This is a genomic window from Marinobacter manganoxydans MnI7-9 (assembly GCF_000235625.1).
Classification (GTDB): domain Bacteria; phylum Pseudomonadota; class Gammaproteobacteria; order Pseudomonadales; family Oleiphilaceae; genus Marinobacter; species Marinobacter manganoxydans.
Genome location: NZ_AGTR01000080.1, coordinates 172,443 through 220,502 on the forward strand (window position 1 = coordinate 172,443; position 48,060 = coordinate 220,502).

The following is a 48,060-nucleotide window of genomic DNA, read 5'->3' on the forward strand; positions in this document are numbered from 1 at the left end:
GCAGTGTCATCAACAGGTTGCGCGCCAGGATTACACGTTGGCCTTGCTTCTCGGCCAGCCCCTGCTCGATCAGGAAATCGGCACGCTGCTTCATGGCTTGTCTCACCTCACCGGCAAATCCGAAGTCACCTAGCCCTTGCCCACCGCTGATCAGTTGTTGATCCAGCCAAGTGGCACCGATCATACGGGCCTGTCGCTCAATCGGCAGGTGCGATTTCAGTTCCACGGCCACGCCTCCCAGGCGCTGTGCATCGTACTGGCGACCACGGTCGGGCAAATCGTCGGGCACCTTCCACAATCCTTCAGCCACACGCCCCACGATACCGGCACGACGCAGGGCTTCCAGGCGGCGGATGTGAGTCGCCACGACCTCCTGCGGATCGCGGCCAGCCTTTGCCTGGCCCTGAGCAACCGCCAGGTGATGGTCGGTGCGATACAGGCCATCGCTCGCCAGCGCGACGATGGTGCGGTCGGCCGCGCGTATCTCAGCCGAGCCACGTACCTCCACCACCGATCCTGTGGGGTAGTTCGCCAGTTCGTCACGAGCGTTCAGCGCAACGTAGTGGGCCTTGCCGTCGATACCGTCGATGACCAGATAACCCCGGTCACGCAGCTCGTCGGCCAGCCCTTTGGCGGTCACCCGGCCGATCACGGTACGCCCCTCCTGTCCCGGCTCGAACACCGCCAGCTCGCGCGGCTGACCGCCCATGGCGCGCTGCAGGGTACGGATGATGTCGCCCCGCTCGCCCAGGGCGCGCAAGGTCTTTTCCGCGTCCGCTTGGACGGCCCAGGTGCCGGGCTGTGTCTCGTCGGCCAGCCCCAGGCGCTGCAAGCGTTGCAGGCGGCCGATCAGCAGCAGGCGCTGGCGTTGCAGACGGGGCTCGTTGAGGCGTTCGACATGTATCTGGCCATCGTCACCAGCCTCACGTTTCAGCGTGTGATCCAGGCTCGTCCACCGATCCTGCTCCACCTCGCGCTGCAGGGTCTGCTGGATCTCCAGCTCGGTGCGTGGCCCCAGCCATTCGGTGGCCAATTCCGCGGCCCGGTGGCGGAAGCCGTGGGCGATGTAATCGCCGGCGATGACGAGGTCCTTGCCGGTGTCGTCGCGCCCACGCAGGACGATATGGGTGTGCGGGTTATCGGTGTTCCAGTGATCCACCGCCGCCCAGTCCAGCCGCGTGCCCAGATCGGCCTCCATGCGCCCCATCAGATGCCGGGTGTAGGTGCGCAGATCGTCCAGCTCGGCACCATCCTCTGGCGCGACGATAAAGCGGAAATGGTGCCGGTCGTCCTGGCAGCGCTCCCTGAATGCACCAAGGTCGGCCTCGTCCTCCTGCGGCCCATAAGCGCGGCCCGGTTCTCCGTCGCGGCCAGCGCCGTCGCGTTCGATGTAGCGCAGGTGCTTGGCCAGCGACCGCGGGCTGGCCTGGCGCTGGTTGACCAGCAAGGTCTTGATGGTCACCCGGCGCGAGAATGGCGTAAGGGAGGTGCCCGCGAAGCGCGCCGCCGTGTGCCCGCGCCCCAAGCGTGAACCGGGCCGCTGGCCAGCGTGTTGCCCCTTGCCACCGGCCAGCGCCGGGCGCCGCACAGCCGACTTGCCGCCGGGATTCCAATCAGGTTGCTTTAGATTTTCTATTGATAGCTATTACAGTTCCGAACCAGATAGTCTGTTGGCATAGTGCAATCACTATCCATGGCATTGGGGGCTGAAAGCTGCCCCTGCTACCAAGTTCAGCACCCGCCCAAAGAGCCAACAGGCCCGCAATACTCACGATGGAGCCAGCAACAATAACAAAGCGTCTTTAGCCGGGGCGAAACGTTTTCCAACGCTCGATCGCTTTGGTAACAACTGCTTGTAATCCCTTCATTTCACGATTTCCAATCCATAAATTTCAATAAAAAAGGCCTGGGCTCGTGATCCCTAAGACCAAAACAACAATCATGCACGGAAACCAAACGTATCCGCAGTTCAAAAATGCACCCTGCTTGTGAAATGACCTCGGATGAAACTTGAAAATAAATACATTTTGAATACATGACAGAGCAATCCCCACGATCACTACCCTAAAAAAAGCTAGAGCCAATCGCTTTCCATGCTCATCAATCCCAGAAAGATGATCCCCGACAAGCTCATTTCCGTAGGCAACAAAGAGCCCCATAGCCATCAATGTCATGTAGAAATAGGAGACCTTGAGAGCGCTGCTCCAAAACCCCGTGTCTAAAAACGGTGTACTTACCTTCGTCTGCATAATGCTTCGGTTTCCCATCATTTGCCACAATCCGAACACAAGTGTATTTCCTGGTCGCCCTTGGTGAAGGTGTGGCGGTTAGAGCCCCGGCACAATGGGCACGACTCCAAGACTTGACACCCCGAGCGATTCAGCTTGGCCGTATATCCGTTTGTTCGCATGGCCATAAGAAATGGGGTTCGCTTCATGTCAGTGACAGCATCTGTGCGATCAAACGCTGGAATCCCGGCATCCTTTTCCTGCGCGATTCTCTCCGAAAGCTGCTGTCGAGCAACCTCTATGTCCTCAGGTGTTGGTGATGCGTTTATCATTCTTCGGATTCCTATTGTGACACCCGCACTCGGGCGTAAACGTCTTTGAACACCTTTTCCAGATCCTGGATCGCCGGGCGCGTCTTCCTGTCTATGGTCTCTTTCTGCTTGATGCCTGAGACACGCATCAGGTCTTTGTGGTGACAGCCCGCCTCATACATTGCCTTGACCCAGCTATCACGATACGTGGCTACCGTAGCGCCCTCTATGCCTGCCTTCTCAATGAAAGACTTTAGCTTGGCTGACATTGCCCTGGGCTGGTAGTCCGTCGATCCTTTCTTGCGAGGCGAGAGCTTATAAGGTTCGCCACGATCATTCAGGAAAAAGGCGCTTTTCGGGTCTGACCCCCGGTACCAGGCCTGATTGCTCAAGCAAAGTTCCTCACTCACTCGCCAGTCCATATAGCCCTCGAAAAAGGGCAATACATGATCTTCAGTGTGAAGCTCCCGAGCCTCGCCGTTATAGGCTGTGCTGTCCGGCAGGGTCCAGATCCGGAAGAAATCGCCGGACTGGTCCATCACATCCTCAAGACGGAGCAAGCTGGCCTCGGAAGGCGTAAGTCCCCAGTAAAGCGCCCCCATGATCAAAGCGGCGTTTCGCTTGCCGAAAGGCGGTGCTGAATTCATGTCGATGAGGCGTTGCACATCGCTCTCGCTAAACAGTCTCTCAATGGACATTCATGTTGCTCAAATCAGGTTATATCCGAGTATGTGACATACGATAGCACGGACACCCTATGTGTGCAATACGGCTTATATGCTGTTTTGTGACATTGTAAGAGAGTGATTCTGAAGAAATCGAACCCGAGGCGCAGGCCGACACTCACCTCATGGGAATGTTGGGGTACGTCACCGGCTACTGTGCGTATCCCCAGCGGAATGAGTTACCAACTTTATTACCTTGTTACCGACTTTATTACCAGACCACAAGTACCGCTCATTGTCAGAAAAATCCGGCTCTAATTGCTGCTTCAGACGACCCGAAACAGCGTGTTTTCGGACTGGGACCGCACTTAAAAATGTGCACATATGGGCAAATCTTTTCTAAAATGTTTATACGAAGTCATATGAGGGTACTTTCGCAATGGCCCAACAGAACGAGAGACAACCCGAAACCTCCGATGCCGAGGCTCTGCGCGGGCATGTTGCCCTCAAAGGCTTCTTCAACATCTGCCATGAGTGGGGTTGCTCCCAAGAAGAGATGATGCAAATGCTCGGCGGTATCTCCCGGACCACGCTTTCCAAGTACCAGAAGCTCCCCCACATCAAGCTCTCTCGGGACACGCTGGAGCGCATCAGCTACATCATGGGGATCTACAAGTCACTGAGAGTGATGTACCCATCGGCGGAGCGTGCCAATCGCCGGGTTCGGCTGCCAACCAGTGAAGTCCCTTTCTCTGGGTCATCCGCCCTGGACTTCATGGCCCGGGGTTCGATGAAGCATCTGATGCAGGCCAGACGTTACTTCGATGCGAAACGGGGTTGGACGTGAGGCCTACACCGTAACTGGTCCTTCCCGAGTAGCGGGCACACCACATCACCTCCTGTCATTTCCCACCGATCGACCTCTTTGAGCGGATCTACGACACGCCGGAGGCGAAGGTCTCAGGTTCGAATCCTGACGGGCGGGCCATTAACTCGGCAAATCAGCGAGTTATCATCATAATAACCCCCTAGCCTAAATCACTCTCAGCTGAGCAATTTGAAAACCTCCTATGCCATCAGTGACCCTTGCACAGCAAGATTAAAAATAGGAATTTTTCTCGATTATTGCGCCTGTGCCCAAATGGCGCCTTGGCAGTGCCCAGTCATTGTAGGCGGATACATCACCACCCATTAACGTGATCTTTGGACAGTTTCCGGCCCACCATCTCTGTGGCACACCTACCCTGCTATATTTGAGCAAACAAAATCGATCAGTAATTTTAGGTTTGGTCGCAAAGCGAACATTCAGATTTTTGGAATCTGCACGCAACATATGAGGCCGTCCAGCAATAGATCCGGGCCGAACGATACCACTGAAACGACCGGCTGAAATGTTTCTGGCCGGTCGGCTTCAGTTTACGGGAGCAACCACCCGACAGATACGAAGAGCAAGATCCTCACAGGTAATCCCGGGTGGACTGGACACTCGCATAGGCAAACCCAAGAGCCGCCATAGCCGTGGCATGAACCTGTGCCGCCGGCACCTTCACGCCGTTGAACTCCAGGTCCATCGTGGCGCAAGCATCTTCCAGCACAGTGACCTTGTAGCCAAAATCTGAAGCGGCTCGGCTGGTGGCTTCGATGCACATGTGACTCATGGCACCGATCACAACCACTTCCTCAATGTCGCTGGCATCCAGCAGCTCTTTCAGGTTGGTTTTCAGGAATGAGTTGGGATAATTCTTCAGAATCACCGGCTCATCACCTTTTGGTGCCACGGATTCGTGGATGTTGATGCCGTTTGTACCCGGGGTGAATACAGGCGCATCCGGGTCCGGAAACTCATGGTGAACATGCACCAGCAGGTCTTTGTTCTGACGCGCTGTATCTATCACCTGGGCAGCCTTGGCGGCTGCCTGTTCAATGTTCACCAGAGGCAGTTTGCCGGAGGCAAAGTACTCATTCTGGATATCGACAACAATAACGGCTCGCTTGCTCATTTGACTGTTCCTCATTGGATCATTTGTTTCAGGGGTGTTCTGGTCAGAAAGAAAGAATCTCACCATCCGCCGGGATCAATACCCGCTCATCAATCCCCTCGTTCTCCACGAACTCTGCCAGCTCTTCACGGCTCAGGGTCATATGGTTCACCGCATCCATGTGCACGGCGACAATGTCCGCATCTGGTAAAGCTCGGTGCACTCGCAGGGTATCTTCTTTGCCCATGATGATCGAGTCGCCCTCAAAGCCTGTCAGTTCCGCCGCCCCGGCATTCAACACAACAACGTCCGGCTGAAAGCGCTCCAATGACTGAACCACTTCATCACGCCACACGGTATCGCCTACCACGTAAGTGGTTTCCTGCCCCTCGGCTTCAAAAACCACACCCATGATTTCACCGAGCGCCTTGGCCAGCTCGGGAATGGCATAAAGGGTATTGGAGCCGTGTTGGCCGCCGGTTTTATGGAGTATCACGCCGCCGAATTCAGCCTCGCCATCCAGAATACGCACATCCTTGAAGCCTTGTGAGCGGATCAGCTCGGCATCCGCCCCGTTCTGCACAAACAGGGGAATGTTCTTCGGCAACAGCTTCTGGGCGGCATCGTCCCAGTGGTCCAGGTGGGTATGGGTAACGATCACCGCATCGGTACCCTCAATCACATCCTCAGCGGCCATGGGCAAGCCCACCAAAGGATTACGCAGCTCACTGCGGTAAGTGTCCGGAAAGCCCGGGTAAGCTCCTTGTTCGGCCAGCATAGGATCAATCAGAAAGGTGGTCTCTCCGTATGTAACCTTGATGGTGGCATTGCGGATTTGCTGTATCTGGTGGCTGGGTTCCCGGGTATACGATTCGGCGAAAGCAGCGCCAGTAAAAACAGTCGAAGCAAGCATCAGGGCGCCAGCGAAAGTTTTGATCAACATGGTATTTATCCTCCAACAGGGTGTTCGTTGATGGAGTATGTCTACGGAGATGTGATCACCACCAATATTGACCTGAAAGACAATGATCGAAAGAATCAGGCCAAGCAGTTATCATCGGGTTAAATGAACCACAGGAGTGACACCGTGGCGCTACCGAAAGTCGGGCTTATCCTTCACCCACAATTCAGCCCCTTCCATTTCTCTGTTCCTTACATGGTGTTCAGTATTGCCTTGCCCGACGGCCCCTTGTTCGAGTTGCTGATTATCACCCCAGACGGCAAGCCCCTCACATCCGAACGGGCCATGACCGTTCAGCCAGATGGCGGGCTGGAATTATTGGATGCGGTTGATATTGCGGTAGTACCCGGCTGGCACGATCTGAGCGAAGCCCCACCGCCGCAATTGGCGGAGGCTCTCACCCGCTGCCATGAACGGGGCGCACATGTGGTAGGCCTTTGCTACGGCACCTATGCGCTGGCCTATGCGGGTTTGCTGGATAACAAGAGAGCCTCGACCCACTGGCTGGCAGAACAGGACTTCCTCAATAGGTTTCCACAGGTGAATCTGGATACCAACGCCCTCTATGTGAAGGATGACCGGCTGGTCACGTCCGCTGGCACAGCGGCGGGGCTGGATTGCTGCCTGTTTCTGGTGCGGGAGTATTACGGTGCCAGGACCGCCAATACCCTTGCCCGCCTGATGGTTGTTCCGCCGCACCGGGAAGGTGGCCAGGCTCAGTTCATTGAGCAGCCGGTCGCGATTTCCACTCAGGATGCGCATATCAACCGACTACTTGACTATCTGCGGGAACATCTGGCCGAAACACACACAATCGATGAACTGGCCGCCCGCACCGCCATGAGCCGGCGCACCTTCACCCGCCATTTCCAGAGAGCCACCGGCATGACGGTAGTGGAGTGGTTGGTGAGTGAACGACTTCGGCGAGGACGGGAACTGCTGGAGACCACATCGCTGTCTGTGGAAGCCATCTCGGAAAGAATCGGCTTCCACACAGCAACGTCATTCCGGCAGCATTTCAAGCAACGTCACCACGTAAGCCCTCGTGACTGGCGCAGGACCTTTGGAGATGTGGCCTGATAATCCAGCCACCAGTTCAGCGGGCAGGTAACAGGAGTACTGCGGGAAAGCCCGAAATACCGGTTCGGCTAGTCGAAGTGGGTGCCACAATCTCTGGAATGGCTGACGGATAATGGCAACTGCTACATTGCCAAAGAAACGCGAGTCTTCGCATCCGCTCTGGGTTTTGTGGTGTATATCACACCCGCGCGAAGCCCTCATAGTAACGGCATAGCGGAGGCTTTTGTGAAGACGTTTAAGCGGGGCGATGTATACTGTACGACCTTCCTGATCCAGCCACTGTGATGGCCAGATTGCCGAAATGGATCTGAGACTATAATCGCAGCCACCCGCACAAGAGTCTGAAATGCCACCGGGGAATACCGGGCTGAACTGGCAAGATGGTGCTCAGTTTAGTTGGGGCAACTACAGGCATCAGTATTATCGACCTTGTTAAAATCAGAAGGCTGGCTGCCAAGAGAATTGTCGCCAACTGGTCATCCTAATTGTCGCCGAACATCCCCCCGGCAATCGAGGGGGGGCTGCGTAGGGCCGTGTGGCCCTACGCAGCGTGACCTGATTGAGTCAAGGCCGGGTTGTCATGCAGGCAGTTTGGCTGCAAGCAGTTCGACCTTCTCGATATTGGGCGGAGAACTGAGCAAGGTCTCGGCGTTGGCCATCAAGGCCTCGGCGATCTGGCCGTTCAGATGTGCTTGGCGACCTGCCTCATCGGCAAAGGCATCGAACACACCGAACGTCGAAGGGCCAAACTTCAATGCGAACCAGGCAGTGGTGCCGGACTCGGCGTTGGCGAGCGGCAGTGCGCTGGCCAGGAAGTCGGCAAGCGCAGCCTCCTGGCCGGGTTTGGCTTCGAGGCGAACAAACAGGGCGAGCTTGGTCATACTGTAATCCTTTGGGTAAATGGGTTAGGTGAATGGATCAACGAGCCTGAAGTCTAAGTCGTCATGACAGCCATCTCTATAGACAATAATGACAACTTTGATATCATTCTTGCCATGAAACTCCACATCCTTGTTTGTAATGGCGTGTTTGATCTGGGGCTTGCGGCGCTCACTGACACAGTGGGCTTGGCCAATGCGATGGCAGGCTCGCTGCCACAAGCTCCCGCGCACATAGAGCTCACGCTGGTGGGCGTGCGGCGTCGCATCCGAACTGCGCAAGGCTTGACGGTCCCCGTGGTCCCTGCGCGTGGTGTGCCGGAACCAGACGTCGTGCTCGTGCCCGCGTTTGGTGACAAGATGCCTGACACGCTCTCGGCTCGGCTCACACGCCCCGACGTGCCCGATGCGGTCGCCGCGCTACAGCAGTGGTCCACCGCTGGCGCGCACCTTGGTGCCGCCTGCTCCGGTAGCTTCTTGCTTGCAGAGAGCGGCCTGCTTGATGGGCATCGTGCGACGACGTCATGGTGGCTGGGGCCGATGTTTCGGCAGCGCTATCCGAACGTCACGCTGGACGAGTCACGCATGATCGTGAACTCGACACGCTTCACCACCGCGGGTGCCGCTTTGGCCCACGTCGACCTGGCCTTGCGCATCATCCGGGAGCGCAGTCCGGCGCTGGCTGTCCTGGTGGCACGCTATCTGCTGGTCGAGACACGCAGTTCGCAAGCCGAGTTCGTGATTCCCGACCACCTTGCGCATGCCGACCCGATGGTGGAGCGCTTCGAGTGCTGGGCCAGAAGTCAGCTCGCGAAGGGGTTCTCGCTGGCCGAGGCGGCCAGCGCCGCGGGCACAAGCGAGCGCACCTTGGCGCGGCGGCTGCAAAGCGTTTTGGGCAAGACACCGTTGTCGTATTTCCAGGACCTGCGCGTGGAGCATGCCGTCCATCTCTTGCGCACCGGAAACGCGAGCGTCGACCAAGTCGCCGCACAGGTCGGGTACTCGGATGGGGTGACCCTGCGGGCCCTGTTGCGCCGCAAGCTGGGTCGGGGTGTCAGGGAGTTGCGACGCGGCGGATGACCAGAGGCGTTTGGTATATGTACGGCTGGAGACCGCCGCGAAACTGACGCAGGCCAAACGGCGCATTTGGACAAACTGACAAAACTACTGCCCCACAGAATTTAACTTAACGATTCGTCCAGGAAATCCAGCAGCATCCGCACTTTTGGGGATAAATGCCGGTTATGTGGATAAATCGCCCAGATTCCATCGTCGGCTTCTTGATAATGTTCCAGCAAGTTCATAAGTTTTCCACAGGCCAATGACGGCTGAACGTAATAATCGGGAAGTTGCACGATCCCGATGCCTTTCAGGGCCGCGTCCAGCAACGCCCAACCGCTGTCGCACTTCATGTTGCCTTTAACGCGAACGTTGTAGGGCTTACCTCGGTCCTGAAAGCGCCAGTAATCCAGATTGCCTTGCAAACAATTGTGCCGGTCCAGTTCCGAAAGCGAATGCGGCACACCATAGGTGGATAAGTATTCCGGCGAGGCGCACACGTATAAGGTTCGTGACGACAACCGCTTGGCCATCATGGATGAATCTTCCAGTTTTCCCAGCCGAATCGCCAAATCGTAACCGCCACCGACCAGATCCAGCTTCTGGTTGGTCAGATTCAGCTGCACCTCCAACTCCGGGTAGCGCAGGATGAAATCGTTCACCAAGGGGGCGATCACCTTCTCGCCATAGGTCACCGGTGCGGTCAGCCGTAATTTTCCCTTGGGGATAAGTTGCAGGTTGGTCATGGCCCGCTCGGCCTCTTCCAGACCATCGAGTACCTGGCGGCAATACTGGTAGTAGGTTTGGCCGGCTTCCGTCACCGAAACCCTGCGGGTGGTGCGATACAGCAGTTTGGTCGAAAGCCGGGATTCCAGTGCGCTGACCTGCCGGCTCACCTGAGCTGTGGAAATGCCCAATCGTTTCGCCGCAGCGGTAAAACTTTCGGCTTCCGCGACCGCCACAAACTCACTGACCCCTTCCCAAATAAACATGTTCAGTTCCTTGCGTTACGACTTGGGTGAGCTTAGATACAAAATGCCGCCAGCAAACAAAATACGGTTCATTGTTACTATACAGTAAAGGTGATTTGCTTAACTGGCCGATTATCTATCTTAAGAACAATAATACAATGATCCCATCAACATGGCAGAAGAACCTGCCGAAGCCCGACAAAATCTGGAGCACACAACATGACTCAGACCATCAAATCTAAAGCCGCTATCGCCTGGGGCCCGAAACAACCTCTGTCCATTGAAGAAGTGGATGTGATGCCGCCTCAAGCTGGCGAAGTACGTATCCGGGTGATCGCTAGCGGTGTGTGTCATACCGATGCGTTTACCTTGTCTGGCGAAGATCCCGAAGGCATTTTCCCGACCATTCTCGGCCACGAAGGCGGCGGTATTGTTGAGTCGGTAGGCGAAGGCGTTACAAGCCTGAAAGTGGGTGACCACGTTATTCCGCTGTACACCCCTGAGTGCGGCGAATGTAAATTCTGCACCTCTGGTAAAACCAACCTGTGCGGGAAGATTCGTGAAACCCAGGGCAAGGGCCTGATGCCAGACGGCACCACTCGTTTCTCGTTAAACGGCGAGCCGATCTATCACTACATGGGTTGCTCAACCTTCTCCGAGTACACCGTACTGCCCGAGATTTCTCTGGCAAAAGTGAACAAAGAAGCGCCATTGGAAGAAGTGTGCTTGCTCGGTTGTGGCGTAACCACCGGCATGGGTGCGGTGATGAACACCGCCAAAGTAGAAGAGGGCGCTACCGTGGCCATCTTCGGTATGGGCGGCATCGGCCTGTCGGCGGTGATTGGTGCCACCATGGCTAAAGCCAGCCGCATCATTGCTATCGACATCAACGAGAGCAAATTTGAGCTGGCCCGCCAGTTGGGCGCGACCGACTGCATCAACCCGAAAGATTACGACAAGCCGATTCAAGAAGTGATCGTAGAACTGACCGACGGCGGTGTGGATTATTCCTTCGAGTGCATCGGCAACGTAGATGTAATGCGTTCAGCACTGGAATGCTGCCACAAAGGCTGGGGTGAGTCGGTGGTTATCGGTGTTGCGGGCGCCGGCCAGGAAATTTCCACGCGTCCGTTCCAGCTGGTGACCGGTCGGGTCTGGAAAGGCTCTGCCTTTGGTGGCGTGAAGGGCCGTTCCGAGCTGCCGGGCATCGTTGAGCGGTACATGCAAGGTGAATTCAAGTTGAACGATTTCATCACCCACACCATGGGGCTGGAAGATATCAACAAGGCGTTTGATCTGATGCACGAAGGCAAGAGCATCCGTACCGTTATTCACTACGACAAGTAATGAAATCTGGTCGCCTGCCAGTCAGGCGGGCGACCGTTTTGTTGAGAGGTTGCAATGACTATTGAAAATCTGAGCAGTAATAAAAGTTTTGGTGGTTGGCACAAGCAGTACAGTCATCACTCCGAGACGTTGAACTGTTCGATGCGGTTTGCTATCTACCTGCCGCCGCAGGCCTCCAATGGCAAAAAGGTGCCAGCGCTGTATTGGTTGTCCGGGCTGACCTGTACCGATGAAAACTTCATGCAAAAAGCCGGTGCGCATCGCATGGCTGCCGAACTGGGTGTCGCCATTGTTGCCCCGGACACCAGCCCGCGCGGGGACGATGTCGCCGATGATGAAGGCTACGACTTGGGTAAGGGCGCCGGGTTCTATGTAAATGCGACTCAGGAACCCTGGAGCAAGCATTACCGGATGTACGATTACGTGCTCAACGAATTACCGGCACTGATTGAAGATATGTTCCCGGTGAGCGATCAGCGTTCCATCTTTGGCCACTCGATGGGCGGGCATGGTGCGTTGGTGCTGGCACTGCGCAACCCGGAGCGTTTCCAGTCCGTCTCGGCGTTCAGCCCGATCAGTAACCCGGTCAATTGCCCGTGGGGTAAGAAGGCCTTTGGCGCTTACCTCGGTAAAGACACCGCCAGCTGGGCCGAGTACGACGCCAGCTTGCTGATGCAAAAGGCGAGCAAGTTTGTGCCGGCGTTGGTGGACCAAGGCGAAGCGGACAACTTCCTGACCGAGCAGTTGAAGCCGGAAATGCTGGAAGCCGCTGCCAAACAAAGTGGCTATCCGCTGGAACTGAACCGGTATGAAGGGTACGACCACAGCTACTACTTCATCGCCAGTTTTATTGAGGAGCACCTTCGCTTCCATGCGAAGTATCTAATCGGCTGATAAATTTACACCTCATGTCCCGCGAAACCTACTACCGCCATAAACGAGAGCTACTGTCGACTTTTGGGATCGATATTTCGCACAGGGTGTGACCCGAAAACCCCTTAAAAAACAGACCTCTGAATATACATTATGCGCAGTTTAATATCAGTTTAAATAATATTATTACGGATTTTACCTTTACTCTCCTCGCATCCGAGTGGCTTAGTAGGAGCTTTCCCGATGAGCAAGACCGCCCAGGCGCGCGTGCTCACGCCCGAACAGTTCGCCCACCTCTTGGGTGAGATTAAAGAGTATCGTTACCCGGAAAAGAATACGGCGCTGATTTAGATCAGCTTCAAGCTCGGACTTCGAGTTCAGGAGATCGCGCTACTCCAGATCAGCGTGAAACCTGAACCAGTAAATCCCTAATCCAAATATTCAGAGGGTCCTGCGATGAGCGCTGGTGCCACACGGCGATCACGTCGAATCCGGGGATTTCGGCATTCAGCTTAATCGGCCGCAACGAGTCGTCGGGCAGCAATCGCGACGGGATGAAGCCGACAAGGTCAGTCTCAGAAATCGTTGCTTTCGCCGCCGTGAAAGTTGGTACCGAGAGCATGGCTTGCCGTGGGTGCCCCTGGTCTTCAAACCAGCGATGGACGGCACCGGTAAAGTCTCCCCGCGAAGGCGACACCACTACCTGAGGCATGTCAGCGATCTCGGCAACCGACATAGTGCTGCGAACCGCCTCATTGGCCTTCCCTGCCACACAGACATAGTGCTCCGAATACAGGGTTAACGACGGATAACTCGGTGGCGCAAACTTCGGATTGGTCAACACCAGATCCACGGTGCCATTAAGCAGGTCATTTGCCATCTCATCCAGCTCAAGTTTTTTCACCGCCAGCCTCAGACCCGGCGCTTCCCTTCTCAGGCGCTGCATCAGAAAAGGCAGGATGGTTTTCTGCTCCAGATCGGTGGAGCTGATGGTAATGGTCCGCGTCGTTGTTGCGGGATTGAACTCATCCTGTTCCAGCAACTCGCCAACGGCATTCAGGATGAGATCCAGCTTCGGCCCCAACGTTCGGGCATACGCCGTCGGAGTAACGCCATTGCCGCTGCGGATAAACAGGCGATCATTGAAGGTGGCGCGGAGTTTTTTCAGCTGGTCACTGACCGCCTGCTGGGTCACCCCGAGTTGATCCGCCACACGGGACAGGTTGCCTTCGCGAAGCAGGCACTGAAGCGTTCGTAACTGTTTAAGGTCTACCCGGTTTAAAGCATTCACTTGTATCTCTTACATCAAATCCTTGTTTCAAATCCTATCGGCTACTCCCTAAGCTGGCAAACCAAGAATCCAGCAACCCTACCCGCAAGGAGGAGCCATGTTCAGCATCAACTACGTCCAGCCCGTTGGCGGCCTCGAATACGACCAACGATACAAGGGTCCAGGTGCCTCCGAGCTCACTCAATCCGTCGACACCCGACACATTGACGTCACAGACATTCGCAACCAGGCCAACGACTTCAACCTGGACGACCAGGGCTTCAAGGCGGTCCGGGTCGCCTTTGATTTTGACGACTACCAGAATGACGACGCCATTCGCGAACATTTGTATCCGCAGGTGATCGAGTACCTCCGTGACCGACTCAAGGCCAGCGAAGTGCTGGTCTTTGATCACACTTATCGGTCAACCAACCGCCAGGACCAGACCATCCATAACCGGGCGCCAGTGAAGACTGTTCACAACGACTACACCGAGAAGTCTGCGCTCCACCGCATGTTGGAAGAGACCGAGCAACGACCAGAGCTTCGCGACCGCCCTTACCGGTTGGTGAACCTGTGGATGCCTGTCGGCCACCGTGTCGAGGAATCCCCGTTGGCCGTCTTGGACATCAACACCGTGGCTGCGGATGACTTTCATCGCATCAAACTGGTGTACCCCGATCGCATCGGTGAGATAGCCGGGATCTCCTACAACCCGGATCATCGCTGGTACTACCTGTCAGACATGGAACCCGGCGAGGCCCTGCTGCTGAAAGTCTTCGATTCACGTTCCCCCGAGGGCATATTTGGCACCCCACACACCGCGGCCGACCCCGTGAACACACCGGACAACGCCCGCAACAGAAACAGCCTGGAAGTGCGAGTCATCGCCTTTAGTTGAGGAAGTCATGAGCGAATTTCTTGTGTCATTGAACCCGTTGAATCAGGAGCCGGTCGGACAGGTGCCAATCACCTCCCGGTCCGAGCTGACAGAAATTGTGGGCCGGAGTCGGATCGCGCAGGCGAACTGGGGCCGGTTATCGCTAGACGAGCGGGCAACCCGCCTGAGGGCTGCCTACCATGCGCTGGCGCCTGCTCAGAATCAACTCGCCCGACTGATCAGCCTGGAAATGGGCAAGGATGCACGACGCGCAACCTATGAGGTCGCCGGTACTGTAACGAATGCCCCCTATTTCATTGAGGAGGCCGCCGCTGCCCTGCAAACCGAACAAGGCGAAGGCCGCAGCCGTATCCAGTATCGGCCGCTTGGGGTTGTTGCTGTCATTTCACCCTGGAATTACCCATTAGCAATGGCCAACAACTTGCTGATCCCTGCCCTGATGGCGGGCAACAGCGTCATTCTGAAACCCTCAGAACACACGCCGCTGGTTGCCGATCTGTTCGTTCGCGCACTACAGGGTCATCTGCCCGAGCATCTGATTCAAATTGCCCACGGCCACGGAGACGTCGGTCAGGCGCTGGTGAAATCTGACATCAATATGATCGCCTTTACCGGGTCGATGGCCACCGGTCGCAGCATCATGGCGGACGCTGCCGAAGGCGTTAAACGCCTGGTCATGGAACTCGGTGGCAATGATCCCCTGATTGTCATGAAAGACGCCAATCTGTCGGCTGCTGCGCGATTTGCCGTTGCCAGCTCATTCGAGAATGCCGGGCAAATGTGCACGTCAACCGAGCGAGTGTATGTCGACCGGACCGTTGCCGAGGAATTCAAACGCCAGGTGGTAGCGGTTGCATCGGCTTACCAGGTCGGCCCATGGGATCAACAGGGCGTCAACATAGGCCCGATCGCCAACACTACCCAGCATCAGCTTGTGCTGCGACATCTCAAGGATGCGGAGACAAAAGGCGCACGCTTTCTGCTCGGCAAGGCCGACTACCCAGCGCCATTTATTCAACCCACGGTTGTCGATGGCATGACCCCCGACATGCTCCTTGAGCGCGAAGAGACCTTTGGCCCGGTCGTTGCCATGGCTGAATTTGATGCCATCGAAGACGCCATCGCCCGTGCCAACGACTCCATCTACGGCCTGGGAGCGGTGGTCTTTGGCGGCCGGGGCGCCGCAGCCGTCGCTGACCAGCTGGAGGCCGGCATGGTGTCAGTCAATGGCGGGGCCGGCGGCAGCCCCTGGGTTGGCGCCAAACAGAGTGGCTTTGGCTTTCATGGCTCGGCCGCAGGCCATCGCCAATTCGCTCAAGTACGCGTCATGAACTTTTAAGAGGTGGCTATGAAACAGCATCAGGATTCATTTTTTGTCGTTGCCCGTGAGCCGGGTGCAGAAAACCCGTCGCTACCGACTTGGGCAAATAGCGTGCCGAACCCAGCGGAACTGGACGAGAGCCGTGAGGCCTCGGCGGTGTCACGGCGGGAAATTCCGGAAGTGCCTGGAGCCTATCAGCTGCTCAATGTCTTTAGTCGCGAGGAGTGTGACCGCCTCATCGAACTGACCGAAAACCTGGGTTACCTGAAAGACGCGGCGGTCTCACTGCCTCGTGAAGTTCGCCACAACGACAACGTGACCTGGGTTGTGGATGAAGTGACCGATCGCCTGATCTGGCAGCGGGTGCGCGATGCCGTGGCCGACAACCTGGACCTCTTCGGCAACAAGCAGCCTCTGGGCATCAATCGGCGCTTCCGTTTTTATCGTTACCGTGAAGGAGATTTCTTCAAGTTTCACATCGACGGTGCCTGGCCCGGCTCCAGAGTTGCTGGCGGCCGACTGATTGCGGATGCCTTCCCGGACCGGTTCAGCCAGATGACGTTCCTGATTTTGCTCAGCGACGACTTCGAGGGTGGTGAAACCCGCTTTCTCGTCGATGCAGATGACCCTACCAAACCGGCAAGGCGAAGCGACAACGTACGCGAGATCGATGTACGAACGCCGGCCGGCGGCGTTCTGTGCTTTCCCCACGGCCATCACCCCCTGCACTGCTTGCACAGTTCAACGGAGATCACTTCGGGCACTAAATACATCATCCGTACCGACTTACTCTTTGAGCGATAGCCGCGGGCGTGGTGGTCACCAAATGGTGTTTAGTTTCAAACATTCGCGTCGTCCCGATAATGAAAGAGAGCGCCGTTGGATGTCTGCGAAAGTTTAGCGCAGGCTTCCAAATTGTACGTATCCAGAAGAGCAATTCATTATGGCTTTGCATAATCACCCATTGTGGCGGAATATGATCCAGGAACAACGCGAGGCAAATATTTTCAGCTGGATCACCTCTGAAGCGATCGCCATGCGGATTCCGCGAATTCTTCCCGATAATCCCGAGGCGAAGTCTGTACCCGGCCAGCCAGCCAGGCTTTGCAGTAATTTTCCGACGGGCCGACGATCAGAGAGATTACGATCTCGAACGGCTGAACAATGCTGTTACTTTCGTTACCGAAGCCAAGCAACTTTGCTTTGAGTTCCTGGAAGCCTTTCGCATTCCGATCTTTCAGCTCCTCCTGAAACGGCCCTTTGGCGACTGCTGATCGCGCCTGATACAGAAACCTTGCCCATTCGGGATTGGCGACAACCCAGTCGAGATAACTACAGATAACTGAATACACAGCCTCGCGAAGGCTGTTGGTGTTGGCTAACTCCCGGTCCAGATGTTGTCGCTGATCATCCTGAGCTGCAAAAAAGAGTGCGCTTAAAATACCCTCCTTGTTGCCAAAGTGGTGATAGATCGCCCCTACACTCGTTTCGCAGCGGGCTTTGATGGCTTCGATCGTGGTGGCCTCCACCCCAAGCTCAATAAAACAATAGAGCGCCTGTTCCAGGATGTCCCTTTTCAGCGCAGCCCTGCGGCCCGGAAACCTGTTTTCTAAAATATGGAATGGGTTCATCAAATCGAAATTAGCCTGTTTGAACTAGCCGTGACATTCATTCTACCGTTTGACAGCTTCGGCAAAAACAAAATAATATTCTTTTACCGAATTTTGTTCTTTTATTTCACAACTGCCGAATTGTTTTGGCAACAGCGGCTTACTAATTGGGTAAATGATGGAAAAAACCATAATAACCTGTGACGACGGCTATCGGCTCACCGGGCATTTTTTCAGACCAGCAACAGACGTTCCTCGCGGTGCCGTTCTCATCGCCCCTGCCACCGGGTTTCGACATCAGGTCTATTTCAGTTTTGCTACCTGGCTGAGCGAGCAAGGCTTCGCCGTGCTGGCATTTTCCAATAGAGGCATTGGGGATTCTCGCAACGGTATTCCTCTAGCAGAGATCTCTAGTGACCTGGTCGATTGGGGTACGCTGGACCTGCCGGCAGCGCTAGAAAAACTCGTCGCTCTTGCACCAGGCCTGCCGGTAAGCCTTGTTGGCCATAGCGCCGGTGCGCAGTTGATCGGTTTAATGCCCAACTTCGCTCAAATAGACAGCTACGTTCTGATTGCAGCATCGTCAGGCCATTTCGATAACCTGAAACTGAAAACAAAGCTGGCCGCCAAACTACTGTTCCACGGTTGGCAACCGCTCTCCGTTGCAGTCAAAGGATACTGGCCGACCAAAATCATCGGTTTCGGTGAGGATCTTCCCGCCGGTGTCGCCAGGCAATGGCGACAGTGGTGCCGTTCGCCAGGGTACGTAGAAAACAGTTTTGGAGAGGAAATAAGGCAGCATCACTATGCGGATATAAAAGCCCCCGTGCTGTCGCTAACCGCAACAGATGACCACATTGCCGTGCCTGCAAACGTGGAAGACTTTCTGCGCCTGCTGCCCAACGCCCAGATAAAAAAACATTTTTTGGAACCAGGCAGTTTTGGCTTGAAAGAAATCGGCCACAGCGACCTGCTACGCAGCCGATGCAAAGCCTGCTGGCCGCATATTCTGGAAGGCTTGGAGTCCAACGGCTGAACCTGATACCTCCACTCCACCGCGTCAGCTTTGAATTCCGGGGCATAGGTTTGTTTAGGAATGCCCGCAGTAACGGGGTAGAACCCGTCAGGCAAAACCCTCCAGCACAATCTTGCCAACGGCGGTTCCTGATTCCAGTTCGGCGTGTGCGGCACGTAGATTCTCAGCGTTGATCGCTCCGAGGTGCTTCCCTGCAGTTGTCCGGATGAAGCCTTGATCTACAAGCCGTGAGACCTCATTCAACAAGTCGTGCTGAACCTGCATATCATCCGCCTGGTGCATTGAGCGGGCGAACATGAATTCAATGTGTAATGACAGACTCTTCGACTTGATCTTCATTACGTCCAGACTTGCAGGATCGTCGATCATGGCAATCTTTCCAAACGGCCTAAGCACCGCCACATAATCGTCGAAGTATTGATCTGTGGCGTTAAGACTGGCCACATGGGTTACAGAACCAATTTTGCCGGCAGACACCAGTGTTTCGATCTGGGGCTGCAAGGGTTCACGGTGATTCAGAACAAAATCCGCACCCAATGATTCAACCCAGGCCTTCGATTCCGGGCGAGATGCCGTAGCGAGTACTTTCGCGCCTGTCAGCTGTTTGATCAATTGAACGAGAATTGAACCCACGCCTCCTGCGGCGCCAATCACAAGGACCACATCGTCGCTGGGAGTGATGGATCCAGCCAACTGTCGCTCAAGTTGCAGGTGGTCAAACAGCATTTCCCATGCTGTTATCGTGGTCAGGGGCAACGCCGCAGCATCGGCGTCGGACAGGCTGGCAGGCTTCCGACCAACCAGACGCTCATCGACGACCTGGTATTCAGCGTTGCTGCCCTGACGGGTAACGTCACCGGCATAAAATACGGTGTCACCTTCTTTGAAGAGTGAAGCGCCCTCGCCTATTGCCACTACCTCTCCAACGGCATCCCATCCAAGTACTTTGATCTGGCCTGGTTCGGGCTCTGCCTGCTGGCGTACCTTGAAGTCAACGGGGTTTACGGCGATGGCTTTGACTCTGACCAACAGGTCCCGGCCTTTTGCGACGGGACGTTCCATCTCAACATTTTGCAGCGCATCAGGGTTTTCGATAGGAAGAGATTCCCGATATCCAACAGCTTTCATTATCTGTCTCCGCAATGATTTTCGAGTAGCGCACAGTATGGTCGCCGTTTACACTCGGATAAACGGGAAAATTTGTTAAACATATTCAAAGAATTTTTGAAAATGAGTCTTGATGATCTGATCGTGGTTTTGAGGGTCGCTGAATTCCGCAACATTACCGCTGCCGCCACCAGCCTTGATATGCGAGCTGCCACAGCCAGCGCCGCAGTAAAGCGTGTAGAACAGGAGCTGGGTGTTGAGTTGTTTGTACGCTCCACGCGAAGGTTGCGGTTGTCTGCCGCTGGCGAAAAATACTTGCCTCACTGCAAGCAAGCGATTGACTTGTTGAGCCAGGCGCAACAGAACCTTCGATCTGAAGTTGACTCTGTAACAGGCGAAATCCGGCTTTCGGTTTCATCCGATCTTGGTCGTAACCGCGTTGTGCCCTGGATCGACGAATTGATGGCAACGCATCCAGGTTTGAACCTCAGAGTTCAGATTACTGACACCAACGTGGACTTTTACCGGGATTCGGTCGACATGGCGCTTCGCTACGGCGCGCCCAGTGACACCAACCTGTATGGATTCAAAATTTGCGATGTGCCGCGCCTGCTTTGCGCATCTCCTGATTACCTGTCGCGTCATGGTCGCCCTATTCATCCTGATGACCTTGAGAACCACAACGGGCTGTTCTATCAGTTGCAGGACATCCCATTTGACCTCTGGACGTTCAAACGCGGAGACGAGGAATATCGAGTCAAAATGACGGGCGATCGCGCCTCAAACGATGGCGATCTGGTTCGCCGATGGTGCGTTGCTGGCCGCGGTCTTGCGATAAAATCGTGTCTTGATATATCGGATGATCTGCTTGCAGGCCGTGTCACCACCATCATGCCGGGCTATGCGCCGCCGGTATCCGAGCTGTGGCTGATTTGTCCTACCCGACAGTCAATAACGCCGGCAATGAGGTTGTTGAGGGATGACCTGCGTGCAAAAGTAGGCGAACTGATGAATGCAATGATTGCCGGCGGCTTTTTTCCTCCGGATCGCTTGTCCGGAGGAAAAGATGAACAGCCTGTCGTATAAGTCAGGATGATGATTGATATATCTCGTCCGAATTAGTCCGCCCGGCCAACGGGCGGATATGCTACCAGCTCTTGTACACAAAATTTCCCGAGGATGCTTGCTATGAACACACTTTTTACTCCCCTGAAAATGGGCGCCAGTGAATTGGCCAATCGGGTCTTCATGGCCCCCCTCACCCGCGTCCGTGCCGACGCTGATCACGTTCCCACGGATATGATGGTTGAATATTACGCCCAGCGTGCCTCTGCCGGCCTGATCATCACTGAAGCGACCATGGCCATCGAAGGCAATTCGGCCTTCTGGCGCGAGCCCGGTATCTATTCCGAGGCGCAAGTTGAAGGCTGGAAGAAAGTCACTGATGCGGTACACGCCAAAGGTGGTAAGATTTATCTGCAAATCTTTCACGGTGGCCGCGCCTGCCACCCGGTGTTAAACAATGGCAAGGATCCGGTAGCGCCCAGCGCCATTGCCATCACCAGCGATGAAGTGCACACACCAGAAGGTAAGAAGTCCTACACGGTTCCCCGCGCACTGGCCGACAGCGAAATCCCGGCCATCATCGACGGTTTCCGCACCGCCGCCGAGAATGCCAAGCGCGCCGGCTTTGACGGTGTTGAGGTTCATGGCGCCAACGGCTATCTGCTGGACCAGTTCCTGCGTGATAGCTCCAACCATCGAGAAGGCCCCTACGGTGGCCCGATCGAAAATCGCGCCCGACTTCTGCTGGAGGTGATTGAAGCCGTATCCGGAGTGTTCGGTTCCGAGAACGTCGGTGTTCGACTGAGCCCCCTCAACAGCTTCCAGAGCATGAAGGACAGTGATCCGGTCGGTCTGGTTACCTGGCTCGCCAAGCGCCTGAACGACTACGGCCTGGCCTTTGTTCATTTGATGCGCAGCGACTTTTTCGGGGAACAGCAAGCGGACGTCATTACTCCGGTCCGCGAACACTTCAAGGGCAAGTTGATCCTCAACATGGGCTACACCGGTGAAGAAGCAGAACAAGCCATCGAATCCGGACTGGCCGACGCTGTCGCCTTTGGCGTGCCCTTCATTGCCAACCCGGACCTACCGGAGCGCCTGAAGCTTGGCGCCGAGCTCAACGAAGCAGATCCGGCGACTTTTTACTCCCAGGGTGCGGAAGGGTATATTGACTACCCTTACCTTGAAAGAGTTAGTTGAAGCATAATGTCGAGAGGGGGCTGTTAGCCCCCTTTTTCGTTGCGCAGAACACATGACCTTTGAAAGCGCGATCTCCTTTCTTGTTTCTTCCAGTCTGAGGCCCTAGTGTCCCGTCTGGCTAATTCCTTAATCTACTGCTTGCCTCTGAGGACTCTGACCAAGGCGTCAGTCTGCAGATGTGGTTGTTCCACATCAAGGACTGACAACACCGGCTCAGAGTCCTCAGAGGCAAGCCCTTCGGGAGCTTCTGAGAAGCTCAGTAGATTAAGGAATTAGCCAGACGGGACACTAGTGAAGAAGTTGAACCGAAGTGCGGGGTCCATCATGGTTGCGGCCGGCGCTTACCTGGCCAACCCCACAATCCGTGGCGGCGACTTCTCTGGCCGGTTAGACCGCTTTCAGGTGCCGCCCGCAGGGCGAGGTGGTCATGATTTCGTGCCAGCGATCCCGCAGCAGGCGCTCGAGGTGGTCCCGAATCCAGATAATGCCGGGATCCCGGTCATGGCGGGCGTGCCAGACCAGGTACATGCTGGTGGGATCAACCTCAAAGGGCAGCTCTCCCATCCAGAGCCCGTTCACAAAACCGCAGTCCTGACTGATGAGTTCCGGCACCGCCGCAATCAGGTTTGTCTCCCGAAGCACCTGCGGCACAATGGAGAAATGGTTGACGGTGGCGGCAATCCGGCGGCTTTGTCCCTTCTGGTCCAGGTAGCTGTCCACGAAACCATGGGCGTCGCCCGACATGGACACCAGCAAATGCCGGGCCTCCAGGAATTCCTCCATGGTGATCGGCTTACCCGCCAGCGGATGTCCTTCGCGCATCGCCAGCACGTAGCCACCCTCAAACAACCAGGTGCTCCGCAGGCTGTGGTCGTGCTGGTTCAGAACGCCAACCGCCAGGTCCACGTGGGCTTCGCGCAGATCGTCGTAGGTGCCATCGGGCGTGTACGGGACCGCGTGCAGGTCGACACCGGGCGCCTCCCGCTCCAGCAATTCGATTAACTGGCGCCAGACCATCTCAACGATCACGTCGGTAGCGGCGATGCGAAATTTCCGTTTGGAATTGGCGGGGTCGAACTGAGTGGCTGAAACCGCGTTGGTTAGCGCGTACATGGGCCCGCCTACCTGGTCCCACAGGCTCAAGGCATAAGACGTTGGCTCGATGTTACGACCTTTGCGGACAAACAGCGGGTCGCTCCAGATCTGGCGCATCCGGGAAATTGCGTTGGATACCGCCGGCTGGGTCATGGCCAGACGCTCGGCGGCTCGGGTCACCGAGCGCTCGGTCATGATGGCGTCGAAAATATAGAGGAGTTGCAGCTCCTGGGTTTTCATCGTGGGGTACCTGAATGATGGCAATGGACCCGGATAAGTCTGACCAGCATTGGCGGGCAGTGCAACCGGCACACAAAAACACCCTCCCATAGAAGGAGGGTGTTGATTCGAGCCGGTGAGTTACAGGTTGCCTTTGACGAAGGCACGCAACTGGCCCAGGGTACCGGCACCGGTCTGCCGGGCCACCACGCCGCCCTCTCGGAACAGCGCCAGGGTCGGAATGCTGCGGATTCCCATGCGAGCCGCCGTTTCCGGGCTGTCATCCACGTTGACCTTGGCCACTACCAGTTCATCGCCCAGTTCGTCGGCGATTTCTTCAAGCATGGGGCCAACGGTCTTGCAGGGGCCGCACCAGGGTGCCCAGAAATCGACCAGGACCGGCTTGTCGTTACGACCAACGGCCGCATCAAAGTTGCTGTCGTTTACTTCAACGATGTTGCTCATATCGTTTCTCCGTTTCCAGTAATGCCTGAGCCTAACCATGCGCCCTGCTCTTGCTGAAAACCAATTGTTCAGCGGTATACATGGTATTTCCCAGGGTGATGTACACCGGTTGTCAGTGACTGCCAAAGCGCTTGCTCAGCACCAGTCCGCCCCAGGCCAGGGTGCGATCACCGGTACCGTTCTTGATTTCGGAGCTCTGCACACGCAACACGTAGCTCAGCTCCATGTTGTCCCAGAGCGTGTAGGTGTAACCGGCCCAGACTTCCGCTAGCAGCACATTCAGATCATTGGCACTGAGTTCGTGATCGGAATCCCGGAACTGACCCTGCAGGAAAGCGTTGTATGCCCTGGCCTTCACCGACAGGCCACCCCAGAAGTAGTTCTCCCGACCGCCGACCGCGGAGACGCTGGGCGCCCGCTCACCGTAGGCCATCAATTCCGGGTTGAAGCGGTTATCCGGCGACGAAATCAGCCCTCCCCGGAACACCAGGGCGGCGCCAAATTCAGTGAGGTATCCGACGCTCCCAAAGTAGGTCACCTTGAACTTGCTGCCCGGCTCACTGCCATCCAGGTACTGGTGGTAGGCCGCGGAGTACCGCACGGTAGGCTCGCCCCCTTCGGAGATCTGGTGATCCCAGCCTTCGGGCTTGTCACTGCCGGTGGCCTTGTGAATCGCATTCTGACTGTGCTCAAACAGGTCTAAGCCCAGGGCACCAACGGTCAGCGAGGTGGTCCATCCCGAGGTGCCACCGGCTGACTGATAACTGCGGCTCGTGGACAGATACACCAGGCTGCTGTACGGTCGGTCGCTCCTGTCGATACCTTGCTCCGTAATCTCCTCGGGGGTAAAGCCGTAGGCACCGAACTCCACCGAGGTGTTCTCAGGCTGGTCCGGCAGCCGGCCAAAACTGCCAACCAGACCCTGGTCGATCGCTCCCACCGCGCGTGAAACCAGGCTGTTGTTCAGCGCCTCGGAGTTGGAGGAATAGGTTATGGCGACCCCGGCTGTGTAGTCCCGGTCGGTCCGGGTCGGGGCGAACAGATCGTTATCAATAGACAGTGCAATGGCGGAAGCGGGCTCACCAGCCAGGCTGACAGACGACGCCACAGCAAAACCGAGTGCAAGAGCGAGTGAAAGGGAACGCATGGCCAACTCCAGTGCTTCAATTGTGTGAATCGAGTTGGCGGCTATTTTTCGGATGACGGGCGCGGCAGACTAATCAAGAGACGGTATCCGCAACATCACAGATAGTGATGCATAGGTACTTATACCGCCTTTTTCAGGCTCATTCCCTGAGTCTCCCTTCTAGGAAGAACTATAGAAATCACACCTTAACTAATGATATATAGATAATTTTTGTTTTTAACCGCGGAATCCTAAAACGTTCTGGTGAACGTTTCGGCAGCAAAAAAACGGTTTATCATAATTTGAGATGATGTATTCCATATTGTTTCGGAATTATTCAGGTCGCCTCCCCAGCCCCATACTTCTCCCCATCAACTGCCGACCACCCAGGCAGTTCCGATGAAAGCGTTGACTCATTCAAACTCAGGAGAAGATGTTATGCGTAAAGTTGCACTGGTAACCCTCGCCTCACTCATCGCGGTAGCGGCTATTCCTGCCCACGCGACTCTGGCAGATCGCAAATCCGATGAACCGGGCGTCGAAGCCCCTCAGCCGGCCCCCTATAGCGGACAGGTTGTTATCCGCGGCGAAGTGAAGTCCGAAAGCCACGGTTAAGCGTTAGAGGTTTCATTTGCGTCTTGGCACCAGGGACGGTGCGTTTTTCATATCCATCGTAGTCCGACAATGCCCCACACGGCGACGAGTAGCCCTATATACTGCCGCTGTCACTAGCTGCCGCGCTACCCTGCCCGTTGATGACCGCCTGGCAGGCAATTGAAAAAATCCCACGCATGCCAGAGGCCGATGTACTCATTACCGGTGCCGGCGGCATGGTAGGACGTTTCCTGGTTCAACTGGCCGTGCAGCGGAATTACCGGGTGACAGCCATGGCCTCGGCCCGGCACCACAAAACGCTTCGTCAACTTGCTTCTACCAAGGTGTCCGGTTTAAATGGGGGCTACTACAGATGTTCATGGGCCCGAAGATGTCCGCGCTGGACATAGTGGTGAAGTAAAGCACGTCTGATCTGTCCCCGGTTTCGAAACGGGAGATGAAATGCGGCCTTTGGTCTAAGGCTACAAGAACGAATATCTAATTATCACCCGACGGACATAACTGGCGGCTCTAATGACTGACTACTTTATTCAGGCCTTTATTTACCTGGTGGCGGCTGTAATCGCGGTGCCTTTGGCCAAGCGGTTCGGGCTGGGTTCGGTACTCGGTTACCTGGTGGCCGGTGTGGTCATCGGGCCGGTGACCGGGCTGGTGGGCCAAGAGACCGTCACCCTTCAGCATTTTGCCGAATTCGGCGTGGTGATGATGCTGTTCCTGGTGGGGATGGAGCTGGACCCCAAATCCCTCTGGGCCATGCGGGTGCGGCTGCTCGGCCTGGGTGGGCTGCAAGTGGCACTCACCGCAGCGGCCGCCACCGGTTTTGCCTGGTCGCTGGGGCTGGCCTGGCAAACCGCAGTGGCGGTGGGGTTTCTGTTCTCCCTGTCTTCAACGGCAATTGTGCTGCAGACGCTGACCGAAAAGGGCCTGGTCAAAACCGAAGGCGGCCAGAGTGCCTTCTCGGTGCTGCTCTTCCAGGACATTGCAGTGATTCCCATGCTGGCCATCATCCCGCTGCTGGCCGTGCCCGGCATCTCCCCCAGTGGCGGCGAGGGCGGGCACAGCAGCCTCAGCCTGGTTGAGCACCTGCCGGGCTGGGCCCATGGGCTGGTGGTTGTGGGGGCGATCGTGCTGGTGATTGTCTGCGGCCATTACCTGAGCCGGCCGCTGTTCCGCTACGTGGTACAGTCCGGCATGCGGGAAGTGTTCACCGCCACCTCGCTGATGCTGATTATCGGCATCGCGGCGCTCATGAGCCTGGTCAACCTGTCGCCGGCTCTTGGCGCATTCCTGGCCGGTGTGGTGCTGGCCAACAGCGAATTCCGGCACGAACTGGAAGCCAATATCGAGCCGTTCAAAGGGCTGCTGCTGGGGCTGTTCTTCATTACCGTGGGCGCGGGAATCAATTTCGGCGTTCTGGCGGAGTCCTGGGATATCGTCCTGCTTCTCGCCCTGGCGGTGATCATCGGCAAGGCCCTGATTCTGGTTGGTCTGGCCCTCGCCTTCCGCATCCGCAGCAGTGATGGCTGGCTGTTCACCCTCGGACTCGCCCAGGCCGGTGAATTCGGGTTTGTGCTGCTGACCTACAGCACTCAGAACCGTGTGATCCCGGCGGACACCGCGCAAATGCTGTCACTGGTCGTGGCCCTGTCCATGTTCCTGACGCCGCTGTTGTTCATTGTCTATGACCGGGTGGTGCTGCCGCGCTATCAGAAGGCCTCCAATGAAGAAGCGGAGCCGGATGAGATAGAAGAACAGGCGCCGGTGATCGTGGCAGGGGTCGGCCGATTCGGGCAGATCGTCTGCCGGTTGCTTCGCGCCAACAACATTCCGAGCGTTGCCCTGGACCAATCCCTGGAGCAGATCGAAAACCTGCGCCGAATCCAACTGAAAAGTTACTTTGGCGACGCCACCCGCATCCAGCTACTGGAAACGGCCGGCATTGCCGAGGCACGCCTGCTCGTTGTGGCCATTGATGACCGCAACCGGGCCGTTAATCTGGTGCGTCATGTCAAACAGCTTTACCCGGAGGTCTGGGTACTGGCCCGCGCCTTCGACCGCGGCCACAGCTACGAACTGCGCGAAGCCGGCGCCGACGACGTGGTAAGCGAAACCTACTACTCCGCCCTGGCACTCGGCGGCGATGCCCTCACCGCCATGGGCGTCCACCCAGAACGCGCTCGCCGGATGACCCAGTCCTTCGTTGCCAGCGAAAAAGCCAACGAAGACCAACTGTTCGAAACCTGGCGCAACATCGAGGAAGGCATGTACTTCGGCCTCGGCCGGCGCTACGGGGAGTTGTTCGTGAAGCTCGAAGAGTCACTGGGGCACGCCATGCGGGAGGACGCACGGCGAACTGAGGACGAAGCGCCGGCGTGGACAGCGCCAACGGACAATCACTGATCACGAAAACAAAAAGGCCGGCTTGATGAATGCTTCCGAAAAGAATGTGGTTCTACGGCTTAATGAGCATAAGAAGAACGCATCAAATCCCTGACGGCTATCTGTCAAATTGCATGGGCGTAGCCATGTTCCATCACAGCATTTTATCAGACCGGCGCGCATCTCTTAGCGCCAGAAAAATCGGCACACCAATCTGCGAGAACAGCGCCAGGGCCCAAAGGCCGTTGCTGACAATCGACGGTATGAGGGGATGAACGGCTAGCACAACCAGCGCCATGACAATGCCGAACAGCCTCAGACCGGCGCTATGGTATTTGTCGGTGGCATCAGCCACGGTTCGACGCAGCGCCCATAGCGAAGCTAAAAAAACCGCAAGGCCGACAGAGCCAAGCGCGGCGTAGCCGGGCGGATAAGGCTCCCACAGGCCGACGTAGACTTCTCCGGCCAGCGCAACGCCAATCGTCACCGTACTCCACAAAATCACGATGTGAGCAAACCAGTATCTCAACAGCACGGCACTGGTGCGGCTCTTCGGTTTTTCATTGCCGGCGCAGTCGAAATAAGTCCAGGCCAGCGCGAAGAGGGACAAGCCGCCCATGGTCACATTGAACAGCGTACCCGCGCTGACGCTTTGGACACCCTTCTCGGCCAGCGTGACCACCAGTTTAAAGAAGCCTTCACCCAGCAAGATCAACATCAGAAGGCCGAAGCGCTCCGAGATGTGTCCGAGTTGAGGCACAAAGCGTTCGAAGCGGAGCGTGCCCACGCGCGGCAGCATGTACTGCAGCTGGATTGCTACCACGCCGGCGGCAAAGACCCAGTAGGCGACCGGTGTGGGCAAAAAAGCCGACAGCGCGAACACCCCGGCCAACACGAAAAAATTCCGCGCCTGTTCCTGCGCCAGCCTATTGGCCGCGTTGTCGGTACAGCGCGCCCGCCAGTAAAGATAGGCCGTCAGCGCCCGATTCAACGCATAGGCCAGCGCGAAATACGTCCAGCCTTCACCGGCCACGTCGGGAATCGCCGCCGCGACGGTCATCATCGTGACAATCTTAAGTGCCATCACCACGCGATGCGGCATGTCCGTGGAGATATACAGCGAGTTATAGACCGAGCTGTCTGCCCAGGCATAGAAAATTGCCAGGAACAGTCCGGTAAACACCCAGAATCCTTGCCACCCCAGATGATGGGACAGGTAATTCCCCAGAATGAAAATTGTCACTACATGGACCAGATCGAAGAAAAGTTCCACCCAGTGCACGTGGTCGTGGTTTTCATCGACATCCATGTGATGGCGCGGACGCCGCCAGAGAAGATCGCTAACTACCATACACTACCCCTTTTTCTTATTGTTCTGGCGGTGAATTATGCGCCGGCCAGAGACTAGCGGAAGCTACGAACTGTTAATCAAGTTCGACCACTATTTTACCAATCTGCTGATTTGACTCCAGATAGTGATGCGCTGCCACTATCTCTTCAAATTTAAAGCTTCGATCAATGACAGGCTTGAGTGTTCCTTCGGATAAACCCGAGTGGATAAATTGCTTTGCTCTGCGAAAACGCCCGATGTCTTTTATAACTTCAGTAAACACATACCCCCTAACGGTCAGACTTTTACGAAGTGCTATTTTTAAGGGAAAAGGGGTTGTTTCGGGACTTAATGCTCCGTGTACTATTATTATTCCTTCAGGGCTCATTGCTTCAGCAATTTCAGCTATCTGCGGCCCACCGACAGCATCAAATGCGATGTTTAAATTGTTTGCTCCCAAGATGCTTCTCAAGCTATCCAGCAGCGGTTCTTCTTGGGTTGCAATCACATGGGCCGCGCCAGCCTTGAGCACAGCAGCCTTTTTAGCTCCTGTTAGAGTTGTAGCGATAGGGATACCCCCCAGAGCATTCACAATTTGAATCGCTGCCAATCCAACACTGCTCGATGCGGCAGTTATCAGTACTGCATCGCCTTTTTGCACGTTAGCAATTTCGACCAAAGCGCCATAAGCTGTCAGGTACTGCATCCAGGCTGCTGCGCCTTCGGCAAAGGTTAGCCCTGCTGGTTTGAGTGCCACATATTCATTGGGTACGACAACCTCTTCTGCGTAGCAGCCATTCTGAGAAAGCCCCATCTGAGGGACAATACAAACCTCGTCCCCAAGGCGTAAATGATTCACCTCTTCCCCGACTTCAATGACTATCCCGGATGCTTCATAGCCAATTCGCGAAGGGAAGTCAGCCTTTTCTATATACTGGCCTCGCCTGAACATGGCATCAGCACGATTGAGCCCAACAGCTTTGACCGCAATACGAACATCAGTGGCCTGCAAACCTGGACTCGCCAGCGAGTCAATAGTTAACACCTCGGGGCCACCTAATTCATGGAAACGAACAGTTCGAATTAGTTTTCTTGGGCTCATATGCATCCTCAACAATGACTTTTTAAGCAATTACATCAATAACTACTTTACCCATGGACCCCAACTCTACGGCATTATGTGCATCCATTGCCGTGTCTAGGGAAAAGCGTAACGGATCGAGTATTGGCTTAATTTGTCCAGCTTCAACGAGAGCCGTAATTTGCCGCAGAATGTCACCATGATGTTTGCGCCCCTCTCCGCTGAGCTGTGGGTGTAACACAAAAATCGCTGACAATGTTGCAGAGCGTAGTGACGACGGTGCCAGGTTATGTGAGCCGAATGCAGCACAGCTTATAATATGTCCATAATGTGCAATGATACCTAATGAGGCATCGAGTACAGGGCCACCGACAGTGTCGTAAATGATATCGAATCCTTTGCCTTGGGTGTATGCGTCCACGTACTCCGCAGGGCTTGCAGTGTGATAATCAATTGGCGTGGCACCAAGCGCCTTGAGCAGTTGTTGTTTTCCAGTCGATGCAGTGGCATAAACGTCGGCACCTAAGGCCTTAGCAATTTGCACAGCTACATGCCCAACTCCGCCAGCTCCACCCTGGATAAGGACTTTCTGGCCCGCTTTAACATTCGCCTTGTCAACCAAACCTTCCCAAGCGGTAAGTGCAACCAGAGGTAAAGCCGCAGCTTCACGCATGGACAAATTTTTCGGTTTGAGAGCAAGCAACTCAGCATCTACGTTGGCATATTCAGCCAATGAGCCTTGCAATCCTCGCACTCCGCCAGTCAGACCATAAACTGCATCGCCTACTGCAAAGTCGGTGACGCCGTCGCCGATAGCAACAATTTCTCCAGCCAAATCGGTGCCAAGTACTGCGGGTAATTCGGGCATGGCATAAGGAGCGATACCTTGGCGGATCTTGTAATCAATAGGATTGACGCCACTCGCAAATATTTTTACCTGCACCTGACCTGCTGATGGAGAAGGTAAGTTAATCAGGGCATCCCGGAATACTGTACCTTCTTCATAGCTATCTAATATCAAAGCACGCATTTGTCCGTTTAACGCAGTCATCAATAACCTCACAAACTGAATATTCAGCGGGTGGTTAAATCACCCGCTGGTTAATAGGTCTTTTATTCAACGAATTAAAATTCTTGAACCGTTGGGCGCAGAACAATCTCGTTGATATCCACATCCGCAGGCTGCTCAATTGCGTATGCGATAGCACGAGCAACAGATTCAGATGGAATTTCATTTTGCTGATAAAAATCTTTTACAAAGGCTGCACCCTGAGCATCTGAACTTCCATGTTTTAATTCAGATTCGACTGCACCTGGTGAAATGATTGTTGAACGAATTTTACCTCCAACTTCATGGCGCAAGCCTTCGGCAATAGCGCGAACAGCGAATTTGGTTCCGCTATAAACCGTGCCGCCGGGACTGAATACTTTGATGCCCGCTACGGACGAAATATTGATAAAGTGGCCGGATTCCTGTTCCTGAAAGATCGGAAGCGCTGCGGCTACTCCATACAGCAGACCTTTAACGTTGATGTCAATCATGCGATCCCATTCGTCAACTCGAGTCTCAGCTAACGGTGCAATAGCCATTAACCCTGCATTATTGATAACCACATCAACTTTACCGAAACGCTCTTGTGCAAGATTTACAAGGGCCTTCACTTCGTCCTGGCTAGTCACATCTGTCGCTTGAACCGCAACTTTTCCGCCCGCTGTACGTATGTCAGCAGCAATAGCTTCAAGCTTGTCGATGCGTCGGGCACCTAAAACAACAGATGCGCCAAGACTGGCTAAATGTCTTGCCGTGGTCTCGCCTAAACCGCTGCTACCACCAGTGATCACAACGACCTTACCGCTGATGTTGTTTGCTGAAACACTACTCATAGTTAATATCCTCAAATCAGTTGAATGAATGACTATGTCTAACTGACAAGCAAATTATTCCTCACCTTCAAAAACCAATAAATGGAAACGTTTTGATTTGACAATTCCAGAATTTGGAATAATATTTGTGTATTCATACCAAGCCTGAGTGTGACTGTGATGCTTAACAGATTGGAAATGCTCCGGATATTTTGTACTGCTGCAGAGTCTCGCAGCTTTAAAGAAGCGGCTAACCGTCTGGGAATTTCTCCTCAGGCAGTGACGCGAGCAGTGAAGGAGTTAGAGCGATTGCAAGGGGAGCTTTTATTTCATCGAAATACGCGACACATACAAGTGACCCTGGTTGGAGAAAAATTTGCTGTGATCGCAAAAGAACGCCTGCGCGCTGTAGATGAATTGTTTCAAACAAGTACCCCTGACTCGGGTAATGAATTACAAGGGCGGGTTCGTATCGCAGCGCCTGTTGGTTTTGGTCATAAATGCTTGATGCCAGCATTAATGGAACTCTCAACAGCACATCCTCAACTTGATATAGACCTGACACTCAGTGACGAGCGCGTGGATGTCGTTGACGAAAAAATAGATATTGGGATTCGTATCGGCTTCATGAGGGATAGTCGGTTTATTGCCCGCCAGCTCGCCAAAATTAATCTGTATGTCGTGGCTTCGCCTGACTTAATAGATAGAGTGGGAAGGCCTTCTTCTATTGAAGATCTAAACCACTTGCCGGTTACAGGGTTAGTAGATCGCAATACGGGAAAGCTTTGGCCATGGGTTTTTTCCATGGACAGACAGTGGACGCCATCCATAACACGTTTTCGAAGTGCCGACGCCGAAGCTGAATTAATGGGTGTACAAAATGGACTGGGATTTGCTCAAATTCCTGACTTTTTGGCCCAAGACTTATTACGCCAAGAAAAACTTGTGAGAGTGTTAGAAGAGGCCGAGCCTGTGCCTTGGGATTTATTTATTTATCGCCCTCAACGTGGTCCAGTACCACAACGTGTTCGATTGGTTTTTGATCACTTGGTGACAAGATTTAGTGTCCGCTAATGGCACAAAAGTAATATTCATAAAGTGCGAATACTACATTATGTAGTAGCCCCCATTTAAACCGGACACCTTGGTAGAAGCAAAGGCCTAGGCATAGACCTAGTGCAAAGGAGTGTCCAAGGTGGAGAGAATCGAAGTCATAACCGGAGTGCAGCGCCGTCGCCGGTATTCCGCACAGGAGAAGGCATTCATGGTTGCGGAGTGTGAGCAGCCAGGCATGTCAGTATCGCTTGTAGCCCGGCGTCATGGTATATCAGCAAGTCTGTTGTTCCGTTGGAAGAAGCTGATGAAAGACGGTGGCATGTCCGCGATTGAGTCCGGTGATGAGGTTGTCAGTGCATCCGAGGTGAAGGCTCTGAACAAAAAGGTTCGGGAGCTGGAGCGGATGTTGGGCCGCAAGACGATGGAAGCTGAAATACTCCGGGAAGCCCTGGAGGTGGCTCAGTCAAAAAAGTTGATCTCGCGCATGCCGTTGCTGCCACCGGACGATACCCTCTGAAGCGGGTTGCTGAAGTGCTGAAGGTATCGCGCTCCAATCTGTTGGATCGCCTTCATGGTCGCCAGAAAGGCCGAAGCCCGAGATACAGCAAACAGGACGATGAACGGCATTTACCGTTTATCCGTGAGCTGTGCGAGGCCCGTGCTGCCAATGGCTATCGAAGGATCACGGCTCGACTGAATCGGTTGCTCGCAGCCAACGATGAGCGAGTAAACCACAAGCGCGTGTATCGACTGATGAAGCAGGATGGGCTGCTGTTGCCCCGGTATACGGGCCGACCTCAGGAGCGCTGTCACAACGGCCAGATCATTACGTTGAAGCCAGACCTTCGCTGGTGCTCAGACGGCTTTGAGATCCGCTGCTGGAACAAGGAGGTTGTCCGTGTAGCCTTCAGCCTGGACTGCTGTGATCGCGAGTTGATGCGCTATGTAGCGACCACTGGTGGCATCACCGGTGAGATGGTTCAGGACCTACTACTGGAAAGCCTGGAATACCGGTTCGGCCAGTCAGAGCGAGTGCCTCATCCGCTGGAATGGCTGACGGACAATGGCAGCTGCTACATTGCCAAAGAAACGCGAGCCTTCGCGTCCTCTCTGGGCTTTGCAGTGTGTACCACACCGGTGAGAAGCCCTCAGAGCAACGGCATGGCTGAGGCCTTCGTGAAGACGTTCAAGCGGGACTATGTGTACCTGAACGATCTTCCTGATGCCGCCACGGTGATGGCCAGGTTGCCGGAATGGATCGAGGACTATAACCGCAGCCACCCGCACAAGGGGCTGAAAATGAAATCGCCCTGGGAGTACCGGGCGGAACTGGCATCAAACGAATGAGGTGGTGTCCGGTTTAGCGGGGGCAACTACAGTGTAGTAGCCCCCATTTAAACCGGACACGCTTCGATGGAATAAATACTTCGTCCATAAGTGAATGGATATAGTTCAGGACTTCAACACCCGTCGCTAATTCGAAAAAGCCGTTGTTAAACCCTGTTTCATCCAGTCGATGGCGCCCTAATGGTCGCGAAGCAACGCCATAAAAGCCTGAAGGCTGGTGTAATCGCACAAAAGGATATGCGTCGTTCCAGTGCCCGCCCACCTTTTTGACGGTCGACCATCAAAAAGGTGGCGTCGGTTTCTGTGAGCATCTTGTCGACAAAAGCCAACGCTGTGGCATGAAGCAGTCGGCTTTTTCATTAGCTTACAGACGAAATCGTTATCGGAGCTGGATCAAATCAACTCTCGCTCAGAAGAACGGAAGAGCGCAAATGCATCGTTTGGAAGAAGACATCGGTGTGCCTAAAGGGTTCTTTGAAGAGGAGGCGAAAGGGAACTTTTTAAGAGATCTATTTCAGTTGGCTTTGGGCGGTTCTGGGGAAGAGCAAGGCCGCCCGAGCTCCATTCACTCAGATCAAAACCACTGACTATTTGCCTCGAAGGTTTTTCGGTTAGGTCTACAAGGCGGCGTTGAGTCATTCGACCCTAGATCTGGCTTTTGTTAATGAACTCGAGGGGGCCGGCCTGGTCGCAAAGCGAACATTCAGATCCGATTCCGAAGTCCTCCTTTTGAGGCTAGGGTGTGTCACGCGTATCGGGGGAAGTCCACTATGATTATCTTCCGCTGAAGCGTCAAAGGGTTGACCAGCACAATCAACGCCGATAGTATCCTTCGAAAGGTATAGGGTTCCCTGCGGTTGGTGTTAGTGTCTCATCAAACAAAAGCCCTCCTCTGAAAAGCAACATTCTCTTGCTCCTCAGATTCACTTGTTCTCGTTTCTATTTTGCTCAGGCACTCCAGCTTTCAACAATGCTGGGAGCATCACAATGAGAATGAGAAATGTCTAACGTCGTTCGTTATTTACCCACTAAGAAGTTTCATATTCTGCCGCTGCGCGGACTTTCCCCTGAAGAACTCAAGAATTCAGCAAAGAACTGTTTGAGAGATCGCGAAAAAATCAAACACAATTCGTTGCTCAACCTCGTAGTCAAAGAGCTCGGCTTTAAAGGCGGGTTTTCGGAATATCGCGAAATTTACTCTGATTCCATAAAGCCTTTCATGGAGCATAACGGCCTGCATTTCAGGGCTGATCTGTTGCATCCAGCCGGAAAGCCCGCCGACGCAATGGTCCCGCTTAAACTAACAGTCGAGCAGGTTTGCGGGCGGCTATTTCAATCGGGGTCGCCTCTTCCCAAAAAGCTATTTACCGGTCATAACTTTGACTATCACGCTCATTATGATGATGGAAAATGGACGTTCAATAGGACTATGTATCGCCAATTCGGCGGGATCCCGTCAATTGGCTCTACCAGATTTTATGAGTTAATAGGGAAGGCAAAGCAAGGTCCCGACTCTAATTTTGGCGACTCCTCTAGGCGAACCAGGGATATGGTAGTCAGTGGTTTCTATTTTGAGTGCATTTATCCGAGCTTTAATCTGCTAGGAGACTTTCTAGTAGAGCCAGCCTCGGATAACAGCTCTTTACCAAAGCTGTATTGTCCTCAAAGTTATGATCCTGATTGCTTCGCGGAGGAATACCAAGGAACAGTTAAACTGGCGGACCTTTTTCGCGAAGAAATAGAAAGTAGCGAACGAGGCTGGGTCGAAGTCATTCCATTTAATGATCGCTTGGTGTTTCTTAAAGGAGCAGATGGAAAGTACGATTTTGTCGTTCCAGGCCTACGCTCAGCGTAACCGTCCGGTGATTCCACCTTGAGCCAAATCGCCTGCCGACCAAAAGGCTCGAAGCTTACCACCCGGTCGATTCCGGTCAGATCCAGAAACGCCTCGTCGATGGAGTAGACATCCACTCTCGATGCCAGAGCTTCCAGGGTCGTCATCACCCGCCGGCTTATATCGCCATTTGTGTGGAATAGAGAATCAATTGGAACGGGGGCTTTGCTCGCCCCCCCTTGAACTTCTCATACCCAACCTGTTTGGCTATAGCTACTGAGGAGATCGCGGTGGCCCACCAAATCTTCCGGTCATCCTGTTCAATTACACCGCTAGCCGTACCCAGGAGGTGCCGCAGCGCCTCCTGGAGGCAGAAAGGCGTCGAGCGTATAGGTTGCTGGGCATGCGCGGCGCAAGTTCATCAGAAAACTCAATCCAAGGGCAAGATCGGCCGAGCGGAGATGGCACTGACTCTTATCAACAAGCTCTACGGCATCGAGCGCGACATGGAAGAGGCGGGCGATGCCCAGCGATACCAGACGCGCCAGTCGCAAAGCCAGGCTTTCCTGGAGCAACTGAAAGCTAGGCTGGACAAAACCCCTCCCCAGGTCACGTCGTCAAAGTGCCTTGGGCAAGCAATCAATTGCCTTGCGAGCAACTGGTTAAAGCTGATCCGCTACATCGAAAGGGGGACACCTGCCCATCGACAACAACCCTGCCGAGCGGGCGAGCCACCTTCTCATGTACATATGACCAAAGCGTCGCCCGTCTCCTCCCGTTATGTCATGCCTACCCACGACGGAGTATTGACGGTCTCTGTGCGCCAGAGCATAGTTTTCCCGAAGGGCGCTTAGGTACATATCTTCATGTGCTGTCCAGGCGCAGTTGCGTTTAGAGTACGTGTCCAATCAGTTTTAAATGGGTGTGAACATGAGAGCAGAAACTGAATCGCGGATTTTTTCGGTGGATGAATATGTTCGTCCGTCTAACGGCGAACCGATTCGTTCGGTTGTTCTGGAAACCAATGACTCTGTCGTCGTTGTTTGGCACGCCCACCCTGGGCAGGAAATAGCTTCCCATGTACATCCTCACGGCCAAGATACTTGGACGGTTATCTCAGGTGAAGCCGAATATCATCAAGGTAACGGCATAGTCACTCATCTTAAAGCTGGAGATATTGCGATCGCAAAACCTGGGCAGGTACATGGTGCAATGAACTCTGGCCCCGAACCTTTTATATTTGTTTCAGTGGTTGCGCCGGGCAATGCCGGTTTTGCGTTGGCTGAGAAATAGGCGAAAGGCCTGAGAGGAAACTGATGAATACACGATTATTTACGTTCGCTGGTGGAGAAACGGGTGTTTGGCGCGTTGTTCGGATGGATGCCGTGGCGGGAGCCCCTCTCCCTGGAATCCCCCGGCTCGACGTAGCCGCTGGCTCTGTTTCGCCGCAGCCTTTGGGCACCAAATGGCTTCTTCGCGGGATAACGAGTAACGAGCGTTATGTCGTGCGTGAAGAGAAGGATCGTCTCGTGGCGAAGCAGCCAAGTTTGGGTCGAGCAGAGGCCACCTGTGCCGCCCTGATCCCTATCCGGAAAAACCCCTCATGGTGGGGACTGGCTCAAGACGAACGCCGGAAGATTTTTGAGGAGCAGTCCCGTCACATTCACATTGGGCTCCAATATCTCCCTGCTGTGGCCCGTCGTCTCCACCATTGTCGGGACCTGGGCGAGAGCGAACCCTTCGACTTCTTGACGTGGTTCGAATATTCCCCGTCTGATGAGCCGGGCTTTAACAGGCTTTTGGCCGAACTCCGGGCCTCGGTGGAGTGGAAGTATGTCGACAGAGAAATCGACATCCGGCTAGTGCATGAGCCGGCCTAGTATCAGGTTTAACTGCGATCTCCGTGCGGCATACACCTGCGACACCCGCAGCCCAGCAAAGCCCGGAAAATCTAGTGTGTCTAATAACTTAGGAGTAACACGACACGTATGCCTAGCGAGCCACCAGTCGCTTGGGAAATTTTCTACTTATGGCCTCCTCTTTCTCTCATCGATCTCCCAGGGCATATCCTGCCGTCTAGAGTTGGCACCTTGTCCAGCTTTCGAAGAAGGCTCTCCATACACGTCCGGCCTACACCTTGTTAGGTATGGCCGGTTTCCAGTTGTGGGGCAATAGCTCGTCGATGGCGTTGTTCTTCTGTGTCGGCAGGCGAGTCAGCACATCCTTCAGGTAGGCATAGGGATCATGCCGATTCAGCTTCGCTGACTGTATTAGGGTCATGACCGCAGCCGCACGTTGACCACTGCGCAGTGAACCCGCAAACAGCCAATTGCTGCGCCCCAGCGCCCAGGGTCGGATCTGGTTTTCCACCCAGTTGTTGTCGATGGGCACAGCGCCATCGTCCAGGTAGCGCGTCAGCGCTTCCCAACGTTTGAGGCTGTAATCCAGGGCTTTGGCCGTGCCGGAGCCATCCGGCACTTTCTGGCGATGGGCCAGCATCCACTGATGCAGCGCATCGGCAAGGGGTTTGGCTTTGGTTTGCCGGATTTCCCGCCGCATATCCGGTGGCAGATCTTTGGTTTCCCGCTCGATCTCGTAGAGTCCACCGATGTATTCCAAGGCCTTGGCCGCCAATTCGCTCTTGTTGGCCTCGTGCAGGTCATAGAACTTGCGCCGGGCGTGGGCCATACAGCCGATTTCGGTAATGCCGTTGCCGAACCCGGCCTTGTAGCCAGCGTAATCATCACAGACCAGCTTGCCCCGCCAGTCACCCAGGAAGGTTCGGGCGTGTTCGCCTGCACGGCTGGGTGCGAAGTCGTAAATAGCTGCCTTCAGGTCGGCAAACGGTGTGGTGCAGTAGGCCCAGACGTAGGCCTTGTGGGTTTTCTTCTTGCCCGGGGCCAGCATGCTGACCGGGGTTTCATCGGCATGCAGAACACTGTGTTCCAGCAGAGTATTTCTCAACGCATCCACCAGCGGCTGCAACTGCACACCACAGGCACCCACCCATTCGGCCAGGGTGGAGCGCGGGATTTCCAGGCCGGCACGGCCGAACATGCGTTCCTGACGGTACAGCGGCAGATGGTCGGCATACTTGGCCACCAGCACCTGGGCCAGCAGGCCAGCGGTGGGGATGCCTTTGTCGATCACCTGCGGTGGCACCGGTGCCTGGATCAACGTCTCGCAGCTGTCGCAGGCCCATTTGCCCCGGATGTGACGTTCAACGGTGAACTCACCCGGGACATAATCCAGCTTCTCGCTGACGTCTTCGCCAATGCGCTTGAGCTGGCAGCCACACTGGCATTGAGTATTTTCTGGCTCGTGGTGGATCAGGGTGCGGGGCAGTTCCGGTGGCAGCGGTGTGCGTTTGGGTTGCTGCTTTGGCCGAGCGGCTTTCTGCTCCTCGGTCATCGCCTGTTCCAGTTCGACCTCGATGGAGGCCAGGTCGCTGTCGATCAGTTCGTCCAGCAGTTTTCCCTGAACCGCGTCCAGCTGCTCGCTACGCCGGGCGTACTTATGGCGCTTGAGAATGGCCACTTCGTGGGTCAGCTTCTCGATGACCGCATCACGGTGCACCAGAGCCCGCTCTTTGTTATCAACACGATCAAACAGTTCCGTAGCGAGAGCACGGAGCTGACCGGCAGAGAGTTGGTTGATGTCGGGGCGCTGAGTCATGCCCCTTAGTATGCCAAGCCCTTGTACTGCAAGCGATTCGCAGTTCTGGCTATGGCGGTATTGCTCAGCTTGTGGTTACAGGATTGAGATGACGCCATCGGCCCCAATACGTTGCCATGGCAGGCCCTGAACGAGGGCGGATAACTGTTCTTCGGTCAGACATAACTGTTTGCCTCGCCAGGATTCGCCCCAGTGGAACTTGCCCCGGTTTAGACGACGGGCACACAGCCAGATGCCGAGGCCATCATGGATCAGCACCTTCATCCGGTTGCCTCGCTTGTTGGCAAACAGGTAGGCGCAATGGGGTCTGGCCGAACCGAAGACCTGAACGACTCGTGCCAGAGCTTTATCCGGTCCCGCCCGCATGTCCAGCGGTTCGGTGGCCAGCCAGATCTCATCAATGCGGATCATCCCAACAGATCCCGCAACAAGGCGGCACACTGGTGGGCCTGCTCCGCAGGCCACTCCACGACAACCGCGCCACTGGCGCGGGGAATCTCGATGCGGATGGTGCTACGCTTGTCCGAGACCGAGTGGTGGCTCCGTGCTGAAGTTGCTGCTGGCAGATTGACCGGCACGAACTCCGGCGTTGTCGCTGGTGCTTTAGGCACTCGTCGCGCCTCCTTGATCCAGCGTCGGACCATGTTGGCGTTGAGGCCATTACACAGAGCGATCCGGGAGACGGATGCGCCCGGATCTCGGCACTGGGCGACAATCCCGGCTTTGAATTCCCGGGAAAACCGGCGACGGCGTTGGCAGGGTTTGGTTACGCTTAATTCGTTCATGTTAAGTGTCCACTAGAAAATAAGTGGACACTATCCTGACGACGGCAGCGCCAGGCTCAAGATGGGATCACCGGACGCTTACCGCTCAGCGGCCTTCGAGCATCAGATTTACGACCCGTTTCTAAAGAGATCAGATGTTCCCGCACAGATGAATGAAGCTTATCATTTCCTGCGCTGGTACTATTTCGAATTCAGCGGATGGCGTGAGCAGGCCGAGCATCTCGCTGAGCAAGATTATTATGCCGGTGGCGGCTCGCTAGCTGACTATCCGGGCGAACTTGAAATACTTCGAGCCTCCCTCTTAAAGCGCAAACTTTATCATCCGCCCTCAGCACGATCAGAAGTAAAAAAAGACTGCCCTCTGGCCTTTAATATCGTCCAGCTCGACGGCAAACGTCTTTACGTCTCCAATCTCGTTCCCATTTCAGAGCTCGCTAAGTTTTCAAACCAGAGGTCCGACTATTTCAGCGCGCGGGAACGCCTGGAAAATGCATTCAAGATGGACAGGCTTGTCAGTATGAATGTGGACCAACTCGAAGCCCCGGCAACCGTGACATGGTTTGATGCTTGTGCTTACGCAAAGTACTTTGAAGACGTCTATCAGCTTCCTGTAAGACTGCTGAAAATCGCTGAGTATTTAGAACTTCGCAGTCCAACTTCTGGACGAGTGCCAAGGGGCTTAGCGGGTGCACCTGACTCAAGGTCCAACGAGCTTTTGGAGTTTTTTGACGAATCATCCGGCCGGAATTACGGTGCGCACCCTCCCTATATGAATGAGACATCTTTCCAGAATCTACAGTGTAGGTTTAGAAATCAACCCGAGCTCGTTAGCAATCAACAAGGGCTACATTTTGTGAATTCGGACAACTTCGCAGAGTGGCTATATGAAAACCCGAACGGAAAAATGGCAGCAGCCGTCCGTTCGAAATCTCTAGTTTCTATCTATGGATCAGATTCATTGAATCGAGATCTTGTTCCAGCCAGTAGCACCGGAAAAGCCAAACACATAAAAATAGGCTTCCGCCTTTGTTTTGAAGCAGACCACTGATGCAAGGACGACGACAATGAAAAGTAAAACTTTTGCAGTACTTGTTGACGGCGAAAACATTAGCCCTAAGGACTTTAAAGGGGTCGTCCGGGAAGTAGAGAAAAATGGTGACGTAGCTATACAGAGGGTTTACGCCGATTGGACTCAGCCTCACAGGGCGGGCTGGAAAGAAATTCTACATGAGACTGGTGCCCGCCCCGTGCACCAGTTCAACTATGGTAAAGATGCCGCTGACCATGCGCTGATAATGGATGCTATTGAACTAACCATTAGCAATCCAAGGATCGATGCGGTGTGTATTGTTTCATCCGATGGCGGCTTTCATACACTTGCCCAGCGAGTTCGCGAAAAGGGGCTTTACGTGATGGGCATAGGTAAGAGAAATACTCCGACAAGACTTAGAAGAGCTTGCCATCATTTCGTTTACACTGATCTGCTTGAGAAAGACGAGCCCGAGCCAGTTGTAGCAGAAGAACAATCTCTCGAAGAGTTGTTGATCAGAGCTTATCGGGCGACAGATAGCGATGGGGAGGCTGTGTACCTAGGGCAGCTCGGAACTCAGCTCAAAAAGCTTGATCCGGCGTTTGACCCTCGTAGTTACTCATTCCCATCTTTAAAGGCCTTAATAAAGGCTAATGCTCATTTATTTGAAATGGAAAGTGAGACACACGACCGCTGCTTTATATCTCTTAAACATGGTGCTGTGCCGGAAGAGACAAATCAGGTCACAGAAGGAGTGGTTAGGCGCTGGCTTGGGCATTATGGGTTCATTGATGCTGCCCACGGATCGTATTACTTCGCGAAGGTAAATGTGATTCAGGAACAAAGGGATCGTCGGCTGAAGTCTGGTGATAAGGTCCGCTTCGTAGTGGCTAAACATCCAGAGCCTGCGGCAGAGCATTCCTCTGATCAGAACGGTAAGGCCAAGGAAATCGAGGTCATAAGTGATTCGTTTGTGGAAAATGAAATGGCTCAACTGTAATCGCTAACAGAAGGGGCCGTCTCGGCCCCGCATTTAGGAGGTTGCAGCACCCGCTTTTTCGTAGGATCTTGTGATAACTCAGGTCGCAAAGCGAACGTTTAGATTTGGCGTAGGCTCGGGGATAAGCGGCGACGTATGATGCCGACCGGATCGGCCCCCTTGCTGGTTGCCATAACCGACCCCGGCAGAGAAGTTGGCTCTCGTAGATAAGCTCACGACGTGTTTTCCTCTACGCCCTTATAAAGAGACGTAATGAGCGGGCACTTCACGTCACCCTGCTCAGTGCAACATGCCTGCACCAGCCCCTCCAGCGTTCGCTCGATACGCCGCAGACTTGAAATTTTCTCACGCACCTTGGCGAGCTTCTGTCCGCCCAGTACCCGTGCTTCATCGCAATGGGTGCCGTCTTGCAGTGTTAGCAGTCCTCCGATTTCATCCAGGCTGAAGCCCAACCATTGGGCCGTTCGAATGAACTGAAGACGCGCCAACGCCTGATCGTCGTAATGGCGGATGCTTCCATAGGGTTTGTCAGGCTCTGCCACCAGTCCCCGGCGCTGGTAATAGCGGATGGTTTCCACTCCGATATTGGCGGCCTTGGCCAGGGCGCCAATGGTCATTGAACGTGGTTTCTTGGACATAGGGGGTTGATTCCGTAGCTGACTACGGGAGTAACCTTATCTCAGTCATCCATCTCATGAAAGGAGCCAACGTAATGTCTGAGCCCAAATCCGGTCGCGGTTCGCTGATCGCAGGGGGCGTTGCCGCCGTCCTGGCATCCGCCTGCTGTCTTGGTCCCCTGGTTTTAATCGCGTTAGGAGTTTCAGGCGCCTGGATCGGCAATCTGGCCGCCCTGGAACCCTATCGGCCCTGGTTCATCGGTGCGGCACTGGTGGCCATGGTGTTTGCCTGGCGCCGGATATACCGGCCTGCACAGGATTGCCAGCCGGGCGATGTTTGCGCGGTGCCGCAAGTACGCACAACCTACAAGGTTGTTTTCTGGATTGTCGCGCTGCTCATTCTGACTGCGCTGGCGTTCCCTTATGTTTTACCCCTATTTTACTGAGAGGCATAGCACCATGAAAAAATCACTGATCGCCACAGCGTTATTCCTGTTCGTTAGCCTGCCGGCCCTGGCAGCACCACAAACCGTCACCCTGTCAGTCCCTGGCATGACCTGTTCGGCCTGCCCGATCACCGTCAAGGCCGCTCTCAACCGGGTGGAGGGCGTGACCTCTGTGGATGTTCGTTATGAAGAACGCGATGCGACGGTCACCTTCGACGACGAGAAAACGACCGTTGAGGCACTGACGCAAGCCACCACCAACGCCGGCTATCCGTCCACGCTGAAACAATCTCAGGCAAAACAGGAGTAACCATGGCAAACCCCAAAACCCTGTTGCGGGTGAGCGTCATCGGCACGGTGCTGGTCGCCCTGTGCTGCTTTACCCCAATACTGGTGGTTTTGCTGGGAACCTTAGGCCTGGCAGCCCTCACCGGCTATCTCGACTACGTGCTTTTGCCCGCACTGGTCTTTTTTATTGGCCTGACCTGCTATGCCGTCTGGCGTAAAAAGAAACACGACGCCTGCTGCGATAGCCCTTCAACCAAGGAGTAACGTTTATGAGTGACAACAACCTGCACATTGCGGTGATTGGCAGCGGTGGCAGTGCCATGGCTGCGGCCCTGAAAGCGACGGAGCGCGGTGCCCGGGTGACGCTGATTGAGCGCGGCACCATCGGCGGAACCTGCGTCAACATTGGTTGCGTACCGTCCAAAATCATGATCCGGTCGGCGCATATCGCCCACCTTCGCCGGGAAAGCCCGTTTGACGACGGACTGAGTGCCCAGGCACCGGTGGTGGATCGTTCAGCCCTTCTGGCTCAGCAACAGGCCCGGGTGGAGGAGCTGCGCGAGTCCAAGTACCAGAGCATTCTCAATGACAATGCCGCGATTACCGTCCTCAAGGGCGAGGCGCGGTTCGTGGACGAGCGCACACTGACGGTTACGCTCAACGACGGCGGCGAGCAGACGGTGCACTTCGACCGGGCCTTTATCGGCACCGGTGCCCGGCCCGCCGAACCGCCTGTTCCGGGGCTATCCGAGACGCCCTATCTCACGTCCACCAGTGCGCTGGAGCTGGATCACATTCCCGAGCGCCTCGTTGTGATTGGTGCCTCGGTGGTGGCCATCGAGCTGGCTCAGGCCTTTGCCCGCCTTGGCAGTCGGGTCACCATTCTGGCCCGCAGCCGGGTGCTGTCTCAGGAAGACCCGGCGGTGGGTGAAGCCGTGGAAGCGGCCTTCCGTCGCGAGGGCATCGAGGTGCTCAAGCAGACCCAGGCCAGTGAGATTACCCACAATGGCCGGGTGTTCACCCTCCAAACCAACGCCGGCACCCTGGAGGCGGAGCAACTGCTGGTGGCCAGTGGCCGCACACCCAATACCGAGAACCTGAACCTGGAGGCCGTCGGCGTGGCTACCGAGCGCGGCGCGATCCGGATCGACAACCACCTGCAAACGACCGCGTCCGGCATTTATGCAGCCGGGGACTGCACCGATCAACCCCAGTTCGTCTACGTGGCTGCCGCCGGTGGTAGTCGGGCCGCCATTAACATGACCGGCGGTGACGCCAGCCTCGACCTCAGCGCCATGCCCGAGGTGATCTTTACCGATCCACAAGTGGCCACCGTCGGTCTGTCCGAGGCGGAGGCCCAGGCTCAGGGATACGACACCGACAGCCGCACCCTGACCCTCGATAACGTGCCCCGGGCCCTGGTTAACTTCGATACCGGGGGCTTCATCAAGATGGTCGCTGAGCGTGGCAGCGGACGATTGCTGGGTGTCCAGTCCGTCGCGGGCGAAGCCGGTGAGCTGATCCAGACGGCCGTCATGGCGCTGCGTGCGCGTATGACCGTGAACGACATTGCCGATGAGCTGTTCCCGTACCTGACCATGGTGGAGGGGCTCAAGCTCTGTGCCCAAACCTTCACCAAGGACGTGAAGCAATTGTCGTGCTGTGCGGGATAAGACGGTGCCGCCAATGTATAACATGGATGAGATCGTGGAACGGCTGGGTCTGACCGGCGAAAGGGAAGCCGCGCTTCATGTGACGCTGTTGCGCGAGCTTGCCCTGGGACAACCGGTCACTGTTGAGCGGCTCGCGAAGTCGCTCAACTGGACGACTGATGAGGCAGAGTTGGTGCTGGAAAAACTGCCCTGCGGGACCATCGAGTACGACGGCCAGGGACGGCTGATCGGCTCCGGCATCACACTGCGAGAAACCCCGCATGCATTTGTCATCAACGATCGGCCCCTTTACACCTGGTGTGCACTGGATGCCTTGATGTTTCCAACCGTTATTGGCGAACGGGCGCAGGTGCAATCGCGTTGCCCGCAGACGAACAACCCGATCAACATGACGATTACGCCACAGAGAGTGGTTTCGCTTGAGCCGGAGGACGCGGTCGTCTCTTTAGTGTCGGTGGCCGCATCGGGAGACATTCGAAGTGCGTTTTGTTGCGATGTCCTTTTCTTTGCCTCTCGACAGGCCGGGGAGGCCTGGGGGCGAGATAAACCAAGCGCGCAGCTGGTGACTGTGCAGGAAGGTTTCGAACTGGGACAGCGGATTGCGCACCTTATGCTCGACAGAGCAAGGCGTTACCAACATGACCTTTAATACCTGAATGTTCGATACCAATCTTGAACGTAGGTCAGCACCCAGGAGCTAGGCCATGTCATTTCCAAAGCGTTCCGTCGCTGCACCCTGTCTGTGCATCAAATCAGGAATTATCTGGACATGCGATTGGTGTATTCCTGTGGTGCCTCACCCGAACAACCGGACATGCACCCATTACACTGGCGATCGACGTGCCAGAACCGTGTGTCCGCCCGTTCCATTGCCGGGGTCTTGAAAGGCGATTTTTGCCCGTTTCGGGGAGTGAGAAGACCGGTAATTGGGGATGCATCGAATGTTCGCTTCTGTTTAGGTACGGACTGAAGCCGTCTGAGCGGGAATCACAGTGGCTCAGCACCTTTGTGAGTAGTTGCCGCTCGTAACTAGCGGCCAAGCGCGATGATGAGCCCCCATAAAAGTGCCAAGACTCAAGGTGAGCTTGGCTTGTATCTCAGCCCGCGCTTTATAACGCAATACATTTCCCGACCCGATAAGTGCCCGAGGCAGAACTATCCGCATAGCCCCAGGTAGTGCTGACAACGGAATGAGTCATCGAGGTAACGCACTGAGTTGGCATTGTATTATTAATTGCACCTTTGAAATCGACTGGAACCTGGCCTCAGGGGACAGAGGAAAGCGGCTTTTAACCTAACCACTGTTTCGCTCTCTCCGCTCAGGGCACGCACCTTTCCGATCGATGGTGTTCTTCCCGTCGTTTCTGTGGCAACGTAACACCACAGAAACGAATGGCTTTTTGAGGAGCCTACCCAGTCAGTGATGAGTCCTACATCCGAACAAAAAACACTCCAACAACGTCAGGCGGGCCTGAAGGCGGCGTCTCGGATCATGAAGGGCTGGGGGGTCGAAGACTCAGATCAAAGCCGCATCCTCGACGTTGACCAAAACACTTTTGACTCAACTGAGGAACTCAAGGCGTTGACAGAGCGCCAGTTGGTGACGATTTCTTATCTTCTGAATATTCACGCGTCTCTCAGAGAGGTCTTTCAGAACCCGGAGAATCACCTCGGCTTTATGACCGCGGCTAACCAGAATTCCCCGTATTTTGGTCGGCGGCCTCTCGATTTCGTTTTGACCGGTGAGATTGATTCCCTAAAAAAAGTCTATGAGAGCCTGGAGCAATTGAAAAATGGACTCTGGTAAAGACCTAAGCATCCAGGATATAGCGGAGCAGCTAGGTGTCTGCAGAGAGGAGCTGCCGGAAAATGCCCTTCTAGCGAACTGTCCGCGGGAGGACGTTTGCATATTGTTTAAAGCGCTCTACCATCGAATGCACGCCGTCATCGGGAACGATCGAGACAACCTGGCTCACTGGTTGAGAACGCCCAATGAAGCATTCAAATGCAGACCGATTGATCGCTTGAGTTCGATTGAGGGCTTTCGGGAGGTTCTACGCTACCTCGAGTTCTTTTCTCAATAACCAAAGGGAAGGGATTGATTGAATTTCGTAGTCTTTAGCGGCCTGGACGATGGCATCCTGCACTTTTTGCTGCGGCACAGGAGCAACAGCATGGTGACGAGCCTTACGACCGCCTTCAGGCGCCTAATCATATGGGCAGTCAGGACTCCCCCATTCCAACCCGACGGGGCCACCTACAGCGCCTTGTAGC

49 protein-coding genes and 3 pseudogenes (1 of these 52 cut by a window edge) are annotated in these 48,060 nt (G+C 55.1%); 31 read left to right on the top strand and 21 right to left on the bottom strand.

The genetic code is table 11. From position 1 onward, the window contains the following. The 3 genes and pseudogenes from KYE_RS16220 to KYE_RS16235 form a co-directional block, all read right to left on the bottom strand. Positions 1-1,606: pseudogene (locus KYE_RS16220) on the bottom strand (DUF3363 domain-containing protein) (its annotated part extends 278 nt beyond the left edge of the window); the annotation flags it as partial. 286 nt (positions 1,607-1,892) lie between these two features. Next, positions 1,893-2,249, bottom strand: a complete 357-nt coding sequence (locus tag KYE_RS16225; RefSeq protein ID WP_139043678.1) for a hypothetical protein — start codon at positions 2,247-2,249, stop codon at positions 1,893-1,895. A 322-nt stretch (positions 2,250-2,571) separates the two neighbouring features. Continuing rightward, a complete protein-coding gene (locus KYE_RS16235) occupies positions 2,572-3,237 on the bottom strand; it encodes a site-specific integrase (RefSeq protein ID WP_008175529.1) in 666 nt (221 codons plus the stop codon). Between the two features lie 406 nt (positions 3,238-3,643). On the opposite strand from KYE_RS16235, the gene KYE_RS16240 reads away from it, so the two are divergent. Then, on the top strand, positions 3,644-4,051 hold the full coding sequence (locus tag KYE_RS16240) for an antitoxin Xre-like helix-turn-helix domain-containing protein (RefSeq protein WP_008175530.1): 408 nt from the start codon (positions 3,644-3,646) through the stop codon (positions 4,049-4,051). A 610-nt stretch (positions 4,052-4,661) separates the two neighbouring features. Here the strand turns inward: KYE_RS16240 and KYE_RS16245 are convergent. Beyond that, positions 4,662-5,204 carry a cysteine hydrolase family protein gene (locus KYE_RS16245; protein ID WP_008175532.1) on the bottom strand — a complete coding sequence of 181 codons (543 nt, stop codon included), beginning with the start codon at positions 5,202-5,204 and terminating at the stop codon, positions 4,662-4,664. 43 nt (positions 5,205-5,247) lie between these two features. Continuing rightward, the gene (locus KYE_RS16250) at positions 5,248-6,126 is read right to left on the bottom strand and encodes an MBL fold metallo-hydrolase (protein WP_008175533.1); all 879 of its coding nucleotides are present in this window, start codon (positions 6,124-6,126) and stop codon (positions 5,248-5,250) included. A 144-nt stretch (positions 6,127-6,270) separates the two neighbouring features. Here KYE_RS16250 and KYE_RS16255 point away from each other — a divergent pair, with 144 nt between their 5' ends. Next, the gene (locus KYE_RS16255) at positions 6,271-7,224 is read left to right on the top strand and encodes a GlxA family transcriptional regulator (RefSeq protein WP_039882095.1); all 954 of its coding nucleotides are present in this window, start codon (positions 6,271-6,273) and stop codon (positions 7,222-7,224) included. A 39-nt stretch (positions 7,225-7,263) separates the two neighbouring features. Beyond that, a pseudogene (locus KYE_RS21385) lies at positions 7,264-7,532 on the top strand (IS3 family transposase); the annotation flags it as partial. A 270-nt stretch (positions 7,533-7,802) separates the two neighbouring features. Here KYE_RS21385 and KYE_RS16260 read toward each other — a convergent pair. Further along, the gene (locus KYE_RS16260; protein ID WP_008175538.1) at positions 7,803-8,105 is read right to left on the bottom strand and encodes a putative quinol monooxygenase; all 303 of its coding nucleotides are present in this window, start codon (positions 8,103-8,105) and stop codon (positions 7,803-7,805) included. Between the two features lie 768 nt (positions 8,106-8,873). Here KYE_RS16260 and KYE_RS22380 point away from each other — a divergent pair. Then, positions 8,874-9,182, top strand: coding sequence for a helix-turn-helix domain-containing protein (locus tag KYE_RS22380; protein ID WP_369806812.1), 309 nt, complete (start codon positions 8,874-8,876; stop codon positions 9,180-9,182). A gap of 101 nt (positions 9,183-9,283) precedes the next feature. On the opposite strand, the gene KYE_RS16270 is transcribed toward KYE_RS22380, so the two are convergent. Continuing rightward, a complete protein-coding gene (locus tag KYE_RS16270) occupies positions 9,284-10,153 on the bottom strand; it encodes a LysR substrate-binding domain-containing protein (protein ID WP_008175540.1) in 870 nt (289 codons plus the stop codon). Between the two features lie 198 nt (positions 10,154-10,351). Between KYE_RS16270 and KYE_RS16275 the strand changes: the two genes are divergently transcribed. Then, positions 10,352-11,479, top strand: coding sequence for an S-(hydroxymethyl)glutathione dehydrogenase/class III alcohol dehydrogenase (locus KYE_RS16275; protein ID WP_008175541.1), 1,128 nt, complete (start codon positions 10,352-10,354; stop codon positions 11,477-11,479). Between the two features lie 54 nt (positions 11,480-11,533). Next, positions 11,534-12,373 (top strand): S-formylglutathione hydrolase, encoded by an 840-nt coding sequence (gene fghA, locus KYE_RS16280; RefSeq protein WP_008175542.1) that lies wholly within the window; start codon positions 11,534-11,536, stop codon positions 12,371-12,373. 379 nt (positions 12,374-12,752) lie between these two features. Here the strand turns inward: fghA and KYE_RS16285 are convergent, their stop codons facing one another. Continuing rightward, positions 12,753-13,643 (bottom strand): LysR family transcriptional regulator, encoded by an 891-nt coding sequence (locus KYE_RS16285; protein WP_008175546.1) that lies wholly within the window; start codon positions 13,641-13,643, stop codon positions 12,753-12,755. A 97-nt stretch (positions 13,644-13,740) separates the two neighbouring features. On the opposite strand from KYE_RS16285, the gene KYE_RS16290 reads away from it, so the two are divergent. The 3 genes from KYE_RS16290 to KYE_RS16300 are packed head-to-tail and all read left to right on the top strand — an operon-like array spanning position 13,741 to position 16,648. Then, positions 13,741-14,523, top strand: a complete 783-nt coding sequence (locus KYE_RS16290; RefSeq protein WP_008175548.1) for a CmcJ/NvfI family oxidoreductase — start codon at positions 13,741-13,743, stop codon at positions 14,521-14,523. 7 nt (positions 14,524-14,530) lie between these two features. After that, positions 14,531-15,862: an aldehyde dehydrogenase family protein gene (locus KYE_RS16295; RefSeq protein WP_008175550.1), complete on the top strand. Its 1,332-nt coding sequence runs from the start codon at positions 14,531-14,533 to the stop codon at positions 15,860-15,862. A gap of 9 nt (positions 15,863-15,871) precedes the next feature. After that, positions 15,872-16,648 carry a prolyl hydroxylase family protein gene (locus KYE_RS16300; protein ID WP_008175553.1) on the top strand — a complete coding sequence of 259 codons (777 nt, stop codon included), beginning with the start codon at positions 15,872-15,874 and terminating at the stop codon, positions 16,646-16,648. A gap of 212 nt (positions 16,649-16,860) precedes the next feature. Here KYE_RS16300 and KYE_RS16305 read toward each other — a convergent pair whose 3' ends face one another. Continuing rightward, complete coding sequence (locus KYE_RS16305; protein ID WP_008175555.1) at positions 16,861-17,475, bottom strand: TetR/AcrR family transcriptional regulator; 615 nt, start codon at positions 17,473-17,475, stop codon at positions 16,861-16,863. A gap of 154 nt (positions 17,476-17,629) precedes the next feature. On the opposite strand from KYE_RS16305, the gene KYE_RS16310 reads away from it, so the two are divergent. Continuing rightward, positions 17,630-18,490, top strand: coding sequence for an alpha/beta fold hydrolase (locus tag KYE_RS16310; RefSeq protein WP_100169510.1), 861 nt, complete (start codon positions 17,630-17,632; stop codon positions 18,488-18,490). A gap of 87 nt (positions 18,491-18,577) precedes the next feature. Here the strand turns inward: KYE_RS16310 and KYE_RS16315 are convergent, their stop codons facing one another. After that, positions 18,578-19,618, bottom strand: coding sequence for a zinc-binding alcohol dehydrogenase family protein (locus tag KYE_RS16315; RefSeq protein WP_008175560.1), 1,041 nt, complete (start codon positions 19,616-19,618; stop codon positions 18,578-18,580). 102 nt (positions 19,619-19,720) lie between these two features. Here KYE_RS16315 and KYE_RS16320 point away from each other — a divergent pair, with 102 nt between their 5' ends. Beyond that, positions 19,721-20,683: a LysR family transcriptional regulator gene (locus KYE_RS16320; RefSeq protein ID WP_008175561.1), complete on the top strand. Its 963-nt coding sequence runs from the start codon at positions 19,721-19,723 to the stop codon at positions 20,681-20,683. Positions 20,684-20,785: 102 nt separating this feature from the next. Then, positions 20,786-21,862 carry an alkene reductase gene (locus tag KYE_RS16325; RefSeq protein WP_008175562.1) on the top strand — a complete coding sequence of 359 codons (1,077 nt, stop codon included), beginning with the start codon at positions 20,786-20,788 and terminating at the stop codon, positions 21,860-21,862. A gap of 387 nt (positions 21,863-22,249) precedes the next feature. Here the strand turns inward: KYE_RS16325 and KYE_RS16330 are convergent, their stop codons facing one another. The 3 genes from KYE_RS16330 to KYE_RS16340 form a co-directional block, all read right to left on the bottom strand. After that, complete coding sequence (locus tag KYE_RS16330; RefSeq protein WP_008175563.1) at positions 22,250-23,197, bottom strand: LysR family transcriptional regulator; 948 nt, start codon at positions 23,195-23,197, stop codon at positions 22,250-22,252. 120 nt (positions 23,198-23,317) lie between these two features. Continuing rightward, entirely contained in the window at positions 23,318-23,641 is a 324-nt protein-coding gene (gene trxA, locus KYE_RS16335) for a thioredoxin (RefSeq protein WP_008175564.1), read from the bottom strand. A gap of 112 nt (positions 23,642-23,753) precedes the next feature. Next, entirely contained in the window at positions 23,754-24,788 is a 1,035-nt protein-coding gene (locus KYE_RS16340) for a lipid A deacylase LpxR family protein (RefSeq protein ID WP_008175565.1), read from the bottom strand. A gap of 417 nt (positions 24,789-25,205) precedes the next feature. On the opposite strand from KYE_RS16340, the gene KYE_RS21655 reads away from it, so the two are divergent. From KYE_RS21655 to KYE_RS16350, 3 genes are all read left to right on the top strand, one after another. Continuing rightward, a complete protein-coding gene (locus KYE_RS21655) occupies positions 25,206-25,382 on the top strand; it encodes a hypothetical protein (RefSeq protein ID WP_008175566.1) in 177 nt (58 codons plus the stop codon). Positions 25,383-25,558: 176 nt separating this feature from the next. Further along, positions 25,559-25,771 carry an NAD-dependent epimerase/dehydratase family protein gene (locus KYE_RS21465; protein WP_202945863.1) on the top strand — a complete coding sequence of 71 codons (213 nt, stop codon included), beginning with the start codon at positions 25,559-25,561 and terminating at the stop codon, positions 25,769-25,771. Between the two features lie 124 nt (positions 25,772-25,895). Next, positions 25,896-27,782: a monovalent cation:proton antiporter-2 (CPA2) family protein gene (locus KYE_RS16350; protein WP_008175568.1), complete on the top strand. Its 1,887-nt coding sequence runs from the start codon at positions 25,896-25,898 to the stop codon at positions 27,780-27,782. A 133-nt stretch (positions 27,783-27,915) separates the two neighbouring features. On the opposite strand, the gene KYE_RS16355 is transcribed toward KYE_RS16350, so the two are convergent. The 4 genes from KYE_RS16355 to KYE_RS16370 all read right to left on the bottom strand — a co-directional run bounded on the left by KYE_RS16355 (position 27,916) and on the right by KYE_RS16370 (position 32,056). Continuing rightward, positions 27,916-29,112: a low temperature requirement protein A gene (locus KYE_RS16355; RefSeq protein WP_008175569.1), complete on the bottom strand. Its 1,197-nt coding sequence runs from the start codon at positions 29,110-29,112 to the stop codon at positions 27,916-27,918. Between the two features lie 73 nt (positions 29,113-29,185). Further along, the gene (locus KYE_RS16360; protein WP_008175571.1) at positions 29,186-30,193 is read right to left on the bottom strand and encodes a zinc-dependent alcohol dehydrogenase family protein; all 1,008 of its coding nucleotides are present in this window, start codon (positions 30,191-30,193) and stop codon (positions 29,186-29,188) included. 22 nt (positions 30,194-30,215) lie between these two features. After that, positions 30,216-31,223 carry a zinc-dependent alcohol dehydrogenase family protein gene (locus tag KYE_RS16365; protein ID WP_008175572.1) on the bottom strand — a complete coding sequence of 336 codons (1,008 nt, stop codon included), beginning with the start codon at positions 31,221-31,223 and terminating at the stop codon, positions 30,216-30,218. A gap of 74 nt (positions 31,224-31,297) precedes the next feature. Beyond that, positions 31,298-32,056, bottom strand: coding sequence for an SDR family oxidoreductase (locus KYE_RS16370; RefSeq protein WP_008175573.1), 759 nt, complete (start codon positions 32,054-32,056; stop codon positions 31,298-31,300). Positions 32,057-32,215: 159 nt separating this feature from the next. On the opposite strand from KYE_RS16370, the gene KYE_RS16375 reads away from it, so the two are divergent. The 7 genes and pseudogenes from KYE_RS16375 to KYE_RS16400 all read left to right on the top strand — a co-directional run bounded on the left by KYE_RS16375 (position 32,216) and on the right by KYE_RS16400 (position 38,152). After that, a complete protein-coding gene (locus KYE_RS16375; protein ID WP_039882097.1) occupies positions 32,216-33,109 on the top strand; it encodes a LysR family transcriptional regulator in 894 nt (297 codons plus the stop codon). 121 nt (positions 33,110-33,230) lie between these two features. Beyond that, positions 33,231-34,438 (top strand): IS3-like element ISMaq2 family transposase gene (locus KYE_RS16385; RefSeq protein WP_085986446.1). Its coding sequence is split into 2 segments (ribosomal slippage): positions 33,231-33,558 and positions 33,558-34,438, totalling 1,209 coding nucleotides; the frame shifts between segments, so codons are not numbered across the junction. A gap of 266 nt (positions 34,439-34,704) precedes the next feature. Further along, positions 34,705-35,025, top strand: a complete 321-nt coding sequence (locus KYE_RS21470; RefSeq protein WP_139043682.1) for a hypothetical protein — start codon at positions 34,705-34,707, stop codon at positions 35,023-35,025. Between the two features lie 413 nt (positions 35,026-35,438). Further along, positions 35,439-36,293 carry a hypothetical protein gene (locus tag KYE_RS21580; RefSeq protein ID WP_008175577.1) on the top strand — a complete coding sequence of 285 codons (855 nt, stop codon included), beginning with the start codon at positions 35,439-35,441 and terminating at the stop codon, positions 36,291-36,293. Between the two features lie 271 nt (positions 36,294-36,564). Then, positions 36,565-37,001: pseudogene (locus KYE_RS16395) on the top strand (IS66 family transposase); the annotation flags it as partial. Positions 37,002-37,202: 201 nt separating this feature from the next. Beyond that, the gene (locus KYE_RS21255) at positions 37,203-37,565 is read left to right on the top strand and encodes a cupin domain-containing protein (RefSeq protein ID WP_001201003.1); all 363 of its coding nucleotides are present in this window, start codon (positions 37,203-37,205) and stop codon (positions 37,563-37,565) included. Between the two features lie 23 nt (positions 37,566-37,588). Next, positions 37,589-38,152, top strand: a complete 564-nt coding sequence (locus KYE_RS16400) for a chlorite dismutase family protein (RefSeq protein ID WP_001097412.1) — start codon at positions 37,589-37,591, stop codon at positions 38,150-38,152. Between the two features lie 250 nt (positions 38,153-38,402). Here the strand turns inward: KYE_RS16400 and tnpC are convergent, their stop codons facing one another. The 3 genes from tnpC to tnpA form a co-directional block, all read right to left on the bottom strand. Next, complete coding sequence (gene tnpC, locus KYE_RS16405; RefSeq protein WP_008175578.1) at positions 38,403-39,947, bottom strand: IS66 family transposase; 1,545 nt, start codon at positions 39,945-39,947, stop codon at positions 38,403-38,405. Between the two features lie 75 nt (positions 39,948-40,022). Next, positions 40,023-40,358: an IS66 family insertion sequence element accessory protein TnpB gene (tnpB, locus tag KYE_RS16410; protein ID WP_008175580.1), complete on the bottom strand. Its 336-nt coding sequence runs from the start codon at positions 40,356-40,358 to the stop codon at positions 40,023-40,025. Further along, positions 40,355-40,732: an IS66-like element accessory protein TnpA gene (gene tnpA, locus KYE_RS16415; protein ID WP_008175582.1), complete on the bottom strand. Its 378-nt coding sequence runs from the start codon at positions 40,730-40,732 to the stop codon at positions 40,355-40,357. The genes tnpB and tnpA overlap by 4 nt, the downstream gene beginning before the upstream one ends. A gap of 61 nt (positions 40,733-40,793) precedes the next feature. On the opposite strand from tnpA, the gene KYE_RS16420 reads away from it, so the two are divergent. Together KYE_RS16420 and KYE_RS16425 are read left to right on the top strand one after the other, a co-directional pair. Beyond that, on the top strand, positions 40,794-41,780 hold the full coding sequence (locus KYE_RS16420) for a hypothetical protein (RefSeq protein WP_008175584.1): 987 nt from the start codon (positions 40,794-40,796) through the stop codon (positions 41,778-41,780). 16 nt (positions 41,781-41,796) lie between these two features. Then, complete coding sequence (locus tag KYE_RS16425) at positions 41,797-42,762, top strand: NYN domain-containing protein (protein ID WP_008175586.1); 966 nt, start codon at positions 41,797-41,799, stop codon at positions 42,760-42,762. Between the two features lie 212 nt (positions 42,763-42,974). On the opposite strand, the gene KYE_RS16430 is transcribed toward KYE_RS16425, so the two are convergent. Next, complete coding sequence (locus tag KYE_RS16430) at positions 42,975-43,400, bottom strand: MerR family transcriptional regulator (RefSeq protein ID WP_008175593.1); 426 nt, start codon at positions 43,398-43,400, stop codon at positions 42,975-42,977. A 74-nt stretch (positions 43,401-43,474) separates the two neighbouring features. On the opposite strand from KYE_RS16430, the gene merT reads away from it, so the two are divergent. The 7 genes from merT to KYE_RS22065 all read left to right on the top strand — a co-directional run bounded on the left by merT (position 43,475) and on the right by KYE_RS22065 (position 47,870). Further along, complete coding sequence (gene merT / locus KYE_RS16435) at positions 43,475-43,825, top strand: mercuric ion transporter MerT (protein WP_008175596.1); 351 nt, start codon at positions 43,475-43,477, stop codon at positions 43,823-43,825. A gap of 13 nt (positions 43,826-43,838) precedes the next feature. Beyond that, positions 43,839-44,135: a mercury resistance system periplasmic binding protein MerP gene (gene merP / locus KYE_RS16440; RefSeq protein ID WP_008175598.1), complete on the top strand. Its 297-nt coding sequence runs from the start codon at positions 43,839-43,841 to the stop codon at positions 44,133-44,135. A gap of 2 nt (positions 44,136-44,137) precedes the next feature. After that, the gene (merF, locus tag KYE_RS16445; protein WP_008175600.1) at positions 44,138-44,377 is read left to right on the top strand and encodes a mercury resistance system transport protein MerF; all 240 of its coding nucleotides are present in this window, start codon (positions 44,138-44,140) and stop codon (positions 44,375-44,377) included. A 5-nt stretch (positions 44,378-44,382) separates the two neighbouring features. After that, positions 44,383-45,786: a mercury(II) reductase gene (gene merA, locus KYE_RS16450; RefSeq protein ID WP_008175602.1), complete on the top strand. Its 1,404-nt coding sequence runs from the start codon at positions 44,383-44,385 to the stop codon at positions 45,784-45,786. Between the two features lie 13 nt (positions 45,787-45,799). Next, a complete protein-coding gene (merB, locus tag KYE_RS16455) occupies positions 45,800-46,435 on the top strand; it encodes an organomercurial lyase MerB (RefSeq protein ID WP_008175605.1) in 636 nt (211 codons plus the stop codon). 774 nt (positions 46,436-47,209) lie between these two features. After that, positions 47,210-47,593 carry a hypothetical protein gene (locus KYE_RS16460; RefSeq protein WP_008175607.1) on the top strand — a complete coding sequence of 128 codons (384 nt, stop codon included), beginning with the start codon at positions 47,210-47,212 and terminating at the stop codon, positions 47,591-47,593. A gap of 127 nt (positions 47,594-47,720) precedes the next feature. After that, positions 47,721-47,870: an MbcA/ParS/Xre antitoxin family protein gene (locus KYE_RS22065; protein WP_227497861.1), complete on the top strand. Its 150-nt coding sequence runs from the start codon at positions 47,721-47,723 to the stop codon at positions 47,868-47,870. Positions 47,871-48,060: the final 190 nt, after the last annotated feature.

Coding starts and splice junctions, on each gene's coding strand:
- merB (WP_008175605.1), top strand. CDS start 45,800: ATGTATAACATGGATGAGATCGTGGAACGGCTGGGTCTGACCGGCGAA.
- KYE_RS16350 (WP_008175568.1), top strand. CDS start 25,896: ATGACTGACTACTTTATTCAGGCCTTTATTTACCTGGTGGCGGCTGTA.
- KYE_RS16250 (WP_008175533.1), bottom strand. CDS start 6,126: ATGTTGATCAAAACTTTCGCTGGCGCCCTGATGCTTGCTTCGACTGTT.
- KYE_RS21255 (WP_001201003.1), top strand. CDS start 37,203: ATGAGAGCAGAAACTGAATCGCGGATTTTTTCGGTGGATGAATATGTT.
- KYE_RS16315 (WP_008175560.1), bottom strand. CDS start 19,618: ATGAAAGCTGTTGGATATCGGGAATCTCTTCCTATCGAAAACCCTGAT.
- merP (WP_008175598.1), top strand. CDS start 43,839: ATGAAAAAATCACTGATCGCCACAGCGTTATTCCTGTTCGTTAGCCTG.
- KYE_RS21465 (WP_202945863.1), top strand. CDS start 25,559: ATGCCAGAGGCCGATGTACTCATTACCGGTGCCGGCGGCATGGTAGGA.
- KYE_RS16310 (WP_100169510.1), top strand. CDS start 17,630: ATGATGGAAAAAACCATAATAACCTGTGACGACGGCTATCGGCTCACC.
- KYE_RS16270 (WP_008175540.1), bottom strand. CDS start 10,153: ATGTTTATTTGGGAAGGGGTCAGTGAGTTTGTGGCGGTCGCGGAAGCC.
- KYE_RS16330 (WP_008175563.1), bottom strand. CDS start 23,197: ATGAAAACCCAGGAGCTGCAACTCCTCTATATTTTCGACGCCATCATG.
- KYE_RS16275 (WP_008175541.1), top strand. CDS start 10,352: ATGACTCAGACCATCAAATCTAAAGCCGCTATCGCCTGGGGCCCGAAA.
- merA (WP_008175602.1), top strand. CDS start 44,383: ATGAGTGACAACAACCTGCACATTGCGGTGATTGGCAGCGGTGGCAGT.
- merT (WP_008175596.1), top strand. CDS start 43,475: ATGTCTGAGCCCAAATCCGGTCGCGGTTCGCTGATCGCAGGGGGCGTT.
- KYE_RS16245 (WP_008175532.1), bottom strand. CDS start 5,204: ATGAGCAAGCGAGCCGTTATTGTTGTCGATATCCAGAATGAGTACTTT.
- tnpB (WP_008175580.1), bottom strand. CDS start 40,358: ATGATCCGCATTGATGAGATCTGGCTGGCCACCGAACCGCTGGACATG.
- KYE_RS16425 (WP_008175586.1), top strand. CDS start 41,797: ATGAAAAGTAAAACTTTTGCAGTACTTGTTGACGGCGAAAACATTAGC.
- KYE_RS16370 (WP_008175573.1), bottom strand. CDS start 32,056: ATGAGTAGTGTTTCAGCAAACAACATCAGCGGTAAGGTCGTTGTGATC.
- KYE_RS16430 (WP_008175593.1), bottom strand. CDS start 43,400: ATGTCCAAGAAACCACGTTCAATGACCATTGGCGCCCTGGCCAAGGCC.
- KYE_RS21580 (WP_008175577.1), top strand. CDS start 35,439: ATGTCTAACGTCGTTCGTTATTTACCCACTAAGAAGTTTCATATTCTG.
- KYE_RS16235 (WP_008175529.1), bottom strand. CDS start 3,237: ATGTCCATTGAGAGACTGTTTAGCGAGAGCGATGTGCAACGCCTCATC.
- KYE_RS16400 (WP_001097412.1), top strand. CDS start 37,589: ATGAATACACGATTATTTACGTTCGCTGGTGGAGAAACGGGTGTTTGG.
- KYE_RS16375 (WP_039882097.1), top strand. CDS start 32,216: ATGCTTAACAGATTGGAAATGCTCCGGATATTTTGTACTGCTGCAGAG.
- KYE_RS16360 (WP_008175571.1), bottom strand. CDS start 30,193: ATGAGCCCAAGAAAACTAATTCGAACTGTTCGTTTCCATGAATTAGGT.
- KYE_RS16325 (WP_008175562.1), top strand. CDS start 20,786: ATGAACACACTTTTTACTCCCCTGAAAATGGGCGCCAGTGAATTGGCC.
- KYE_RS16460 (WP_008175607.1), top strand. CDS start 47,210: ATGAGTCCTACATCCGAACAAAAAACACTCCAACAACGTCAGGCGGGC.
- KYE_RS21655 (WP_008175566.1), top strand. CDS start 25,206: ATGCGTAAAGTTGCACTGGTAACCCTCGCCTCACTCATCGCGGTAGCG.
- merF (WP_008175600.1), top strand. CDS start 44,138: ATGGCAAACCCCAAAACCCTGTTGCGGGTGAGCGTCATCGGCACGGTG.
- KYE_RS16305 (WP_008175555.1), bottom strand. CDS start 17,475: ATGAACCCATTCCATATTTTAGAAAACAGGTTTCCGGGCCGCAGGGCT.
- fghA (WP_008175542.1), top strand. CDS start 11,534: ATGACTATTGAAAATCTGAGCAGTAATAAAAGTTTTGGTGGTTGGCAC.
- KYE_RS16300 (WP_008175553.1), top strand. CDS start 15,872: ATGAAACAGCATCAGGATTCATTTTTTGTCGTTGCCCGTGAGCCGGGT.
- KYE_RS16290 (WP_008175548.1), top strand. CDS start 13,741: ATGTTCAGCATCAACTACGTCCAGCCCGTTGGCGGCCTCGAATACGAC.
- tnpC (WP_008175578.1), bottom strand. CDS start 39,947: ATGACTCAGCGCCCCGACATCAACCAACTCTCTGCCGGTCAGCTCCGT.
- KYE_RS16240 (WP_008175530.1), top strand. CDS start 3,644: ATGGCCCAACAGAACGAGAGACAACCCGAAACCTCCGATGCCGAGGCT.
- KYE_RS16365 (WP_008175572.1), bottom strand. CDS start 31,223: ATGACTGCGTTAAACGGACAAATGCGTGCTTTGATATTAGATAGCTAT.
- KYE_RS16420 (WP_008175584.1), top strand. CDS start 40,794: ATGGGATCACCGGACGCTTACCGCTCAGCGGCCTTCGAGCATCAGATT.
- KYE_RS16340 (WP_008175565.1), bottom strand. CDS start 24,788: ATGCGTTCCCTTTCACTCGCTCTTGCACTCGGTTTTGCTGTGGCGTCG.
- KYE_RS16295 (WP_008175550.1), top strand. CDS start 14,531: ATGAGCGAATTTCTTGTGTCATTGAACCCGTTGAATCAGGAGCCGGTC.
- KYE_RS16355 (WP_008175569.1), bottom strand. CDS start 29,112: ATGGTAGTTAGCGATCTTCTCTGGCGGCGTCCGCGCCATCACATGGAT.
- tnpA (WP_008175582.1), bottom strand. CDS start 40,732: ATGAACGAATTAAGCGTAACCAAACCCTGCCAACGCCGTCGCCGGTTT.
- KYE_RS16320 (WP_008175561.1), top strand. CDS start 19,721: ATGAGTCTTGATGATCTGATCGTGGTTTTGAGGGTCGCTGAATTCCGC.
- KYE_RS16260 (WP_008175538.1), bottom strand. CDS start 8,105: ATGACCAAGCTCGCCCTGTTTGTTCGCCTCGAAGCCAAACCCGGCCAG.
- KYE_RS22065 (WP_227497861.1), top strand. CDS start 47,721: ATGCACGCCGTCATCGGGAACGATCGAGACAACCTGGCTCACTGGTTG.
- KYE_RS22380 (WP_369806812.1), top strand. CDS start 8,874: ATGGTGGAGCGCTTCGAGTGCTGGGCCAGAAGTCAGCTCGCGAAGGGG.
- trxA (WP_008175564.1), bottom strand. CDS start 23,641: ATGAGCAACATCGTTGAAGTAAACGACAGCAACTTTGATGCGGCCGTT.
- KYE_RS16225 (WP_139043678.1), bottom strand. CDS start 2,249: ATGCAGACGAAGGTAAGTACACCGTTTTTAGACACGGGGTTTTGGAGC.